Source organism: Streptomyces sp. NPDC025638 (assembly GCF_055558775.1).
In genome coordinates, this window is sequence record NZ_JBVHLX010000014.1 from 112804 (window position 1) to 169346 (window position 56543).

Here is a 56543-nt window from a genome sequence, read left to right on the forward strand (position 1 = left end):
AATGGTCCCCGGTTGCCCGGTTGACGATAGCATCCGTACCGGGGAGCACTCCCCGGTACGCGGGGTGAGACGAGGGAGACACGATGGGCGACCGCCCGCCGGCAGGACGCCGTGATGCGGTGCGCAACCGGAAGCTGCTGACGGACAAGGCCCGTGAGGTCTTCGCCGAACAGGGCCTGGACGCCCCGCTCGATGAAATCGCCCGGCGGGCGGGCGTGGGCAACGCGACCCTCTATCGCCATTTCCCGACCCGTGCCGCGCTCGTCGATGAGGTCTTCCGGGATGCGCTCACCGAGACCACAGCGGCGGGGGAGCGAGCACGAACCGCCGAAGACGCATGGACGGGACTGACGCAGTACCTACGAGCCGTGTTCGCGGGCTTGGCGGCAGACCGCGGCACCAACGACCTCATGACCACGAACCTGGAAGGCGTCACTTCCCTGGAGGCGATCCACGCCCACAACCGCACAACCATCGACGGGCTGATCCGGCGCGGTCAGGAACAGGGCACGATCCGCCGGGACCTCATCACCGAGGATCTGCTCTTCGCCCTTGCGGCACTGGGCCGGGCCGTTCCCGCGCTCACCACGGTCGCCCCGGACGCCTGGGTCCGCCCGCTCACCCTGCTCCTCGACGGCCTTCGCGCCCGCCCGGCCACGCCCCCTCTGCCCGGACCGGCCCTCACCTCCGCCCATCTCGGCACGGTGCTGCTCAATCTTGGCCCGCACAGGCGGCGTTGAGAGGTTTCTTGGCCAAACTGGGCACCCTCGGGTTGCCTTCCTCCCCTCGGCTACGTACCTTGTCCGGCCTTGCGTCGCGTCCACGGGGGAAGCGGCCGAGAACGGGAGGGGGCGCTGCCGGTGGCGGGGCGTCCGGAAAGTCCGCTCGATCCGAGCCACGGGCCGGTGGCCCGGTTTGCTGCCGAGTTACGCAAGTTGCGGGCGGAAGCCGGCAGTCCCACCTACCGGACGATGGCGAAGGGCGCGGGGCAAGGCGCGAGCACCTTGTCGCAGGCGGCCGCGGGGGAGCGGCTGCCGACACTGCCGGTGACGCTGGCCTACGTCCGTGCCTGCGGCGGAGATCCGGGGGAGTGGGAGGTGCGGTGGCGTGAGGCGGCCGAGGAAGCGGCGGCCGAGCCGCGCATCGAGGACGAGGACGCTGAGCCGCCCTACCGGGGCCTGGCCCGCTTCGAACCCGCCGACGCCGAGTTGTTCTTCGGCCGGGACGAGCCCACCGGCCGGCTGCTCGAACTCGCGTCGTCCCGCCGATTCACCGCGGTGTTCGGCCCTTCGGGCAGCGGTAAGTCCTCGCTCCTGCGCGCCGGCCTCATCCCCCGCCTCCGCACTCCGGGCCCGACCGGTCCGCAGCCCGCCGCGCTGCGCGTCCTCACCCCCGGTGAGCACCCGCTGCGCACCCATGCCGCGCGCCTGACACCCAAGGACGGCGACGGTGACACGTGGCTGATCGTCGATCAGTTTGAAGAGATCTATACCCTTTGCGCCGACCCCGCGGAGCGTGATCAGTTCATCGACCGCCTGCTGACGGCCACCGATCCCGCGGCTCGGCTGCGTGTCGTCATCGCCGTGCGTGCCGACTTCCTCGGCCGCTGCGCCGAACACCCCGGGCTGACCGCCGCCCTGCAGGACGGCAGCCTGCTGGTCGGGCCCATGAGCCGCGATGAGCTGCGTGCGGCAGTGGTCAGACCCGCCCAGGTCGGCGGGCTGATCGTGGAGCGTTCCCTGACCGCCCGCATCCTCGACGAGGTCGAGGGCGAACCCGGCGCCCTGCCGCTGATGTCGCACGCTCTGCTGGAGACCTGGCACCGCCGCAAGGGCCGCGCACTGACCGAGGAGGCGTACGACGCGGCCGGTGGCCTGCACGGTGCGGTCGCCCGCACCGCCGAGAGCGTCTTCACCCGACTGACGCCCGGCCAGGCCGAGTTGGCCCGCCGCATCCTCCTACGGCTCGTCACCCCGGGCGACGGCACACAGGACACGCGCCGCCCCGTCACCCGCGCCGAACTCGGCGCGAACGACCCCGGCGACGTGGCGACCGTCCTGGAGCGGCTGGCCCGCGCCCGGCTGATCACCCTGGACCACGACACCGTCGACCTGGCGCACGAGGCACTCATCACCGCCTGGCCCCGACTGCGCGGCTGGATCGACAGCGACCGCGAACGGCTGCGCGCGCACCGTCGGCTCACCGAGGCGGCGCAGGCCTGGGACGCGCTGGACCGGGATCCCGGCGCGCTCTACCGCGGCACCCGCCTGGCCGCCGCCGAGGAGACCTTCACCGTTCGGGACGACCTGACCGGGCTGGAGGGCGCGTTCCTGACCGCGAGCCTGGAGGCCCGGGCCGGCGAACAGCGGGCGGCTGTGCGCACCACGCGGCGCTTGCGTTCTCTGGTCGCCGGTCTGACGGCCCTGGTCCTCGTGGCCGCAACCGCGGCGACCGTCGCCTTCCAGCAGCGTGCCACAGCCCGCGCCCAGCGCACGGTTGCCATGTCCCGGCAGATCGCCGCCGAGGCGGACCAGCTCCGTGGCATCCATCTCCCGGCACAGGTGCAGAACGCCTCGCTGGCGGCCCAGCTCGACATCGCGTCGTACCGGATGCGCCGGTCTGCTCGCACATACACGAGTCTGCTCAGCGCCGCCAATTCGACGCTGTTCTCCGAGACTCCCGACCAGAGCCGCAGCTCGGGCGATGCGAACGACATCGGCAACGGCCGGGTGCCCGCCGACGCGTCACGCCGGCTGCTGGCTCTCGCCGGGCCCGACCGCGTCATCCGGCTGTGGGACATCCGTGATGTCACCCACCCCCGGCGCGTGGGCCGTGCCCTGCGCGGATCGGTGGTGGCGCTCAGCGGGGACGGAAGCCTGCTGGCCGCCGAAGACGACACCGACGGGAGGATTCGGCTGTGGGACACCTCCGACCCCAGCCACCCTGCCGACCTCACCACTTTCGGCCTGCCCGGCGACACCATCGGCAACACCGTTGCGCTGAGCCCCGACGGACGCCTGCTCGCGGCGGGCGGACAGAGGGTCTACCTGTGGGACATGCGTGACCGCAGGCACCCCGCACGGCTGGGCCACTCCCTGCCCGGTGACCTCCCCGCCTTCAGCCCGCACGGACACCTCCTGGCCGCGGCGAGCAGTCGGAGCGGCGACACACAGTTGTGGAACACAGCCGATCCGATGCACCTCCGGACACTGGGCGTCCTGCACCTTGGTTCCGGCGGAACACAAGACGTGGTGTTCGGCCCGGACGGGCGGACCCTGGCCGCGGACGACGGCGATACGCAGGTCTGGCTCTGGGGCATCGCGGACCCCCGACGCCCGGAACTTCTCTCCCCGCCGCTCGAGAATGCGGACGGATCCGAAGTCGCCGCGGTGGCCTTCAGCCCCGACGGCCGCACGCTCGCCGTGGCCGGGGACAATGGAGTCCAACTGTGGAGCACCGCGAACGATGACGAACCGACGCAACTGGGCGAACCGTTGGGCCAGACGTCCTATGGCGGCATTGCCCTCGTCTTCGGCCGCGACAGCCGCAGCCTGGTCACCGACGACCAGGTCATCCGGGTATGGAGCCTGCCGCCCGTGCTGACGGACTGCTCCGATGTTTCGGTGAGCGGGATGAGCCCCGACGGCCGGAGCCTGGTCACCACCTGCGGTCCGGAGCAAGTGAGGTTGTGGGACACGGCGGACACCGGAAACCCCAAGCGTCTGGGCGCTCTTCCCGGCACCTCCGCCGTATTCGCGCCCCGTGGTCGCCTTCTCGCGGTGGCGGAGCCGGACGGTGGTACGCGACTGTGGGACGTCAGCGATCCGGCGCGTCCCCGCCGGCTGGGCCGTACGTCGGCCAGGCGCGAGCACATGATCGCCGCCCTGTCCTTCAGCGCCGACGGCCGCACGATGGCCGAGTACGAGGAGCCCCAGGTCGTGGCGCAGCCCATCGTCGACGCCGGAAGCAAAGCGTCCAGCGGAAGTGCCGCACAGGGCTGGGGAGATGGGCAGGCCGACGACGGCGGCGGCCGGGTCCGGTTGTGGGACGTGGGCAGTCCCGGCCGTCCTCGCCTCCTCGGAACCGCTGAGTCTCCCGAGGAAGACGTCTTCGACACAGCCCCGTCCCTCGCGCTGAGCCCCGACGGACACACGCTTGCCCTCGCGGGCTCCACGCGGAGGGTCAGGTTCTGGGACACCCACGACTTCTCCCATCCGGTCCGCGCTGCCCGGACCCTCACCGGAGAGTCGGTCGACTTCGCCCCGCACGGACACACGCTTGCGGTGGCCTCCAGGGACGGAACCCTGCGCCTGTGGACCGTTTCGGACGCGGCGCGTCCAAGGCCGCTCAGCTCCTCGATCGACGCCTCCGGTTCCGTCTCCGCGCTCGCCTTCGGCCCCGACGCACGCACACTCGCCACCGGCACCACGGACGGCCTGATCAGGCTGTGGGACGTCACCGACCCCGTGCACCCCTCCGCCACGGGTGATGCGCTGGTCGGCCACTCCGACGCCGTGCGGTCAGCGGTCTTCGGCCCCGCAAGCCGCACTTTGGCAACGGGCGCCGACGACGGCACGGCACGCCTGTGGGACCTGGATGTCGACGAGGCCGTGCGCCACATCTGTGCCATGACCGGCAACGCCCTTGACCGGCAGCGGTGGAGGAACCACCTGGGGAACCTCCCGTACCAGCCGCCGTGCCCATGACCAATCGGCGCGTGGTGAAATGACGGGCACCGAGCGTAGGCGCTCGGTCCGTGCCCCGGCCGAGTGGAATGATCGAGGTACCAGGCCGGATACGCTGGAGGGATGATCGAGAATCTTCCCCCCTGTCCGAAGTGCTCGTGCGAGTACACCTACGAGATGAACGCCCTGGTGGTGTGCCCCGAGTGCGGCCACGAATGGGTTCCCGCCGAGGCCGGTGCCGAGGGCGGCGACCTCGCCGGAGAGCGCGTCGTCAAGGACGCCGTCGGCAATGTGCTCCAGGACGGCGACACCGTGGTCGTGGTGAAGGCGCTCAAGGTCAAGGGCAGCCCCTCCGGGATCAAGGCCGGGACCAAGGTGCGCAACATCCGACTGGTCGACGGGGTCGACGGCCACGACATCGACTGCAAGGTCGACGGTTTCGGAGCGATGCAGCTCAAGTCGAGCGTGGTCAAGAAGGCCTGACCCTCCCGAGCAGGGGTCCCTGGCGGGTTTCACCCGGGGCGCCACAGGATGCGGAATTGCAAAAGTTCGCAATTAGTTAGATGCTGTGTTTGCTGTGTTCGCAGGTAGCCGCGGGCGCAGCGTTTCGCGTCTGCCCCCTCAGTGGGGCCTCGTAGGGGAAGCCGAGGAGTCGTGTCCGTTCCGCTGTACCAGGCCAAGGCCGAGTTCTTCCGGATGCTGGGGCATCCCGTGCGGATACGAGTGCTGGAGCTGCTGCAGGACGGGCCGATGCCGGTACGGGACCTGCTGGCCGCCATCGAGGTCGAGGCTTCGGGCCTGTCGCAGCAGCTGGCCGTGCTGCGCCGCTCGGGCATCGTCACCTCGACGCGCGAGGGCTCGACGGTCGTCTACGAACTGGCCGGCGGCGATGTCGCCGATCTCATGAAGGCCGCGCGGCGGATCCTCACCGAGATGCTGGCGGGCCGGAGCGAGCTGCTGGCCGAGCTGCGGGAAGCCGAGGTCGTCGCGCAGTGACCTGGGCCTTCGGCCGGGCGTGGGCCCGGATCATGGTGCTGCTGCCGAACCGCTCCGACCTCGCGGAGATCCGGCGCGACCCGCGCCGGGACCTGCTCGCCGGTCTGACCGTGGCGATCGTCGCGCTGCCCCTCGCGCTCGGCTTCGGCGTCTCCTCCGGGCTGGGCGCCGAGGCGGGCCTGGCGACCGCCGTGGTCGCGGGGGCGCTCGCCGCGGTGTTCGGCGGATCCAACCTGCAGGTCTCCGGCCCGACCGGTGCCATGACGGTCGTGCTGGTGCCGATCGTCGGTGAGTACGGGCCGGGCGGAGTGCTGACCGTCGGGCTGATGGCGGGCGTGCTGCTCGTCGGCCTGGCGGTACTGCGGGCCGGGAAGTACATGCAGTATGTGCCCGCCCCGGTGGTCGAGGGCTTCACCCTCGGGATCGCCTGCGTGATAGGCCTGCAGCAGATCCCGAACGCACTGGGTGTGCCCAAGCCGGAGGGCGACCGGGTGCTGGTGGTGACCTGGCGCGCGGTGGAGGAGTTCGCGAAGGCTCCGAACTGGACGGCGGTCGGCTTCGCCGTCGCGGTGGCCGCGATCATGCTGCTCGGTGCCCGGTGGCGGCCGGCCGTGCCGTTCTCGATCGTCGCCGTGGTTGCGGCGACGATCGTGGCACAGCTGGCCCACCTGGACGCGGCCAGGCCGATCGGCGACCTTCCGGCGGGACTGCCCGTGCCGTCCTTGTCCTTCCTCGACCTCGGCTCGGTGGGGACCCTGATCGCTCCCGCCGTGGCGGTCGCGGCCCTCGCCGCCCTGGAGTCCCTGCTGTCCGCCTCGGTCGCGGACGGTATGACGGTGGGGCAGAAGCACGACCCGGACCGGGAACTGTTCGGGCAAGGACTGGCCAACATCGCCGCCCCGCTGTTCGGGGGCGTGCCCGCGACCGGCGCCATCGCGCGCACCGCGGTCAATGTCCGCACGGGCGCGGGCTCCCGCCTCGCCTCCCTCACCCACGCCGCCGTTCTCGCCGTGATCGTCTTCGCGGCGGCGCCTCTCGTCTCCCGGATCCCGCTGGCCGCGCTCGCCGGTGTCCTGCTGGCCACCGCGATCCGCATGGTCGAGGTCGGCTCACTGAAGGCCATGGCGAAGGCGACCCGCTCCGACGCTCTCATCCTCGTCCTGACCGCCGTGGCGACGCTGGCCCTGGACCTCGTGTATGCCGTGATCATCGGCCTCGTCGTGGCCGGCGCCCTCGCCCTGCGTGCGGTGGCCAAGCAGGCGCGCTTCGATCAGGTGCCGCTCGACCGGGGCGACCACAGTGCCGAGGAGCACGCGCTCCTGGCCGAGCACATCGTGGCGTACCGCATCGACGGCCCGCTGTTCTTCGCCGCCGCCCACCGCTTCCTGCTGGAGCTGACCGAGGTCGCCGACGTCCGCGTCGTCATCCTGCGCATGTCCCGGATCTCCACCATGGACGCCACCGGCGCCCTGGTCCTCAAGGACGCGGTGGAGAAGCTGCACCGCCGCGGCATCGTCGTCCTGGCGTCGGGCATACGACCCGGTCAGCGCCAGGTCCTCGACTCCGTCGGCGCGCTGGAGTCGCTGAGCGCCGAGGGCCGCGAGTACGCCTCCACCCCCGACGCGATCCGGGCCGCCCGTGACCACCTGGAGTGCTCCGGCGTCCTGCCCGTCCTTCCCGTACCGAACCCCCGAACCCCCAGCGAGGAAGCCCTGCGATGAGCACTCTTCCCGCCAACCTTCGTATGGTCGAGCTCTCCGGTGCGGAGGCCCTGTGGCTGCTGGAGGGCAGCAGTCTGGGGCGGCTGGTGTATGCGCAGCGGGACCTGACCGTGATCCGGCCGGCTCGGCACGTATGGGAGTACGGCCGCCTGGTCGTCCGTGCACCCGCCCCCGCCGCGGCGGTGTCGACGGCGGCGACGTACCAGGTGGACGACATCCGCGCCGTGTCCGGCACCGGCTGGACGGTCACCGTCTCCGGAGCGGCCGAGGTGGTCACGGACCCCGATGAGGCCGCCCACTACCGGCGCAGTCTGTCCGGCTGGGCACACGGCCCGCATGACACCCTGCTGCGCCTGCACCCCAAGACGGTCACGGGCTTCCGTCTCGCCCGCGGGGAGGCGTGAGTGATGTCGACACAGCTGGAAGCCCTGCCCTACCGGCACGTGCTCACCCTGCCCGCCGAACCCTCAGCTGTACGGATGGCCCGCGAGACCGCTGAGCAGGCGCTGGTCGAGTGGGGGATCGGGCTGCGTCACCCCACGGTGGACCCGGCCCTGCTGATCCTCGCCGAGCTGGTCACCAACAGCGTGCGGCACGCCGCCCTGGTCTCCCCGCAGTTGACGGTGATCTACGCGGCGGGCCAGGACTGCCTGGCCCTGGCCGTCCACGACCGCCACCCGTACCAGCCCCCGTTGTACGGGTCGGTCACCGGCACGGGCACCGGCACCGGCACCGGAACGGGCACCGGCGGTCTGGCGACCGTCATGGAGCTCACGCTCGCCCTGGGCGGCACCGCGGTGGTCCGCGCGGATGCCGACGGCGGCGGCAAGAGCATCTGGATCACCCTCCCCCTCTGACCCCGGACAGCGGACGTCCACTGCCCACCCGCGCAAGGAAGTTCACCACCATGACCATCGACTGGCGCTACACCGTCGAGGACAACTTCGGCATCCTGTCCGTCGCCGGATACCTGGGCCCCGACGCCGTCCGGCGCTTCACCGGCGCGGTCGGCTGGGCGCTGGCGCGCGGCACCGGCCCGGTCGTCGTCGACCTGACCGAGCTGCGCAGCTGGTCGGCCGAGGGGCAGCTGGCGATCACCGAGGCCGCCCGGCGCCTCAAGGACGCGGGCCGCAGCCTGGAGCTGGCCGCGATTCCAGCCGACGGTTCGCTCGTCCCCACCGGGGACGGCCCGCCGATCCCGGTCCACGCCGACCTGGCCGCCGCGCTGGCGGTTCACGGCCCGGAGCGCGCGGAACAAGCGGAGGGGCGCCACGAGTGGCGCACCACCGGATGGCCGGCCGGACAACAGGCAGGCGAGTGACCTCTCCGGCTCAGCCCCGGGCGAAGGCGCCGTCGCCGTCCCGTACGGGCACGACGGTGCAGACGTCTTCCTCGGTGGCGATGGCCACGTCCTCGACGAATCCCAGGGCGGCCAGCCGGCGACCGGACGCGCTGGTGCCGACCGCGTGGGCAAGGTCGGCGGTGCCCTCGTAGCCTGCCTTCGCGGCCGCGGCCTCCACGGAGAGCGGGCCCGCACCCTGGGAGCAGAGCTCGGAGATCAGGGCCCCGGCGCCCAGCAGGTCTTCCAGGGCGGGACGCAGGCTCCCGTCCGACCACCGCTCACCCGCGGCTATCACGGCGATCGGATGCTCGGGGGTGCCGTAGCCGCGGGCGACGATCCAGCTGCTGACCGCGGAGACATTGCGCAGACAGGCGGCTATCACCCGCACGCCGCGTGGTGCTGCGGCCGCGATGGACGCGCCGTTCGGCGACGGCAGCACCAGGCGGGCCACGAAGGGGGCGGCGCGCAGATGGGCGGGGGACAGGGACCACGGCGTCTCGGGGGTGATGGTGTGGCGGTGGGCGGCCAGCCTGGCGCCGGACTGGCGGGCGTACGCGGCGGCGGCCTGCGCGGCGCCGGTCCGTTCCACCTCGGTCGCCGGCCCGCCCGGCCACCAGAAGGGCAGGACACGAATTCCCTTCTCCACGGCGACGCTCACTGCGGTGGTGAACGAGAGTACGTCGACGGCGACCAGGCACGCGGCCTCGGAGGCGAGACGACGTGCGCCTGCGGGTCCCCATTCGAAGCGGACTCCGGTGCCGCGCTGGATGTCCCAGTCCCCCATCGTGCCCCTCCCTGGTCGGCCCGCCGTGCGTGGTTCAGTCGCCGTTGCGGTGGGAGGCCGACCGGCCGGGGTGGCCACCCAGGGACAGCTTCAGCAGCCGGGCGTTGCCGCAGCGGGGGCAGGCGCCGCCCGGGGCCAGGGCGGCGGGCCGGCACTCGAGACGGCAGGCGGGGCACTTGTGCCAGACGACGCCGGTGCCGCGCAGCGGGGTGATCCTCACGCAAACCTCCCTCATACGACCTCAGCAGTTGCTAATCTTAGCAATTGCTGAGGTCGTCACCGCTGGATTGTGGCTCTCCTGCTCAGTGTGGGTTCGGCCCGGCCGGGGGCGCACGCGAGGATGGGCCGCATGTTGTTGACGAATGGGTGGATGGGATGCGCCGAGGCCCGGCCGATGGGGCCGAGCTGCTGCACCGGGGAGGTGAAGGCGCGGTGAGTACGCCGCTGTATCAGCTCAAGGCCGAGTTCTTCAAAACCCTCGGCCACCCGGCCCGCATCCGTGTCCTGGAGCTGCTGAGCGAGCGCGAGCACGCGGTGTCGGAGATGCTTCCCGAAGTGGGCATCGAGCCCGCCCATCTCTCGCAGCAACTGGCCGTGCTGCGGCGGGCGAACCTGGTCAGGACCCGCAAGGAGGGCTTGAGCGTCTACTACTCGCTGGCCAGCCCGCACATTGCCGACCTGCTTCGAGTGGCCCGCACGATCCTGTCCGGAGTACTGGCCGACCAGGCCGAACTCCTCGCCCATCTGCAGGCCGCGCAGGGCGAAGGAAAACCGCCGCCGTAGCCACGGCCTCCTCCCGAACCCGTACGAGTTCGACCAAGGACGCAAAACCACGGCAAAGCACCGTAACTTCACACGCGGGATGGCGCGTTGGTCACTCGCAGACAAGTCCTCACCGTGTCAGGGAGGGGCTCATGGGCCTGTTGCGCAAGATCCGCACCACCGGTCGGGTGGCTGAGCCCGCACCGCCGCCCCCGGAGGGTGAAGTCCCGGACCAGGCACGGGCGTTCGGCGGATCGGTGCAGGTGCGGTGCGTGGACGCGGGCTCCTGCAACGGCTGCGAGATCGAGATCGCCGCGGCCTTCAACCCGGTGTACGACGCCGAGCGCTACGGGGCCCGGCTGGTGGCCTCGCCCCGGCACGCGGACGTGGCGCTGGTGACCGGGCCCGTGACCCGGAACATGGCAGAGCCGCTGCGGCGCACGGTGGCCGCGATGGGCGAGCCGCGGCTGACGATCGCGGTGGGGGACTGCGCGATCAACTGCGGGGAGTTCGCGGGCGGCTACGGCGTCGAGGGCGCCGTCGCCGATGTCGTACCGGTGGACCTTGCCGTGCCCGGGTGCCCGCCGGAGCCGGGCGAGATCGTGGCGGCGCTGCGCAGAGTGACGGGAAGGTGAGCGTGATCCCGGCCGCCCTGGCGACGGCCACGGCACTGGGCGGCACGGGCGCACTGGCCGGGTTCGGGCTGCCGTATCGGCTGCGCGTGCCGGTCGTGGGAGTGCTGACCGCGGGCGTGGGGGTCGGTGGTGGTACGGCGGGTGTGGCTGCTCTGGGCGGCAGCCGCTGGTCGGCCGCCTTTCCCGGGCTGCTGCCGCTGGCCGGGTCGTATGCGGCGGTGGATGCGCTGGCGGGCCTGTTCATGGCGGTGGCGGGGGCCGTCGTGGCCGCGGTCGCGGTGTACGGCATCGGCTACGCGGCCGGGCACGGTCCGCACGGGCTCGGCTCGCGGACGGCGCAGGCGGTGCTGCCGCTGTTCGCGCTCACCCTGGTGCTGGTGCCCGTGGCCGCGTCGGTGTCCACGTTCCTGCTGCTGTGGGAGCTGATGGCGGTCGCCTCGCTGGTGCTGGTCCTCGCCGAACACCGCGAGCGGGCCTCGGTGCGGCAGGCCGCCGTCTGGTACGCGGTGATGACACACCTCGGCCTGGTGCTGCTGCTCGCCGGGCTCGCGCTGTTCGCCGCCGAGGCGGGCGGCGAGACCTTCACCGCACTGCGAGCGGGCGCACATGCCGTGTCGCCGGCGATGCGAGGGCTGGTCTTCGTGCTGGTCGGCCTGGCGTTCACGTCGAAGGCGGGCGCGTTGCCGCTGCACGCCTGGCTGCCCCGGGCCCATCCCGAAGCGCCCAGCCCCGTCTCGGCGCTCATGAGCGCAGCCATGGTCAATCTCGGCGTCTACGGCCTCGTCCGCACTGGCCTCGACCTGCTCGGCGGCGGTCCGGCCTGGTGGTGGCTGGCAGTGCTGGCGGTCGGCGGGGCCAGCGCGGTGTACGGGATCCTGCAGGCGGCGATCGCCTCCGATCTGAAGGTGCTGCTGGCGTACTCGACGAGCGAGAACATGGGCCTGGTCCTGATCGGAGTCGGGGCTTGCGGGCTGTTCGCCGCCTATGGCAATCAGCCGCTGGCCGCGCTGGCGCTGGCGGCGGCGCTGCTGCACGTGGTCAACCATGCGGCGTTCAAGGCCCTGTTGTTCTGCGCGGCCGGATCCGTGCTGCGCGCCACCGGCCGGCGGGACCTCGACCAGCTGGGCGGTCTGCGCTCGCGGATGCCGGCCACGGCCGGACTGTTCGCGCTGGCCGCACTCGGAGCGATGGCGCTGCCGCCGGGCAACGGGTTCATCAGCGAGTGGCTGCTGCTGCAATCCCTGATCCACGGACTGAAGGTCCCGGGCGTTGCGGTGGCGGTCGTGCTGCCCCTGTCGGTGGCGCTGATCGCACTGTCGGCCGGCGTCGCTGCCGTCGCGTTCGTCAAGGCGCTCGGAGTGGGCTTCTTCGCCCGGCCGCGCAGCTCATCGGCGCAGGACGCGCGGGAGGCGCCGCCCCTGATGATCGCCGGGATGGGACTGCTCGCCGCCGCGTGCGTGATGCTCGCCCTGGTGCCGGGGCTGCTGGGCGACGGCCTCGACCGGGCCGTGAGCGCGGTCGGGCTGCCGGGCACCGGCGCGGTGTCGGGCGGCGGAGTGCGGGTGCGGCTCGCGGACATCTCCGCTTCCCTGTCACCGGTGTGGGTCGTGGCCGCCCTCGGCGCCGCGCTCATGCTGGCCGCGGGACTGCCCCGGCTCTACGGACGCCGTCGGCGCCGGGCGAACGCCCGGTTGTGGGACTGCGGTGGCGGGGCGCCGACGGCGCGCATGGCATACACCGCGACCTCGTTCGCCGAACCGCTGCAACGGGTCTTCGACGACGTCCTCGCCCCCGAGCAGGACCTGAACGTCACGCCGGTGCGCGAGTCGGCCTACCTGGTGGAACGGGTGCGTTTCCAGCGCCGGGTGCCCGACCGGATCGAACACCGGCTGTACGAACCGGTGTTGTCCGCCCTGGCGGGCACCGGACAAGCGGCCCGGCGGCTGGCGAGCGGCAGTGTCCACCTCTATCTCGGCTACGGCTTCGCCGGCCTGGTCGTCCTGCTGGTGGCGTTGGTGGTGGGCTGGTGAGAGCGAACAGATGAGTGCTGTCGGATACGCTGCTGTGGCCGGTCAGATCCTCGTGGTCGGCGCCGGGGCGCCCCTGGTGACCGGGTGGATGCGGCAGGTTCGGGCCCGCCTGGAGGGCCGGGCCGGTGCGGGGATGCTCCAGCCCTGGCGGGACGCCCGCAAGCTGCTGCGCAAGGAGCCCATCACCCCCGTGGGGACCGGGCCCGCCTTCCGTGCGGCCCCCGCGCTGCTGGTCGCCACCACCGTCGTGGCCACCGCCCTCGTACCGCTGCTGTCCACCGACACCCCGGTCAGCTCCCACGCGGACCTCATCCTGGTGGTGGCACTGATCGCGCTGGGCACCATGGCCCTCGCCCTGGCCGGGCTGGACACCGGCACCGCCTTCGGCGGTATGGGCGCCTCCCGGGAAATGACCGTCGCCGCGCTGGTCGAGCCGACCCTCCTGCTCTCGGTGTTCGCCCTGTCGATACCGGCCGGGACGACCAACATCCCCGCCATCGTCACCGGCGCGGTCCATGAACCGGCCCGCCTCGCCTCCCCGGCCGGGCTGCTGGCCACCGCCGCCCTCGCGGTCGCCGTGCTTGCCGAGACCGGGCGGATCCCGGTGGACAACCCCTCCACCCACCTCGAACTGACCATGATCCACGAGGCGATGGTGCTGGAGTACGCCGGTCCGGATCTGGCGCTGGTCGAACTCGGCGCCCAGATGCGGCTCACCCTGCTGCTCGGCCTGCTCTCCGCCCTGTTCGTGCCCTGGGGCATCGCCACCCACGCCTCCTGGGCGGCCCTCGCCGTGGCGCTGGTGCTGTTCGTGGTGAAGGTCTGTGTGCTGGGCGCGGTGCTCGCGGCGGCCGAGGTGTTCTGGGCCAAGGTCCGGCTGTTCCGCGTGCCCGAACTGCTCGCCGGCTCCTTCCTGCTGGCCCTGCTCGCGGTGACCGTCTCGTACTTCCTGAGCGGAGCGTCATGAGCAGCAGCCTCTACACCCAGCTCCTCGATCTGGCCTGCGGCGCCTTCCTGCTGGCCGCCGTGATCGTGCTGTGGCGACGCGAGCTGGCCTCGATCGTCCGCGTCTTCGCTCTGCAGGGCATCGCGCTCGCCGCGATCGCCGTCCTGCTCGGCGCGCACGAGGAACGCTGGGACCTGATCGCCGTGGGACTCGGCATCGGCGCCCTCAGGGCGGGCCTCCTGCCGTATCTCATGCGGCGCGCCCTGGCCGCGCTCACCCAGGACCGGCAGTGGCACGGCGACGGGGGAGCGGAGGCACGCGAGACACAGCCCCTCGTCAACGTCGCAGCCTCCCTGTTGACCGCCGCCCTGCTGACACTGCTGGCCTACGCGGTGGCCCGACCGCTGACCGAGCTGAACCCGACACCCGCCACCCGCGCCCTGCCGGTCGGCCTCGCCGTCGTTCTGATCGGCTTCTTCGTCCTGGTCACGCGGCGCCGGGCGCTCGCCCAGGTGGTCGGGTTCCTGCTGCTGGACAACGGCATCACCGCCACGGCGTTCCTGGCCACCTCCGGGGTGCCGCTGATCGTCGAACTCGGCGTCTCCTTCGACGTACTCCTGGCGGTGCTGGTGCTGCAGATCCTCACCACCAGGATGCGGGCGGCGTTCGGCACCACCGACATCGACGACCTGCGGGAGCTGCACGACTGATGAGCCCTACTGCTTCCGCGCTGCTCCTCACCGCGCCCGCCACCGTGCCACTGGTCGTGGCCGGCGCGTACGCACTTGCCGGACTGCGCATCCGCTCGACCTCCCCGGCACTCCCCGCAACCCTGCAACGAGCGTCCGCACGGGGCACCGTACTGGTCGCGGAGGCGCCGCGGCCCGGCAAGGCTTCGAAGCGCCACCCGCTGGACTGGGTCGGGCTCGTCTCGCCCGCCGTGATCCTCGCGTGCGGCAGCGTGCTCGCGGCGGACGTCGTCGCGGAAGGACCGAGGTCGGCGTACTCCGGTCTGCTGCGCGCGGACGCGCTGACCGCGTGGATGCTGTTGGTGGTCGGAGCCGTCGCACTGATCGCCTGCGGTTCTGCCCCCGCGTATCTGAGAGGCGAGCGGGCCGCCGGACGGACGAGTGACGAGGCCGCGTGGCGCTACCACGTTCTCGTGCAGGCGTTCCTGGCCGCGATGTGCCTGGCCCTCGTCACCGCGAACCTCGGCGTGCTGTGGGTCGCGGTCGAGGCCACCACCATCGTCACCGCCTTCCTCGTCGGCCACCGTCACACCCGCGCCTCCGTGGAGGCCGCCTGGAAGTACGTGGTGATCTGCTCGGCCGGCATCGCGCTCGCGTTCCTCGGCACCGTGCTGATCTACTACGCGGCCAGACAGGCGGGCATCGCCGAGGCATGGGCGCTCGACTGGCCCACCCTCGTCTCCCGTGCCGACCGCCTCGACCCGGCGGTGACCCGGCTCGGCATCACGCTCGTCGTCCTCGGCTTCGGCGCCAAAGCCGGCCTGGTCCCGCTGCACGCCTGGCTGCCCGACGCCCACAGCCAGGCCCCGGCGCCGGTCTCCGCGCTGATGTCCGGGGTCCTGCTGTCAGTGGCGTTCGCCGCGGTCCTGCGCTACCGGGTCATCGCGGACGTGGCCCTCGGCCCGGACTTCACCCGCGTCCTGCTCGCCGGGATCGCCCTGCTCACCCTCGCCCTGGCAGCCGGACTCCTGCTCGCTCAGCGCGACTACAAGCGGATGCTCGCCTACTCGTCCATGGAGCACATGAGCCTGATCTCCCTGGCCGCGGCGATCGGCAGCCCGCTCGCCCTGTCCGCCGCGCTCCTGCACATCGCCGGCCACGGGCTCGCCAAGTCCGTCGCCTTCTGCGCCTCCGGAAGCATTCTGCAGGTGACGGGCACGGCACGGATCGGCCGCGTGCGCGGGCTGATCGCCCAAGTGCCCCGGACGGCCGGAGCGTTCGGGCTTGCGGTGGTGGCGCTGATGGCCTTCCCGCCGTTCAGTCTCTTCGCCTCCGAACTGGGCATCGCCCGGGCCGGCTTCGCCGCGGGGGCGGGTCTGCGCTGGGCCATGGCGGCGGCCCTGCTGTTCGTGCTGGTCGCCTTCGCCGCGCTCGCCGCCCGCACGGCCCGGATGCTGCTCGGACCGGGAACTCCGGCCGAGGAGAATCCGTCCGCCGTGGGGCCACTGCTGCTGGGCCTGGCCGCCTGCGCCGCCCTGGGTGTGGCCACCGGCCCGCTCACCGACCTGCTGGATGCCGCCGCCCAAGTGATCGGAGGCCACTGAAGCGATGCGTACGACGTACCAAGTGAGCCCCTCCGCACTGCCCCGGCACGCCGAGGACCTGCTCAGCAAGAACCACCGACTCGCCCTGGTCTCCGCGCACATCGACGAGACCGGGCCACGCGTGGTGTATCTGTTCACCTCCGGCCCGCCCGACACCCGCACCGAACTCCACGTCCGCCTCCACCCCGACCACCCCGAAGTCCCGACGCTTGCCCCTCTCTCCTTCCCGGCAGGCCGGTTCGAGCGCGAGATGCGCGACCTGTTCGGCATCGTCCCCCGCGACCATCCACTGCCCCGCCGTCTCGTCCGCCACTTCCACTGGCCGCGCGGCTGGTACCCCATGCGTCCCGACGCCGGACCGGCGCCGACCTTCAGCGAACAGGAAGGGCCGTATCCCTTCCTGGAGGTCGAAGGCGACGGTGTGTACGAGATCCCCGTCGGTCCCGTGCACGCCGGCCTGATCGAGCCCGGTCACTTCCGCTTCTCCGTCGTCGGCGAGACCATCCTCAAGCTCAAGGCCCGCCTCTGGTTCGTCCACAAGGGCATCGAGAAACTCTTCCAGGGCCGGTCGATCGCCGCCGGCCTCCCGCTGGCCGAGCGCATCAGCGGCGACACGGCAGTCGGCCACTCGCTCGCCTACTGTCTGGCCGTCGAGGAGGCCACCGGCACCGAGGTGCCGGACGCGGCACAACGCGCTCGCGCGATGCTCCTGGAGCTGGAGCGCATCCACAACCACGTCGCCGACCTCGGCATGCTCTGCAACGACGTCGGCCACGGCATCCTCAACGCCCATGCCCAGCGAGTGCGCGAACAACTCCTGCGCCTCAACCGGGAGATCACCGGCCACCGGTTGCTGCGCGGCGGCGTCGTACCCGGCGGTGCGGCCCTGCTCGCCCTGCCCGATCCAGCCCAGCTGAAGGCGATCGGCAAGGACATCCGGGAGATCGCCGACCTCGCCCTCGGCCACTCCACCGTCCGTGACCGCTTCACCGGAACGGCCATCCTGCACACCGCCGCCGCCCGTGAGATCGGCTGCCTCGGCTATGTCGCCCGGGCCAGCGGCATCGCCGACGACGCCCGCGTGGCGCACCCCTTCACCGCATACGGCACGCAGTTCGGCGTACCCGTCCATGACGGTGGTGACGTCCTGGCCCGCTTCCTCGTCCGCGCCGAGGAGATCGAGACCTCTCTCGCCCTGATCGAGCAGTTCGCCGACGGACTGACCGCCCCCAGGGCGATGCTCGCCGCCCAGCCGCCACCCGGTGCGGGCCCCGGCACCGGAGTGGGCCTGGTCGAGGGCTGGCGCGGCACCATCGCCACCCGAGTCGAACTCGCCCCGGACGCCACCCTTGCCCGGGTCAAGCCGGTCGACCCGTCCTTCTTCAACTGGCCCGCGCTACCAGTTGCGTTGGCGGACACGATCGTCCCGGACTTCCCCCTGACCAACAAGAGCTTCAACCTGTCGTACGCGGGCAACGACCTGTAGCCCGCCTGCGGTTCAGTCTGCTGCGGAGGCGCGGGCGCGGTGCTTGCGGATCTCTCGTCCGGCCAGGGCGATGGCGGCGATGTTGCAGGGGAAGGCGAACAGGCGGGCGGGTTCGGGGACGTCGACGGCTCGCAGCAGGCTGGCTCCGGCCGCGGCCAGGAGAAGGGCCACGGGCGGAAACCTGCGCCAGGGCGGGATGTCCGGCAGGCGGGCTGCCTTGAGCGTGTATCGCAGGGCGAGTGCGAAGAGCACGATGAGCAGGGCGAGCGGTAGCAGCATGTGGGTCGCTTCTAGGGCTCGATGAGGCCGACGCGGATCGCGTAGCGGGTGAGTTCCAGGCGGTCGCGCATGCCGAGTTTCTGGAGGAGGTTGGCGCGGTGCCGTTCCACTGTCTTGACGCTGATCACGAGGAGTTGGGCGATCTCCTTGGACGTGTGTCCCTCGGCGACGAGTTTGAGGATCTCCTCTTCGCGTTCGGTGATGGGGCGCGCGGGGAGCCGGTCGCCGCTTCTGGCACGGTCGAGGTAGGTGCGGATGAGGGCGGACTCGGCGCCGGGGTGGATGAACGACTCGTCCCGCAGGGCCGCACGGCACGCTTCGACGAGGTCTCGGTCGGCGACGGACTTCGGCACGTACCCGGAGGCGCCCGCCTTGAGCGCTTCGAAGAAGTACTGCTCGTTGTCGTACATGGTCAGCATCAGGATGCGCAGGTCGGGGAGGATCCGGGAGAGCTCACGGGCGGCCTGCAGACCGGTCTGGCGAGGCATGGCGATGTCGAGGATGGCCAGGTCGATGCCGGTGCCCCGCGCCTGGGCGACGGCCTCGGCGCCGTCGGCGGCTTCGGCCACGACGGCCAGATCGGGCTCGGCATCGAGGATGAGGCGGACGCCACCGCGGACCAGGGCGTGGTCGTCGGCGAGCAGGATGCGGGCCGGTGCAGTCATCGCACGTGCTCCTGGATGCGGTCGTCAGCTGTGTTGCCGGTTACTCGGAGGCGTATCTCGGTCCCGCCCTGGGGGCCTTGGCCGATGTCGAGCTCGGCGCCGACGAGGAGGGCGCGTTCCCGCATCCCGCGATGCCGGCGCCTTCGGGCGCCTTCCCGATGCCCGTACCGTTGTCGCGGACCAGGAGTGCCACTCCGGCGTCCGGCAGAGGGCTCAGTCGGACCTCCACGCGAGTGGCACGGGCATGGCGAGCGGTGTTGGTGAGCCCCTCCTGGGCGATGCGGTAGAGGACGAGTTCGGTGGAACGGTGAACGTCTACCGGGTCGACGACCCGGACGCGTGCGCGCAGTCGCTGCATCTGACCGAGTCGGAGGCGGCCTCGCTGATCAACGCGCTGGCACCGGCCCATCACAGCCCCAACCTGCTCTCCACGACCGACCTGGGGCTGGTGGCGGAGCGGATCGAGCTGTCGGCGGCCTCGTACTGGAACGGGCGTGTCCTCGGCGAGACCCGGATGCGTACCGACACCGGCGCCTCCATCGTGGCCGTGCTGAGGCGGGCACAGGCGATCCCCTCGCCGCCGCCGGACTTCCGGCTGGCCGGCGGGGACACCCTGATCGTGATCGGCACCCGCGAGGGTGTGCAGGCAGCCGCCGCGATACTCGGACGGGACTGAGGCGCGTGCACTCCTCCGCCATCTTCCTGATCGAGTTCGGCACGATCATCCTGGCGTTGGGGCTGCTCAGCCGGCTCGCCGGACGCCTGCAGTTCTCTCCCATCCCCCTCTACCTCCTGGCCGGGCTCGCCTTCGGCGAGGGCGGTCTGCTCCCGCTGGGCACCAGCGAGGAGGTCGTCGCGATCGGCGCCGAGATCGGCGTGATCCTGCTGCTGCTCATGCTCGGCCTGGAGTACACCGCCAGCGACCTGGTCTCCAACCTCAAGACGCAGTACCCGGCCGGCCTCGTCGACGCCGCGCTCAACGCCCTGCCCGGCGCCGCCATGGCCCTGCTGCTCGGCTGGGGCCCGGTCGCCGCCGTCGTACTGGCCGGCGTCACCTGGATCTCCTCCTCCGGCGTCATCGCCAAGGTCCTGGGCGACCTCGGACGCCTCGGCAACCGCGAAACCCCGGTCATCCTCAGCATCCTGGTCCTCGAAGACCTCTCCATGGCCGTCTACCTGCCCATCATCACCGCCCTGCTCGCCGGGGCCGGACTCGCGGCGGGCAGCCTCACGCTGGCCGTTGCCCTCGGTGTCGCCGGACTCGTCCTGCTCACCGCGGTGCGCTACGGACGCCACATCTCCCGCTTCGTCTCCAGCGACGACCCCGAAAAGCTCCTGCTGGTCGTCCTCGGCCTCACCCTCCTCGTCGCCGGGCTCGCCCAGCAGCTCCAGGTCTCCGCCGCCGTCGGTGCCTTCCTCGTCGGTATCGCCCTGTCCGGCGAGGTCGCCGAGGGCGCCCACCACCTGCTGGCACCGTTGCGGGACCTGTTTGCCGCCGTGTTCTTCGTCTTCTTCGGGCTGCACACCGACCCCGCCGAGATCCCGCCGGTCCTGCTGCCCGCCCTCCTGCTGGCGGTCGTCACCGGTCTGACGAAGATCGCCACCGGCTACTGGGCGGCCAAGCGAGCCGGAATCTCGGCCAAGGGCCGTTGGCGCGCAGGCGGCACCCTGGTCGCCCGTGGCGAGTTCTCCATCGTCATCGTCGGACTCGCCGTCACCGCCGGCAGCGAACCCAGGCTCGGCCCGCTCGCCACCGCCTACGTGCTGATTCTCGTGGTTCTGGGCCCGCTCACCGCCCGCTACACCGAACCGGTCGCCGCCTGGATCGGCCGGCGACGCACCCTGTCAGGGCCGAGCCCGGCCGCGATGTCCCCTGTGGAACCGGCCTCGGAGAGGGTGCAGGACCAGGGTCCTGTCGGTCCCGTGTGAGCAGGGGCAGCCGGGAGGGGGGAAGCGCCATCTCTTCCCGTTACGCCCTGAAGTCGCCGACGTGGTCCCGTGCCCAGGTCTCGAAGGTTCGGGCCTCATGTCCGGTCAACTGTTCCACGGCCGCCGTGAGTTCGACCGGGCGGCCGTCGGTGGACTGCCACCAGTCCAGCAGCGAGTCGGCGAACGCGGCCGGGATGTGCCCGGCGGTCTCCTGCTTCCACTCCTCGCGGGTCACTGCCCGCACGGGGACGGAGCGGCCCGTCACCCGGCTCAGGATGCCGATCTGCTGGGTGAAGGTGAGTGACTCCGGGCCGGTCAGGGTGTACGGGCGTCCGCCCAGGGCGGGTTCGGTGAGTACGGCGAGGGCGGACTCGGCGATATCGGCCTCGTGAATCGGGTCGCTGTGGGAACCGGGACAGGGCAGGCTGATCGGCCGCCCCGACCGCAGGTCCCGGCTCCAGGTGAGCGCGTTGCCCGCGAACGTTCCGGGACGCAGCGCGGTCGTGTGCAGGCAGGAGGCGTCGAGCGCCTTCTCCACGTCGAGGTGGGACTTGGCGACCGGGCTGCTCTCGGCGTCCGGGGAGAGCACGGCCGAGGAGGACAGCAGTACGACGTGCTCGACGCCCGCGGCCGTGGCCTCCTCGGTGAACTCGCCGATCCGCGACGGCTCGGCATAGAGAAAGACGGAGGTCGTGCCTTTGAGGGCGGTGGCGAAGGTGGACGGGTCGCTCAGGTCGCAGTGAACGACGTCCGGGCCGTCCGGTGTGCGGGAGGCGGCCCGGACGGGAAGTCCGCGCTCACGCAGCAGGCGGATGAGGGCCTGGGCGACAGCGCCGCGGCTTCCGGTGACGAGAACGGTCATTTCGGCCAGTCCTTTCAGGATGTTCGGTAGGCGGCGAGAGATGGGCCTTTCGATGCTGCCGCCGGCATCTTCGCGACACATTATCTGCGTCACGCAGATACATTGCTGTCGGGAGGCGTCGGATGTCAAACGAGATGTCTCCCGGGCGCGCCGGACCATCAACCCTTTGGGGGTCCGTCTCAGACGTGGTTCCGGATGGCGGACAGCAGCCGTTCGCAGCGCGCGCCCATGTCCTGTGCCGACAGCTCGGGGTGGGAGACCCACCAACCGACCAGCGCGCTGACCGTACCCGTCCACACATGTTTGAGGGCGTCCGCGTCCAAGGGGTCGACGTTGCCTTGGTCGTGCAGCAGTCCGGCAGTGCCGGAGATCGCCAGTTCGTCGATGGCCTCACGGTGACGTCGGGCCGCGCGCCATGGTTCGGAATCGTGCGGCAGCGTCCGGTCGTAGAGGACGAACCATGCGTGCCGCCGGCCTTCCAGAGCCTCGAAGACCGCTGTGAGTACGGCGACGGCGAGCCGGTCCTTCGACGGGCTCGCCGCCACGGCTCCGCGCATCGCTGCGAGGAGAAGGGGGCCGATGTGGTCGAGGCAGGCCACATGCAGGCCGTCCTTGGAGCCGAAGTAGGTGTAGAGCATCGGCTTGGTGACGCCCACGCGGCGGGCGATCTCGGCCATCGATGCCCCGCCGTGTCCGTGCCGTCCGAACTCCTCGAGGGCCGCGCCGAGGATCTGCTCCTCCCGCCGGGCGCGCGGGACGCCCTTGGTCCCGGCGCCGCGGCTTCTGCTTCGGCCCCCTTCCGAACTGCCGACCGGATCCGGCGCGGCCGAGGCCCTTGCAGTCGTCATGCGCGGACTATACGTTACGGAAATTACCGAGCGGTAAATTACTGAGGGGTCAATTCGTATGGCCGACCGAAGCACACCACCCGCGTCCACCCATGACTCGTCCCCGCTCCGCTCCTGGTGGGGCTGGGGCGCTGCGGACCAGGCACTGCCCGATGCGGACTGCGTCGCCCTCGGAGCGCTGGTTCCCGGTGCGGCACAGAGCCCGCTGCCCGTGCTCGATGTCTCCGCCCTCGCACTCCCGAAGGTGCGCATCGACCCGCCCCGCGCACTCGCCCTCGTGATGTCGTCCGCGCCCCGGGACCGGGCCTCGCACACATACGGCAAGGCGTACCGCGATGTGATCCGCGCCCTGAGCGGCGACCTCGCCGCAGCGCCCGACCTGGTCGCCCGTCCCCGAAGTGAGCAGGAGGTCATCGACGTCCTCGACTGGGCGGCGAACGCGCACGTGGCCGTCGTCCCCTACGGTGCGGGCAGTTCGGTCGTCGGTGGCGTCGAGTACCGCGCGGACCGGCATCGCGGCGTGGTGTCCCTGGATCTCTCCTCCCTCGACCAGGTGCTGGAGATCGACCGGGTCAGCCGGGCCGCCCGGATCCAGACCGGTGCTCTCGGCCCCGGTCTGGAGGCCCAACTGCGGCCGCACGGACTCACTTTGCGCCACTTCCCGCAGAGCTTTGAGTTCTCCACCCTGGGTGGCTGGCTCGCGACACGGGCCGGCGGCCACTACGCCACGCTGTACACCCACATCGACGACCTCGTGGAGTCGCTGCGCGTGGTGACGCCCGTCGGGGTCAATCAGTCGCTGCGCCTGCCCGGTTCGGGAGCCGGTCCGTCCCCCGACCGGCTGTTCCTGGGCTCCGAGGGCACGCTCGGTGTCATCACCGAGGCCTGGATGCGGCTGCAGGAGCGTCCGCGCCACAAGGCGTCGGTCACAGTGCTGTTCGATGACGTCCACAAGGCCATGGACGCCGTACGAGCCGTTGCGCAGTCGGGTCTGCATCCGGCCAACTGCCGGTTGCTCGACCCCGGGGAGGCCGCCCTGGCCGGTGTCGCACGGGACGGCCACAGTGCGCTTGTCCTCGGCGTGGAATCGGCCCATGTCCCTGTCGAGGGACGTCTGGCGGAACTCGTCACCCTGGCCCGCGACCATGGTGGTTCGCCCGCGCCGACGGTGCCGGGCTCCGCGGACGCCGCAGCGCACACGTGGCGTTCGGCGTTCCTGAGAATGCCGTATCTCCGTGATGCGCTCGCCCGTATGAGTGTGGTCACCGAGACGTTCGAAACAGCCTGCACCTGGGACCGTGTGCCGCAGTTGTACGAGTCGGTGCGTGGGCAACTGGCCGACGTCGTCAAAGAGGTGACGGGCCACGAGGGCACGATCAACTGCCGCTTCACCCATGTCTATCCGGACGGGCCCGCGCCGTACTTCACCGTCATCGCACCGGGGCGGCGCGGTGAGGAAGTCGCGATGTGGGACCGGATCAAGACAGCCGCGATGGAGATCCTTGGCAACCTCGGTGCGACCGTCACCCACCATCACGCGGTCGGCCGTGACCACCGGCCGGGCTATGACCGCCAGCGTCCGGAGCCGTTCGCTCTCGCACTTCGTGCCGCGAAAGGTGCACTCGACCCGGCGGGGATCCTGAACCCCGGTGTGCTTCTCGACCCGTTGCCGCGGGTGGGAACCGACCGGCGGTGACAGCCGCCAGTTGGCCGTTTCGCCCTTGGCGGCGGGGCAAAGCGCTCTTCTAACCGGTTTCCTGGGCTGCGATTTTCTCCGCGACCCGCAATCCGCTGAGAATGGCGGCATCCATGTTGATGTAAGAGTAGGTGGCCAACCGGCCGGCTGGATGGATCGGGTTCCTGGACAGGCCGCGCAGCCGATGTTCCAACTCCTGCTGCGTCCGCCGGTTCTCGCCCGCCGAGTCGAGCACCGGATAGTGTTTGGCAGGCGCACCTGGATATTCCCGCAGCACGACGGTGCCCGGTCGGTCGTGCAGTTCCCTGAGCGCCCACTTCGTCTCTATGGACCGTGTCCATGGGATGGCTGCGGCGGGTTCGTTGATGACCATCGCGCCCTGCGCCAGGGTGGTCTCGGGCATGTACACCGGTTGCAGCCGCACCCCTCGCCACTGAAGAGCGCCGGGTTCGCCGAGGAAGTCGTCCAACGCCGAGGTGACGATGACCGGTTGGCCCGCGCGTGTCATCCCCGGAAGGTCGGCCACGGTGATTTTGCACCCGAGGTGTACGACCGCCCGGCCGAGGAGTGCCTCGACGAGTTCCCCGTATCCCCTGCGCGGCCAACCCTGGTAGGAGTCCCGAAAGAAGTCGACGCAACCGTCGTCCCGAAGCTCCACGCGCCCCTTGGCAACGGTTACCGAGAGGGTACGAGGATGTCGCCCCCACTGCTTTTCGGTGTAGTCGCGAACACTCTCTGCATACAGCGTCGGTCCAAGCACGGAGATGCAGTACGACTCGAAGTCGGACGCATCCACGGTGCCGGGCCGATTCGCCAACTCCCGTGCGATGTCGGCGAAATCCGCCAGCGCGCACAGCTCGGCCTTCTGCGGTGGCCAGGAGACCAGGCGACCGCGAAGCCGGGTGCGAACACGATGCCGATACGGAGCGAATTCGACGGCGCGCGACACGATGTTCCACACGCGGCGGTGGTCGGTGTGGAAGATGTGGGCCCCATGGGGCTCGTAGGGGATACCCCGGAACCACTCCGTGCGCACATGACCACCCACCACGTGCGCCTCTTCATAGACCTCGACAGTGAACCCCCGCCGCGTCAAGAGCCATGCCGCCGCCGCACCCGACAAGCCGGCACCCACGACGGCCACCGTGCCGCCCATCGCAGGCCGTCAGCCGTTGAAGTTGTTCACCTGCACGTTTCCGCCCTGGTGGTTCACCTGAAGGCCCGACGAGTTGTGGATGTTGACGGTGTACTGACCCTTTGCGGTGCCTGCCGGATCAAGCAGTGCCATGAGCTGCTGCGCGGCTTCCAGAACCGCTGGATCGCTCAGCGCTCCGGTCTCCCGCAGGAAGACTTCGAGCGGTGTGCGCCACGTTTCGGGGTCCGAGACATAGTCGTCGAGCACGGCCTCCGCCCGGCGGTGCCCCCGGAACCGCCCCGCCACCAGGTCACGCAGGCGGGTGTAGGCGTCCCGCACCGCCGCACTCGCCGCATCCTGCAGCCCTTGAGCGCCTCCGGCCGCGAGCGCTCCGACCACCACTGACGCCGCTTCAAGTTCCATGCCGGCCTCCCGGTTGACGCAACGCCAAGTCCCGGACGCCATGTTATTGGGATCGAGCCCGGGCGGTGAGGCATGCGGATCGGGAACGTCACTGCCATCGAATCGCCGTGCGCCTGCGCGTGCCCTTGTGGCCCGCACTCACCGGCGAGTAGCGTTGCCGCCCCGATGTACGCCGGGAAACGGGAAACCGGCAGCGGTACCACGGACATCCGAGTGTCGAAGGCTCGACGAGCATGGCGTCTGGAACGAGCAGGGCCCGCCCGGGTTCCTCCGACGGTGACCGCGCGGCATCGGCCCCCGGTCCGCCGGCTTTTGCGGCGCATGCCTTCACCGCGGACACCGCCCATGGTTCCCAGGTCAACAGCTCGGGCGGGAACACCCAGATCAACATTCACGGCGTTCGCTCGCCCGCGGATCCCTGGCCCGTCGTCATCGGCGCTCTTCCGGCCCTGGCTTCGGCGTTCCAGCCCCGTGCGCGGTTACGTGACCAGCTGGTCTCCGGGCCATCGACGGCCACCGGCGTGGTACCGACCCAGGTGCTGGTCGGGGGAGGCGGCACCGGCAAGTCCCAGCTCGCCGCCTCATTCGCCTATCGGGCGCTCGATCCGCAGGGTGACAGGAGGGACGTCGTCATCTGGGTGACCGCCGTAGCGCGCGAGACCATCCAGCTGACCTACGCGGAGGCGGCACGTCGCCTGGCGATCCCTGGCACCACGGGGGACGATGTGGTGCACGACGCCGAAGTCCTGCTGTCCTGGCTGACCGCCGGGACGAAATCGTGGCTCGTCGTTCTCGACGACATCGCCGACATGCACGACGTGGACGACCTCTGGCCGCGCGGGCCCGGCGGCAGGGGGCACGTGGTTGCCACGACCCGGCGCAAGCATCCCGCGCTGAGCGGCGGAGGCAGGAGCGTGATCGACGTGAGGACGTTCCGGCCGGAGGAGTCGGCGGCCTATCTGCGTCAGCGGCTGTCCTCCGCAGGCTTCGGCCATCTACTGGACGGCTCGGTCGACGATCTCGCCGAGGCGCTCGGGCAGTTGCCGCTGGCGCTTTCCCACGCCGCCGCCTACCTGATCCGCAAACAGCGCTTCACCTGCTCCGACTACCTCGAGCGCTATGTGGAGCAGTCGGTGTCCCTGGCGGAATTGCTGCCCGGGTGGGCGGACACCGAGGCCTACGGGCGTCCCGTGGCGATCACCCTCACGCTCGGTCTGGAAGCTGCCGCCGCGCTGCCTCCCGAAGGCGCCGCCCGTAAAGTCATGCAGATGGCCGCCCACCTCGATCCGGCGGGTCATCCGGTGCGGGTGTGGGACACCGGCGCGGCAGCGGCACATGCGGCACGAGCCAACCCTGCCGGCGAAGCCGTCTCGATGCCGTCTCCGGACGACGTCTGGGAGGCATGTCTGGCGTTGCATTCCTACGGCCTGCTGCACATCGACTCGGCGGGCGGCCCACGCGCCGTGGGCGTCCACGCCGTGACCGCCCGCGCGGTACGGGAATCCGCGGAGCCGCGCGATCTCGCGCAGGCCGCGGACGCGGCGGCAGACGCGCTTGCCGAAATCTGGCCGGCCCACACCTATCTCGACGCCGATCTGGTGGCCGTGCTGCGTGCCAATGTCGACGCGCTGTCGCGGTCGGCGGGGGACCATCTGTGGACATCGGACCGGTATCGCCTGCTGTACCGCGCCGGTGACAGCCTGTTCGACGCCGGCTTGCAGGCCGCGGCGATCGGCTACTGGACGGAGATGGCCGCATCCGCCTCACGCCTCCTCGGCCCCGACCATCCCGAGATGCTGGCAGCCCGGGCCAGGATCGGGCGGGCCCAGGGCCACGCCGGAGACCCCGCAGCCGCCGTGCACACATTGCGACAGGTGGCGGCGGAACAATCCCGACTGCTCGGCACGGAACATCCCAGTACCTTGGCCAGTCTGCAGGATCTGGCCCGATGGCGGGGCCACGCCGGCGACGCGGGTGGCGCGCTCACCGCGACACAGGAGGTTCTTGCCATACGACAACGCGTACTGGGCCGGTTGCACCCCGACACCCTGGCGAGCCGTGCGACACTCGCCCGCTGGCGCGGCGAAACGGGTGACGCCACCGCGGCGGCACAAGGCCTCGAAGAGGTTTTCGAGGACATGCTGGGGGCGCTGGGTGCCGATCATCCCGCCACGCTCAAGGCCCGCAACAACCTCGGTTACTGGCGTGGAGAGGCCGGAGACGCGGCGGGGGCGGCACAGGCGCTGGAGGCACTTCTGGAGGATCGTCTCAGGGTCCTCGGCCCGGACCATCCCGATACGCTCAACACCCGCAACAACGTGGCCTACTGGCGGGGGGAAGCGGGCGACAGCGCGGGCGCGGCACGAGCCCTCGATCAGCTCCTGGTCGACCGGACCCGGATCCTGGGTGCCGACCATCCGCACACCCTCGCCACCCGAAGCAACCTCGCGTACTGGCGGGGCAAGGCCGGGGACGCCAGCGGTGCCGCCGCAGCGTTCAGCGACCTGTTGCGCGACCGGATCAAGGTGCTCGGGCCCGATCACCCGGACGTGCTCGACACCCGGGCGAACCTGGCGCGTTGGAGCGGCGAGGCCGACGGAACGCTCGACACGGCTGCCGGCTTCAAGGCGCTTCTCATCGACCGGCTGAGGGTCCTGGGTCCGGAGCATCCGGATACGCTCACCACGAGGCATGAGGTCGCGAGGTGGAGCGGACACGGAGGAGATCCCGAGGCGGCGGTGCGGGGCCTCGAAGACGTGCTGCCGGACCGTATCCGTATCCTCGGCGCCGATCATCCCGACACCCTCGCGACCCGCCATGAGCTCGCCCGTTGGCAGGCGGAGGCCGGCGACCTGGAGGCAGCCCTGACAGGATTGGCGGCCGTGCTGGCGGACCGGCTGCGTGTGCTGGGCACGGAGCATCCGCACACCCTCGTCAGCCATGCGGAACTGGGCCGGTGGCGAGCGGAGGCGGGTGATGTCGCCGGAGCGGTGTCAGCGCTGGAGAGTGCCGCGGCCGGCCGGTCCCGGGTGCTGGGAGACAACCACCCCGACACCCGGGCGGTCCGCACCGCACTGGGCCGGCTGCGGCAGCGCGAAGAACAGGCCTGAGGAGCTCCAGTCCGACGTTGTACTAAACAAGTTGCGCGAGCAACTTGTCGAACAGCGAGACGCCACACAGGTACAGGGCCGTGGTCTCCTCCTCCGCCGAGGCGTGGTGGGGCAGCATGGCCACAAAGTGCAATGCAGCCTGATACAGGGACTGCAGATACAGGCGCTCGTCGCAGCGCGCCGCCAGAAGCACACCGAGATCCGCGTAACCCGGCACGTCCTCCGTGGCGAACTCGTACTCCGTTTCGCCTGTCCGGCGCAGCACATACCGCCCCGCCATGACAGCGCCGTACCCTCCTTCGAGGGACTGCACGAGCTTGCCGTAGTCATAGGTGATCGGCAGCAGGGGGCCGCCTCGGGGATCGACCACCTCGCTGGATCCGCCATCGACGAGGATGTTGCCACAGTGCAGATCTCCGAACGTCACCCCGACCCGGTCGGGCGTCAAGTGGGCCACCAGGCGAGGATCTTCGAAGACGCGGCTCAGACACCGTGCCACACCCGGCATCGCCTCCCCGTTGATCGTGACGACAGCCGCGTCCAACAGCGTCCTTAGAAACGGAAACGCCTGTGCCTGCCGACGACGCCGCGCAAGACGCCGCTCAGCCAGTCGGTGCACCTGCGCCGGGCCGGCGTGACGCTGGGTGAGGTGGAACAGCTCGATGTCGCTGTCCAGGGCGCGCGCGACGTGACGCCCGAGCTCACCGGCCGACGCGCCGGCCAGCGCGAGATCGTCCACCGTGGAGCCGTCACCGAAGCACTTCAGCAGCAGGAACGACAGGCCCGGGCCACTGTGCCCGGTGATGAACAGAGGTCTCGGCAGACCTCTTCGCGCCGCGTCGCGGTACCACCGGATCTCGTCCCGCATCGTCTGCGCGCGCCCGAACTCCACCTTCACCACGTACGTCTCGCCGTCGGCGTGAACGTAGTAGAGGGTCGATGGTGTGTTGTGCGAACGCAGTGCCAACAACAGCCGGTCACCCAGCATTTCGGCCAGCGAGGATTCCCCTCCAGGGACGGGCTGGTGCGCCTGCTCCCGCAGCCGCCCTGCCAGAACAGACAGTTCCCCACAAGAGCGAAGCACGCGAGACACCCCCGTTTCCCCACGGCCCGACGACCGAGTGGCCTGTGACAACTCGTCCTAACGGCCGGCGCTCCGCACGAGGTCGACGAGATCGAAGCGGCGCCGGGCGGCCGACAGTTGCTCCCCCAGATCGGCCGCGGCGCGCCGGTACCCCGGCTCCTCCAGGATCTGCCGCACGCCGTTCAGCAGCCCCGCCGCGGTGATCTGCAAGGACCAGTGCCCGGCAAGCGCTGTCGACGGATGGACGGCGTCGTCTATCCGCCATTCGAGCGGACGGCGGTAGGCGGGGTGGAGCATCCCCGCACCGTGCTGTTCGGCCCGTACCGCCCAGGCGGCCTCGGACGACGTCCAGGGCAGGCACAACACGGGAACGGACCGCTCCAACGCGTGCACCAATGTGGTGCCCCCATGCGTGATCACCAGATCCGCCTCGTCCAGCAGAGCCAGATACCGCTGGGCCGGAACCATGCCGAGGAACGCGTCACCGCTACGGAAGTAGCGGGAGTACCGCGTGCCCCCCAGAACGGCGAACTCGACGTTGCGCTCGGCCCTCACCACCGCCGCGAGTGCCCGTGGGTAGGTCGACTCCGGCCGGTTGTTCCCCTCCGCCAGGTAGGAAACGACGAGCGGCTTACGACGCGGTCGACGGCTCGGTGGTGTCGGCGGCGTCGGCGGCGTCATGACGGGGCCTGTATAGACGTCGTTCGTGCGCTGCCGAAGCGGGTCCAGCACAGGGCAGCTCGGTATGATGTTGAGGTCTCCCTCGAAGGTCTCCCGCTCGTCCTGGTAGGGAGGCAGACCCCACTGCGCACGGCTGTGGTTGAAGCTCCGCAGACAGTCCGGAAGCGGACGGTCACCCAACTCGTCCAGCTTCCACGCACCGAGCGTCGGCCCTGAACGCAGACCGTGCGCCATCGCCAGCGAGACGACCGGAACGCAGGCCGCGTCCGCTGCGGTCCGGAGGGTGTCGTGGTAGTCGTTGATCACCACATCGGGACGGAACGCTCGCAGAACCTCCAGCACTTGGCCGGTGTTGGCGGTGACGAAGTCCTGGTCGTCGAAGCCCAGAGCGAGGCGCCGCTGCGCGTGCCGGAAGGCGTGCGAATACACCGGCAGGGGCTTGGAAGGCCGGCGCCCACCCGGCCGGTTGTCCACCTCGGCGATGTCGACCTCAGGAGCGAGCGCGCGAACCCGGACGGCCTTCGCCCTGCTGGAGATGATCAGACAGCGGTCGCCGCGTTCTTGCAGGAGCGTGGCCAGATGGGCCACCCGAGCCAGATGACCTTCCCCGCCGTCCCAGAAGGACAGGACTACCCGCAAGACCGACTCCCCCCGACGGTGATCGCCGACTGGCCGCTCCCATGATTTTGCACGGATGTCATGTGATACGTAAGTGAGTTGGCTGTGTGGTGTCCGGGATGCGTGCCCGCTGTGTTTCGCGCAGGACCGCCCAGGCATCCGCCACGGGGCCCACGTGCCCGAGCTTGTCGGGGTTGCTGACCGTGCGGAACGTCTGGATCCGCCCGTCGAGGATGTCCAGCGTCCAGGTGTTGAGGACCTTGCCGTCCCGGTCGCGGAAGATCGCGCCGGGCTGGCCGTTCACCTGGTGTGGTTCCACCACGCCGCCGATCCGCACGAACGGTGGCAGGAGCGTGGCGAGTACCCGGGACACATGGTCGACGCCGTAGAAGCCCCTGGCCCACTGCGGGGCCTTGCCACCGCTGTCCGCGACCATCCGCACGTCGGCGGCGAGCCATTCCCGCAGCGCCTCGACATCCCCTTTCGCGAAGGCGTCGAAGAACCGCAGCGCGAGTTCGTCACGCTCGCGCCGGTCGGCCTCGAACCGGGGCCGCCCTGCGTTCATGTGACGGCGCGCCCGCACCACCAGCTGACGGCAGGCCGCCTCCGAGCGGCCCACCGCCGAGGCGATGTCCGGGAAGCCGAACTCGAACACCTCCCGCAGCACGAACACCGCGCGTTCGAGCGGGGTGAGCCGTTCGAGCAGGAGCAGGGCCGCCATCGACACCGAGTCGGCGAGCTGGGCCGACCGCTCGGGGTCCTCGTAGGGGTCGGTCAGCAGCGGCTCGGGGAACCACGGCCCGACGTATTCTTCGCGTCGGACGCGTGCCGAGCGCAGCGTGTTGATCGAGATTCGGGTGACCACGGCGGACAGGTACGCTTTGGCAGAGATGGGGGGCGTCGGGGAAGCCTCGTAGCGCAACCAGGCTTCCTGCACGGCGTCTTCCGCCTCGCTCACGCTGCCCAGAATTCGGTAGGCGATCGAGAACAACAGGGGCCGCAGCTCCTGGAACTCCTCGGCCCGGTTCACGCCAGCTCTGCCTGGAAACCCTGGCGCCAGGAGGGGTAGTGCAGTTGCCAGCCCAGTTCGTGCTTGGCCTTGGAGTTGGAGAACCCGCGCCCTTCGGTCATCATCACCACCGCCTGATCCCCAGCCAGCAGCCGGGCCAGCCAGACCGGGACCCGCATCGGCCGCTTCGCCCCCGCGCACGCCGCCAGGTGGGGCAGCCACTCGCTCGCCGGAGCCGGTTCGTCGTCGACGATGTTGAACACCCCCCTCGCCTTCTGCTCCACGGCCAGAACAGTGGCGCTCGCCGCGTCATCGAGATGCACCCACGAGCTGTAGCCGGTGCCGCGCCCCACGAGCGGGTACTGCCGCTTGCGCACCAGCTCGACCTGGTCGTCGATGGCCCCCGGGCCGTAAAAGGCGCCGTACCGCAGGACCGCACCGCCGGCCTTGAGGACCACGTCCTCGACATGAAGCAACGCCTTCAACCCCACATGCGCCGCAGTTCCCTCAAGCAGGTCCAGCGGGTCCTGCTCGGTCTTCACCCAGCCGCCCTCGCGGATCCCGTTCCACGAGGCGTAGCCCTGCGCGACGACATGGGACACACCCGTCGCCTCGGCCGCCGCCATCAGGTGATCCGTACCCTCGGTGCGCAACCGGTTGGTCGCGGCGAACCACCGGTCCGGATGCTTGATATCGGGCTTGCCGGCGTGCGCCATGGAGATCGCGGTCATCTGGTGCACGATCACCTCCGGCCGGGCCTTGGCCACCGCCTCACCGACCGACGCCGCATCCAAGCCGTCCATCACCACACCGTCCGCGCCCAGCTGCGCCAGCTCTCCCAGCTTCGCCGCGCTCGTGGTCGTAGCCGTCACCTGGTGGCCGCGGGCCAGGAGTTGCGGCACCAACCGCCGCCCCAGAACTCCGCTCCCGCCCGCCACGAACACCCGCATGACCATCAGCCGTAAGCGTCTGCCTTCGCTACCTGAGACAAGACAGCCCGGCGATCTGTGACATGGGAGGGGAGAGACTTGGCAGGGCGTCGGAGCAACTGCGTAATTCGGGAAGCTGTCGCAGCGCCTCGTGGTGTCCCGGCGTCAGGCCTCTGCCCGTTGGGTGATGGCTGCCTCGGTGCGGTCTCCCAGGAATTCGTACCACCGGCGTTCCAGGCAGACATAGCGCACGTCCGCTTCGACGAGGCTGAGGAATCCCGACACGGTCTCGCTGAGACGCTGCTGCAGCCCCGGGTCGGCCAGCGTTCCGTCCTCGGCGAAGGCCTGGTAGCTGTCGGCCAGGCTGAACATGTCCGGGTAGACGCGGGTGCCCAGGTGTTCCAGGGGAATCCTCAGGGCCCACAGCCCGCGGTTCCCGCCGACCAGGGACGGCGAGGCGGAGACGAGCATCGCCTGCTTGGTCTTGAACGGCTGCGGCCGGACACGCGAGACCCAGTCGATCGCGTTCTTCAGCACTCCCGGCAGGGAGGCGTTGTACTCCGGCGAGGAGATGACGACGGCGTCGCTCTGTTCGAGCCGGTCGCGCAGGGCGAGGGCGCCGGGCGGCAGCCCTTCGGTGGCTTCCACGTCACCGTCGTACAAGGGCATGTCGAAGTCGCGCATGGTGGCGAGGTCGTCGGTGGCACCGGTGTCGGCGATGAGCCGGGCCACGAGGGAGGCGAGGCGGGCGTTGGCCGAATCGGCCCGCAACGCCGCGCCGAAGACCAGGACCCGCAGGGGGCCGGGGGACGTGTCCATGGTCATGGGTCTGTCCTTCCCTCGTAGTCACACGCGTCCAACGGGGCGCCCCACTGACTAGTGTGGTTCCGAGACGGCCGCTGTGCGACCGACAGCCCCGGCGCCGGCTCGAGAGCGCCGGAGCACCGGCATCTGTCGCGCATCCGTGCTGGTCGGTCCCGGTTCTGAATTTCCCAATCGCAGGCTTCCCACGGGGACCGTGGATCGCGGACGCCAGGCGGTTCTACGCGCCCTTCAAAGCCGCGTATGCTCGCTCGACCTCGCCCAGGTACCGCTCCAGCCGGAAGCGGGCCTCCGCGCCACCACGTCGAGGCCATCGACGAAGAGGTACGTGTGCACGGCGGCACCCGTCGGCGGCCCAGGACACGCGCTGATGAGCAGCGTGCTCGTAATCGGGTCCGGTTCGAGCCGGCGGGACGATGGGTCAGCGATCGGGGGTGAGAACCGGCTTGATGTCCAGGACCGGGGTCCCGTCGAGAGCCTCGAGGTTGCGGACGTGGATGCGTGGGCCGGCAATGGACAGGATGTGGACGGTGTGCAGGCCGATCGGGTTGGGACGGTCGGGTGAGCGGGTGGCGAAGACGCCGGTGATCGGGCGGTTGGTGTCGCCGCGCGGGCGGACGGCGAGCGTGTCGCGGTCGGCACGGTCGAGCCAGGTGAGCAGCAGTACGTCGGTGCCCGGGGCGAGGCCGTCCACGGCGGCGGCGTACTCGTCGCCCAGGACGAGCCAGGCGTCGGGTGCTCCCTCATCGGCTTGGCGCGGTGCGGCCGCCCGGTCCTTGAGCGGCGACTCGACGTGACCGATCGGGCGCAACAGGTATGCGGTCAAGGGGTCCCTCTTCCATCTCTGCGTTCTCTGTGCGGGACGGCGAGTTGTGCCGGTGGTGCGCCTGCCCGCCCGCGTGTTGTCGGGACCTCATCCTGGCGGACAGACGGCGAACGGCCCTCGCTACGCTTCGGTTGTTCGGCTCGTCGAAACATCCACGGATTCAGGGCCAAGGCGGGGGACGGCACATGGCATATCGGCGCGCGCTGATACCGGCACTGGTCGGCGGCCTGCTCATCACGCTGTTGCTGTGGTGGGCGGGGGCGAGTGATCTGGCACTGCAACTGCGCGGCAGCACGCGCGTGTTCGATGTGCAGTCCGCGAGCGAACTCCGGCGATGGCTTGCGCCCTGGTCGTACGACCCCCCGATGACGCTGCTGTCCGACGGGCCTGTGGACGCGGGCACGGGCGGGGGCACGGCCTTGAGCGGCGGCACCCGGTACGCCGGTCTGTACAGCACCGCGATGCAGATCAGATTCGTGGCCGTCTTCGTGTTCTTCCTGGCCGGCGCGCTGCTCCTGGTCCACAGGATTCCGCCGACGCAGGGCCGTACGCCGGCCACGCTGCTCGCGCTGTGGGCCTGGGGCCCGGTGGCCGGAACGCTGGCCGTGACGGTCTCCGCGCCGTGGCTGATCGCGTCCCGGGGGCACGGCAGCTATCGGTTCCTGCCGCAGCTTGCGGGTGTGATCGCGTCGAGCGGGCCGGTCGTGGTGTTCGTATCGCTGTTGACCGCCCCGCTCACGGTGCTTGTGGCGAGTATGGCCGCCAGGGGTGCGGAGCCGATGCCCCGTCGCAGTGTGCCGCCGCGCGCCGCCCGACTGGCCGCGAGTGTGGGGACCGGTGTGATCGCGGTGTCGCTGGTGGTCCTTTCGTACCAATCGGTGGCGGCCTGGATCCAGACCTCGTTCGGCGGCGCAGGGTTGTGGTCCGAGCCCGGCGACCTGCTGCGTGAGTGGCTGCTGCTCGGCGGCTGGACGGGCCCGGCGACGACGCCGCTCGGCGACTGGCTGCTGTACCGGGTCGCCGACGTGGTCATGCTGGCCGTGGTATGGTGGGCGCTGCGGCTGCTGCCCGGCCTGCTCACCCGAATTACGGTGCCGGCGATGGCGGTGGGCGCGGTGTGCGCAACCGTGCTGGGTCTGCTGGCAAGCCAAGTGCTGCACATGGCGATGGACGACACCGCCGCCGTGTGGGGGCCCGTGTATGTGTTCTCAAAGCTCGGCGTCGGCGTCCCGGCCGCTCTCACCTTCGGCATCACGGCCGGGATCGCGGCCCTTGTGACACTACGGCTGGCCGGTGACCGTGACACCGGCACAGCCCCCGGAGCTGCAGTGCCTGACGCTTTGTCACAAGATCGGCAAGCGTGATCCTCTCCCGATAGGCTGCCGAGGGCAGGAATCAGCCGTTGCCCGCATGCGAGCGGAAGGCACAGGGGTATGGGCGTCGCACTGTTCACGCTCGGCGGCACGATATCGATGACTGGCCACACCCCGGGCGTCGAAGGCGGACCGGTGGTCAGCCGGTTGAACGGAGCCGACCTCGCCGCGGCCGTGCCCGGGCTCGACCAGCTCGGAACGCCCCTGGACATCCACGACATCGAGTCAGTCCCCAGTGCGAATCTGACGTTCGCTCATGTCCTGACCCTGGTGGAATCCGCGTCGCAGGCGGTCCGGGCCGGGGCCTGCGGGGTGGTGGTCACCCAGGGGACCGACACTTTGGAAGAGACCGCGTTCCTCATCGACCTGGTCTGGCCGCACGCCAAGCCATTCGTGCTGACCGGGGCCATGCGCAACCCGACACTTGCGGGACATGACGGTCCAGCGAACCTGCTCGCCGCCGCCCGAACCGCCGTCTCTCCCGCGAGCCAGGGCCTGGGAGCACTGGTCGTCTTCAACGACGAGATCCACGCGGCCCGCTGGGTGCGCAAAACCCACAGCACCAGCACCGCCACCTTCGCCTCGCCCAACACCGGCCCGATCGGTCATGTCATCGAAGGCCATGCCCGAGTACTCATGGCCCCCGCACGCCGCTGCGCGCCGTACGCGCGGCCTGAAGCGCTGGACAAGACTCGGGTCGCGCTGCACACCGTCACCCTCGATGAGGACGCGGACATCCTCACCGCCATCGCCGGGGCATGCCATGGACTGGTCATCGCCGGCTTCGGTGTCGGGCATGTTCCGAGCAAACTCGCCGATCTCCTGGGAACTCTGGCCGAACGCATGCCCGTCGTGCTCACCTCCCGCACCGGCAGCGGATCCGTTCTGCGGCACACCTATGGCGCCATCGGCTCGGAGACCGACCTGCAACGCCGCGGCCTCATCAACGGCGGCCTTCTCGACCCGTACAAGGCCCGGATCCTCCTCCGGCTCATGCTGGCCGGCGGGGCCGATCGCGAGGCAATCACCGCAGCCTTCGCCGAGCACGGCTGAACAACGGCTTCCCCGCGAAGGTCGGCACGCTGACGGCGAACTTCACCAACGGACACGCGCTGACGGTGGGCGCCGACGCAGCGTGACGTCGTCGCTGCTCTCGGGCCGGCCCGGTCAGGGGCCTGGAGAGTGCCGGAGGAGCGCCTGGAGCGTGATGCCACCCATAGGACCCAGATCACGTCCTACCCGGCATCGTAGAGTCGCCCCGCCATGAGCAGGATCTAAAGCCGCCAGAATGGCCAATTTCGGGACATTTCTCCTTAGTCGGGTAGTACGTCACATTCTTGCGCCCGCTTCCGCCCGCCGCTAACCATGTCTGTCGTCGCCGCAAGCAGCGGGACGGACCGGATGTACACCGCCGGGCCGGCCAACGCTTGCACGGCAGCACGGGGCCCTCGCCCCGACGCCCTACAGGCCGCGACCGATACCGGCCGGCGCCTCTAAGACGTCCTACAGGAGAGTCCCTTCTCATGACCGCGATCACCGCCCCCCGCCGCTTTGCCCGCCTGCGCACCCTCGCCCTGACCGGCCTCGCCACCACCGGCGCCGCGGCCGCCGCTCTCACGCTGATGCCGGCCTCCGCGCAGGCCGCCGAAGCACCGCAGGCCGCCCACAGCGTCACGGCTCCCTCTCGCGACAGCAACACCGATCCCAAGGGCACCACCGGCACCGCGGGGAACCTCGACAACTGGATCAAGCAGTCGCTGGCCATCATGAAGGAGAAGGGCATCCCCGGCAGCTACGACGGCCTGCACCGCAACATCATGCGTGAGTCCGGCGGCAACCCCAACGCCCAGAACGACTGGGACGTCAACGCGCAGAACGGCACCCCGTCCAAGGGCCTCCTGCAGGTGATCCAGCCCACCTTCAACGCCTACCACGTCGCCGGCACCGCTCAGAGCGTCACCGACCCGGTGGCGAACATCACCGCCGCCGCCAACTACGCCGCTCAGCGCTACGGTTCCATCGACAACGTCAACTCTGCGTACTGACCCGGCCCACGCTCGGACGACGACGAAGTCCGCGTGGGTGTGACAACCACCGTCACGCAACTTTCCTCGGCAGCCCGCGCGGTGACCCGGACCGTCGCGGCCTTGCCCGCCGGCACGACGGCGGGCCGGGCAGTCGCCGGGCCGATGACCACGACCCGCCGGCCCATCGGAGCTGAGGGCAGGGACAGTTCGGTCGTGCTGCCGCGCTGTGGTTCGTAGCTGAGCCGGTAGGTGTGTGTGGCCGGGCTGTAGCTGTCGACGTGGACCTCGCCCGCAACAGCACGGGCGTACGGACGTACGGTTCGCTCCTTGTTGGGGCGCAGCCGGCCGTTCACGTCCATCGCGCAGTACCCCCCGCCGTAACACCACTCCCAACCTGCCCAGCCGCCGCTGTAGCGGTCCATGGACGCCAGGGCCTCGTCATAGAAGCGGCCCATGTGGGGCAGGTCGCCGTTCAACGGCCCCCACTCACCGACGACGACCGGGATACCGTGCTCGTGCGGATAGTCGACCACGGCGGTCTCGTACGCCTCCAGCCAGCCACTGTCCGGGTCGTAGTCCCCGCCCGCCTCCATGGCCGCGTTGTACAGGTGAGGGGCGTACACCACCTTCGGGTCGTCGATCCGGCCCAGACCTGTCGGCACGCCCTCGCCCACGATCGGCGTCGGCTCCACGAACAGCCAGCCGTCCGTGTCGACCTGCCGGACGGCGTCGGCGATGCGGTTGTACATCGGGGTGAGTTGTCGTGACTCGATGCGCCTCGCGGCGGTCGGCAGGTCCTCGCCCGCGTTGCTGCGACCCATCGGCTCGTTGATCAGGTCGTAGCCGAGAACCGCAGGGTGCCCGCCGAACCGTTCGGCAAGCAACCGCCACATACGGGCCTGCGCCCTCCTCAGGTTGGCGTCTTGGTAGAGGTGCTGGAACGCGGCCTGCACCGCCGGCTCGAAGTACTCGGAGAACCAGTCGTCCGGGTGCGGTGTGAACGGCAGGCCGTCCGTGCGCGTCGCCCACTCGGGGATTCCGCGATGTCCGAAACGGGGCCCGAACACGTCTTGGTGGGCATCGATCACCACATGGATCCGGTACTGGTGGGCCCAGTCCAGAATCTGCTCGATCTTGCCCAGGTACTGTCGGCTGTAGCGGCCGGGTTCCGGTTCGAGGTCGTCCCAGAACACCAGCAGCCGGGCGAAGTCGAAGCCCTGCGCCGCCATGTCGCGGAAGTGCCGCTCGGTGATCGCGGACAGCGCGTCGGCACCGCGGTGTGCCTTGTCCCCGACGTTCCAGCCCCGCAGGGTGAGCACTCTTCCCCGGTCATCGGTCAGCCTGGTCGCGGGCGTCGGCTCGACGGAACCCGCGTGCGCGGGGCCGGGAAGCAGCACGGCCGCAAGCAGTGCCAGGGCAGCCATGGCGGCGACCGCGTACCTGCGCATCAACACCTCCGGCTCATGGCGCGACGTCGCGCCGAATGCGGACGTACTCAACTCCGCAGCGAGCGAACCGGATTGGCCGGCGGTCGACAAAGGCAGAAACCGGACGATGTGAGGCTCGGGCGGCCTCGGTCGGTTTCCGGGGGAAGGGGGAGGAGGGGCATGCGACACCGCGCCCCGGATTCGTCCTCCGGGGCGCGTGCGGGTGTTCGCCCCGCCTCTACTTGGTGAGGGGAGCCAACTTGGGGTCGCCGGCGTAGGCCTCGGCCGCGTTCTCCTTGGTCACGATGACCGGCGGGAGGAGGTAGGCCGGGACGACCTTGGTGCCGTTGTTGTACGACTTGGTGTCGTTGATCTTCGGCTTGTCGCCCTTCTGCAGGGACTCGACCATGCCGACGGTCTCGGCGACGAGCTTGCGGGTGTCCTTGTTGATGGTCGAGTACTGCTCACCGGCCATGATCGACTTGACCGACTCGACCTCGGAGTCCTGACCCGTGACGACCGGGACCGGCTTGCCCGCGCCCTTCACCGAGGTGATGATCGCGCGGGCGAGGGTGTCGTTCGGCGACAGAACGCCGTCGAGCTTCTTGCCGCCGTTGTAGGTCGAGGTCAGCAGCGAGTCCATGCGCTGCTGCGCGTTCTCGGCCTTCCAGCCCTGGATGGCGGTCTGCTTGATGCCCTTCTGCCCCGAGCCGACAACGATGTCGCCCTTGTCGATGTAGGGCTTGAGCACGCTCATCGCACCATCGAAGAAGACCTTGGAGTTGTTGTCGTCCGGCGACCCGGAGAACATCTCGATCGTCCACGGCCCCTTCGGCTTCTTCGCCTTCATGCCGTCGACGAGGGCCTGTCCCTGCAACTGACCGACCTTGAAGTTGTCGAACGCGACGTAGTAGTCGACGTCGGGGGTGTTGGTGATGAGCCGGTCATAGGCGATGACGGTCGCTCCGGCCTGCTTGGCCTGCGCGACCTGAGTGGCGAGCTGCGAGGCGTCGGTCGCTCCGATGACGATCACCTTCGCGCCCTTGGTGACCATGGAGGAGATCTGCGACTGCTGATCGGCGACGGTGGTCGAGGCGCCCGCGTACTGTACGTCGGTCTTGAAGCCCGCCTTCTTGAGGCCGTCGGTGAACAGGTCACCGGCGAGCACCCAGTTCTCCGACGTCTTGGCCGGAAGCGCGACACCGATGAGGGAGTCCTGCGCGAAGCCCTTGGCGTGATTGCCGCCGGAGCTGCCGGAGCCCTCACGCTCGTTGGAGCATGCCGTGCCCAGGGCGAGCAACGCGACGGCGCCGGCCGCGGCGATGCCTCTGGTGATGATTCTGCGCATGGTGAGATGAGCCCTTCTTACAGTGGTGCGGAGGTCGAGCTTGCAGTGGTGCGGAGGTCGGGCGCCGTGGTGTCCGGCGCCTTCGGTGGTGGCCTGACGGTCAGCCGGCGACCGGAGCCTTGTCCGGATCGGAGCTCGGAGCCGGTGGTTCGACCGGGGTGGCCGGCTCCTCCTTCCGGAACGGACCCATGAGCGATCCAATGATCGAGAAACGTCCCTGACGCTTGCTGTACACGTCGAACGCGACGGCGAGGAGGAGGACCAGGCCCTTGATGATCTGGACCATGTCGGAGCCGACGCCCTCCAGTTGCAGACCGTTGTTGAGCAGGGCCATGACGAGACCACCGACGATCGAGCCGCTGATCGTACCGAGGCCGCCGGAGACCGCCGCGCCGCCGATGAAGACGGCCGCGATGGCGTCGAGTTCCCAGCTCAGACCGTCCTGCGGGCCGGAAGCCGCGGACCGTGCCACGAAGATCATGCCGGCCAGGGCGGCCAGGACGGACATGTTCATCATGACGAGGAAGTTGACCCGCTTGAGCTTCACGCCCGACAGCTCGGCCGCACGGGCGTTGCCGCCCACGGCGTAGATGTGCCGTCCGCCGATGGTGTTGCGGGTGTAGTACGAGTAGGCGAGCACCAGGACGATCAGGATGATGCCGGAGATCGGCAGGCTGGTGCCGATGCGGCCGCCGGCGAAGCGCAGCGTGGCGAAGACGATGACACCCAGCATCACGACCAGGCGGACCACCGTGATCCACAGCGGCGCGACGTCCGCCTTCATCTCACGCCGGGTCTGACGCGCCCTCCACTCGCGCCACACCATGCCGGCGCAGGCGGCCAGACCGAGCAGCAGCGTCAGGTTGTTGTATCCGGTGTCCGGTCCGACCTCGGGCAGGAAGCCGGCACCGATCTTGCGGAACCCGGCGGGCACCGGCACCGTGTCGGCGTTGCCGATGTACTGGTTGCCGCCGCGGAACAGCATCATCCCGGCCAGGGTCACGATGAACGCCGGCACTCCCACGTACGCGACCCAGAACCCCTGCCACGCGCCGATCAGCGCGCCGACGAGCAGGCCGAGCAGGATGCCCACCGGCCACGGCAGCGAGTGCTCCTGCATCGCCTTGGCGACGACGATGCCGGTGAATGCCGCAACGGAGCCGACCGAGAGGTCGATGTGCCCGGCGACGATCACCATCAGCATGCCGATGGCCAGGATCAGGATGTAGGAGTACTGGCTGACCACCGCGATGAGGTTGCCGGAGGTCAGGGTCAGGCCTCCGGTCCAGATCTGGAACAGCAGGACGATCGCCACGAGAGTGAAGATCATCCCGAACTGGCGGGCGTTGGAGGTCGTGCCTCCGAAGAGGTTCTTCTGCAGCTCTTTGATTCGGCTCATGAGGTTGGGCTCTTCTTCGTAGCGGTCATCTGCTTCATCAGGAGTTCCGGGTCGGCATCACGGCGGTCCACCTCGCCGGTGATGGTGCCTTCGAACACCGTGTAGATGCGGTCGCACAGACCGATGAGCTCCGGCAGCTCCGAGGAGATGACGACGACGCCCTTTCCCTGGCCGACGAGCCGCTGGATGATCCCGTAGATCTCGTACTTGGCCCCGACGTCGATGCCGCGTGTCGGCTCGTCGAGAATGAGCAGGTCCGGATCGGTGAACATCCACTTCGCCAGGACGACCTTCTGCTGGTTGCCGCCGGAGAGCTTCACGACACCTTCGTCGATGCTCGGGGTCTTGATCCTCAGACTCCCGCGGTACTCCTCGGCGATGCGATGTTCGCGCACCGGATCGATGACCCCGCGCCTGGCGATCTTCGACAGCTTGGCGGACACCATCGAGGTCTTGATGTCGTCCAGCAGATTGAGCCCGATCGACTTGCGGTCCTCACTGACATAGGCGAGGCCGTGCCGGATGGCGGACGCCACCGACTTCAGCTGGATCTCCTTGCCGTTCTTGAAGACCCGGCCGGACAGGTAAGTGCCGTACGAACGGCCGAACAGGCTCATCGCGAGCTCGGTACGACCCGCACCCATCAGGCCGGCGAAGCCGACGATCTCGCCGCGCCGGACGTTGAAGGACGAAGCCTTGCACACGAGCCGGTCGTCCGAACTCGGGTGCCGCACGGTCCAGTCGCGGACCTCGAAGAACACCTCACCGATACCGGGCACGTGGTCGGGGAACCGGCTGCTGAGCTCACGGCCGACCATCCCGCGCACGATACGGTCCTCGTCGACGCCGTCGGCCTTGACGTCGAGGCTCTCGATGGTGCGGCCGTCGCGCAGGATCGTGATGGTGTCGGCGACCGCCTCGATCTCGTTCAGCTTGTGCGAGATGATGATCGAGGTGATGCCCCGCTCCCGGAAGCCGCGCAGCAGATCGAGCAGGTGCTGGGAGTCGGTCTCGTTGAGAGCGGCGGTCGGCTCGTCGAGGATGAGCAGTCGCACGTCCTTCGCGAACGCCTTGGCGATTTCCACGAGTTGCTGCTTGCCGACGCCGATGTCCTTGATCAGCGTGTCGGGGTCCTCCTGGAGCCCGACACGCTCCATCAGCTCCAGCGCCCGGCGCTGAGCGGCCTTCCAGTCGATCGCACCGCGTCTGCGCGGCTCGTTGCCGAGGAAGATGTTCTCGGTGATCGACATGCCGGGCACCAGCGCCAGCTCCTGGTGGATGATCGCAATGCCGGCCTGCTCACTGGCCCGGATGTCCTGGAAGCGGACCTCGCTACCCCGGTAGCGGATCTCGCCGGTGTAGCTGCCGTACGGGTGCACGCCGCTCAGCACCTTCATCAGCGTGGACTTGCCGGCGCCGTTCTCCCCGCAGAGCGCATGGATCTCGCCCTCCCGCACGACCAGGTTGACGTCGGCGAGCGCCTTCACACCGGGGAACGTCTTGGTGATCCCCCGCATCTCCAGCAAGGGCGGTGCCTGGGTCATGAGCAGGACTCCGCGGTGCGGAGCCCGCCACGGCCTTGACTCATCAGAACTCCTTCGTTCGGCCCGCCGGCAGCTTCGGGGTGCTCCGGGGCAGAGCAGCGCGGTCTTGACAACGTTGTCACCAGTCTGGGGACAACGTTGTCAGATTTCCCGCATGGAGGCTTTCAGGCCGAGGAGCCGGTGTCAATACATGGCCTGCGCCCTGGCCTGAGTCGAGACGTGACGGCAACGTCCTCCTGCCTGTGCGGCTACGACCCCTATACCGAGGCCGACGACGAGCTGATGGCGCGCGAGCCACAGGCCGAGGCGTTCGAGGACGACGCCGCGTACCGGGCCGCTTGGCGTGCCTGGGCCGACGAGGCCGACAAGTTCGAGGGCCTGAAGACGGCGGGTGCCGTCATCGTGTGGGAGAACGGCTGCGGCTTCTCCAACGCACAGGCGGCGGTCGACAAGCGCGGCTACGTTTTCCTCGGCACCGCTACCGCGGCGTCTGCCGCGATCTGGCTCCGAACGTGAGCGCCTACGCGACCCAGCCGTAGACATTCTGGCCCTGGCGTCGGGCACTGATGACGAGAGCGGCCAGATCGCTCAGGATCACTTCGGCGATCTCCGTGTCGATGACCTCGCCGTCCTCCGCGCGCTGCGCGGCCCACGAGACGGCGACATCCCGCAACTTGGACCGCTCGGCATCGGCGAGTGCGGCAGCCGGGCGAGGCGAGATCGCGAAGACGACGCACCCGTCATTGTCCTGGTCGGCGACGATACGAGGCTCGCCGGCTTCGACGAGTTCCTCGAAGCTGCCGCCTGCAAGAAGGCACTCCCACTCGACCACAGACCCTTCGGGATCGAAGTTGCCGAAGGAGAGCGACTCGGCACGTCCTGGCCCTGTCTGAAGAGCCAAAGCCGCAGACGCGTCATCCGGCGCCACGAAGAACTCGACGATGATGCTCACTGAGGCATCATGCCTGACCGCCTGCGTCCATGATCGGCCCGACAGGCCATAGGTGTCCGTTCGGACTGGCTGACCAGATGAGGAGGGCGGCCACCATCACGCCTCGTGCGATGTATGGCCGCCCAGCGCCTCGCCGGCTACGCCGACCGCAGGTCGATGACCGTGCGCAGTTTCCCGCTGGTGGGCGTGCGCTCGAACGTCTCCGTGGGTACGGTCTGGACGGTGAAGGCCAGGAGGTCCTCCGCCAGTGCCGAGGCCAGTTCGGGCACCTCGGCCACCAGAGCCTCCCTCGCCGCCTCGGGGTCGTCCGCGTACTGCTCGTCGAGCCGGACGGTCAGCCGTTCCCGGTCGGCGCCGGATTCGGCGAGGAGCTGGACCTCGCCGGGGTAGGCGAGGCGTTCCTGGGCCGCTCGCAGAATGCGCCGGTAATTGACGAAGTACGTGCCGATGCGTACGACGTCGCCGTAACGTCCGAGGAGTTCGAGCCGGGGCACGTGGCTGCCGCAGCCGCAGGGACCGTCCACGGCGCGTCCCAGGTCGCCGATCTCATAGCGCTCCAGTCGCTGTCCCGCGCGTGCGCGGGAGGTGAACACCAGGCGTCCCGGCTCGCCCGGCGGAACCGGCCGGTCGGTGTCCGGATCGAGGATCTCCAGCGTGTGCAGGTCGGTCAGCACATGGTGGACCGAGCCGTCGCAGGTGGCGCACTGGTAGCCCAGCGGGCCCAGATCGGTACTGCCGTAGGCGGCGGACCGGATCACCTCGACGCCGAACTCCCGTGTCAGCACGCGGCGTTGCTCGGTGGTGAAGTGCTCACCGCCGTAGAACACCGTCCGGATGCCGCCGTAGGCACGCAGCCGGTCGCCCTCGGCGTGGAACAGCTGCCACAGGTAGGACGGCATGCCGAAGAGGGTGTCGGCCCGGTGGGCGACCAGCGCCTCCGCGACCGCGGCGTGGTCCGGCCCCGCCGCGATGGGGAGCTGGGTGGCGTTCAGCCGCTCCAGGATGGAGAAGAAGCTGATGAAACTGCCGTACATCCCGCCGCAGTAGAACAGGTTGGCCGCCCGGTCGCTGGCCGGGTCGAAGCCCGCAGCGATCAGTCCGTCGGCCGCGGCGCGCATCTGGTTGTCGTAGTCGTCGCAGGTGAACACGGACAGCGCCGGCGCCCCCGTGGAGCCGCCGCTGCGGAAGTACAGGTGCGCGTGACGCGACTCCAGCGAGGCGAGCGTGCGCTGCACTTCCTCCTTGCCGAGCAACGGCCCGCTGGGCGCCGCGGGCAGAACCGGGGGTTCGACCAGGTCGTCCAGGCATGCCACGGTGCCGAAGTCCGTGCCCGGCGCGCGCAGGCTCACCCGGCGGCTGTAGCGCTGCAGGGCGTAGACACCGTCGTGGGGCTCACCGTCGTAGCCCTCCAGCATGGCACCGACCGGAGTGACCCGGGTGACGCCGGCGGCGAACATCGCACGCGACAGTGCGGCCACGTCCGCCCGGTCGCCACCGATCGCGGCGGTCTGCAGATAGCGGCGCATCGGCCGCAGCACCGTGGTGATCCGGTGCCGGGGCAGGGGTTTCACCCGGACGCTGCGGTGCAGGGGAGAGGCGTCGAGCGCGGGGCGGGCGTCCGCCAGCACGCGCCAGGTACCGTCCTCGGCGGCGAACACACGGGTGAGACCGAGGTGTTGTTCGAGCTCGGCGAGCCGCTGCACGGTGGTGATCTCCGCCTGCTCGGCCGGGCCGGGCGGCGGTGCGGGCAGGGCCGCGGAGACCTTCGCGAGCCGCTCGGCGAAGCGGCCCGCGAAGGCGAAGGCCTCGTCGGTGTCCTCGGTGTCGAGATACACCACTTGCGGGCTGGAGCAGGCCTGCTGTTCGAGGCGGCAGACGTCCGCTGCCAGTGCGTCGAGCAGAGCGTCGTCGTGCGCCGCGTCCCGGGTCAGATAGGCGAAGGAGATCCGGTGGCCCCATGCGACGACCCGGCAGCCCGGGGGCGCGAGTTCGCGCACCGCGCTCACGGCGTCGTCGCCGCCCCAGACCGCGATCGCGTCGGCCTGGTCGCACAGGGTCGTGAGCCACTCCCGGCGTGACGACGGGAAGCGCAGGGCGATGACCCGCTCGGAGATCAGCCCGGTCGGGTCGGCGGCGCCGAGGGCAGCGAGCAGGTCGAGGGCGAGCGCCGTGTCGGAGGTGCTCGTCTTGAGGATGTTGAGGTTTCCGGCCAGCAGGCCCTCGACGACGCTCAGCGGGGCCACGGAGGCCGCATTGCCGGGGGCGATGTGTACCAGCAGGCCGACGGGTGCCCAGGCTTCGTAGACCGTCTCGCGGGCGTCCGGCCGGGTCAGCCGTTCCGGGCGCGGGCCGCCCAGTTCCCGGCGCAGTTTGCGTTCCAGCGCCTGCCGGATGAGGGCGGTCGCCAGCTCGGCGAGGGTGGCCGTGACCTCGTCGGCGGGCAGTTGCCCGGCGAGGCGGCGGTACAGGGCGGAGCCCGGGTCGCCCAGTTCTTCGCCGACTGCGGCGCAGGCATCGAGCACGACCTCCGTGGGCAGCGGGCGCGCCAGGATGCGCCCGGCCGACTCGGACAGCCCGTCCATCCGCCGGGCGGCCTCGGCGTCGTCGACGAACTCGCCCTGCCAGAGGTGGAGTGTGGAGATAGTGGTCATGACTTTCCCTTCATCAGCTCGGCGGCGGCGACCGCGCAGCTGCGGTTGCGGCTCACCCCGGCACGGCCGTGCACGGTGAACCAGTCGGTGGACAGCGGGCAGGGGCATTCCTCGCCCGGATGCAGCGAGGCGACGTCGCCCATCACGACGCTGTGCGCCGGAACCGAGGTGATGTACGGGCTGACCAGGTGCAGGAAGCCGCGTTCCCCGTACGGCAGGGGGCGCAGCGTGGCCGGGTCGCGGACCGCCGCGCGGGACCACACGGGTACGTGCAGGCGGTGGTGTGCGCACTCGACGTACGGCACGCAGTGCTCCACGGAACCGAAGGTGTCGCGGATCCGCCCGCCCGGGATGCCGAGGCGTTCGGTGACTTCGGCACGGAAGTCGTCCTTGCCGATTTGGCGGTCCGCGTGGCCCTTCCAGCCGCCGCCGAGGACCACCAGCGATCCCTCGGGCAGCCGCAGCGGCGGCAGCCCCATCGCCCTCATCCGCTCCAGGGTGAAGTGGAGGAAGGCCGGAAAGCCGAGGATGCGGACCGGGATGTCGTCCTCGGCGTAGCGCTGGAGCGCCGCGATGCAGCCGTGCACGTCGAACTCGTGCCCGGATCCGGTGTGCCGCAGTGCGTGTGTGGTGTGCCGTGCGGGGGCGAAGTCGCACAGGTAGTTGTCGGTGAACGACGTGCCCAGCTTCAGCGACGGTGCGGGCTCGTAGCTGTAGAGCAGGTAGTTGACCGGTCGATCGGGGGTGATCCAGCCGTAGTGATCGAAGATCCGGGCCACCATGCGCTGAGCCGACCGGATCGTCCACCGGTCGAAGAACATCTGGGACTTCTGGCCCGTCGTTCCCGAAGAGGTCAGATGCAGGAACACCTCGTCACGGGGGACAGAGAGCACCTCGTGGCGCTTGAAGAAGGCGGCGGGCACCAGCGGCGTGCGCACGCCGAGTCCGACGGTGGGCGCGGGCGTCTCCGGGGGGTCCTGGAGGAGGGCGGCGAAGAACGGGGAGCGCTCGGCGTGCCAGGCGTTGGACTCGGCCATGGCGGCGGCGAACAGTTCGTCGGCGTGGGCGCCGGTGGCGTACGGCTCGGGCAGGTCGCACAGCCGCTGCACCTGGCCGAGCGCCACCGGGTCGGGGACCTCGACGGGAGCGAGATGGGGGTTCATCGGGACACCTCGTGAAGGGGCAGATAGGTGGAGGCCCAGGCGCTGAGATAGGCGCTGAGGTAGGGCTGGAGCAGCGGGCTGACGGCCGCCCTCCGGAAGTCGATCTGACGGCTGGTGCGGGAGAGCACCACATAGTCGTGGAGGCGGTCCTGGACGCGGCGCATCGCCGGGTAGACCGCACTCGGTACGAATCCGGAGGCGAGGAAGATCTCCAGGGCCTCGGTGTCGGCCAAGGGCAGGAGGGTTTCTACGTAGTCCGCGCCCGCCTGGGTGACCGCGGTCATCAGCGCCTCCAGCGCGCCGGTCAGCGCGGACGCACGCGGATGGACGGCGACCAGGGCGCAGCTGCCCGCCACCGGGTCGAGATCGGCGTACGCCTCGAATCCGCCGTCGGCGGCGACCAGGACCGTGTTGGGGGTGTGCAGAGGGAAGAAGCGGTCGCCGGGGTGGGGGAAGCGTTCCAGGAAACGTCGGCGTACGAACGCCGGGGCGGCGATCACCTCGATCGGCCCGGAACCGGCCGCCGTACGCGACCCGCCCCGCACAGGAACGCGACCCGTGCCGGCGCAGTCGATGCCGATACCGGTGGACGCGGCTGCCAGCAGCCCCGCCAGAGGTTCGGGTACGTGCTCCACGAGGGCCCGTCGCTGCAACACGCCGTCGGCGTACCGGGCGAAGAGCGCGAGACTCTCGCAGCCATCGACCTCGACCGCATTGGGCAGCAGGCCCAGCGGCCGGAATCCGTTGCGCACGACGACGTGCTGCGGGCCCTCGGTGACGACGCGCACGGTGGCGAACACCGAGTCGAGCAGGCCGGCGGCGAACGCCGCGTCGCAGACCGCGCCGGTGAGCCGTGAGGCCAGTCCGCCGCCCCGGTGGCCAGGGTGTACGGCGAGTCCGACCAGTTTGCCGATACGGCTGCCCGGGTCGGTCTGCACGACGGCCGACCCGACGATGTCCCCGCCGGGCGTGCGGGCGGTGAGCCAGTGGGCGGTGCCGTCGGTGAGCAGTCGGCGCATCACGACCGGGTCGCTGCCCAGCGGCACCGGGTAGCCGTGCCCGTACACGTCGAAGTACAGCTGCCGCAGTTCCGCGATGTCCCGGACCCCGGCTGCGGCGATGGTCGCGCTCACGGCGCCTCTCCCATCGGGGCCGGGTGCGCTGCCGCGATGCCGGGGGACGTGCGCCGTCCGTCGGGTCCCGTCCGGCTGCCGAGCCACCACAGGGCTGCCGCGACGGGGAGCAGACCGGCGCCCTGAGCGAGGCAGAGCGTACGAGCCGTCAGATGGTCGCCGAGCGCGCCGAAGACGAAAGAGGACACGGGGAACGTGGCGCCGAGCAGCGCCTGCATGACGGCGAAGAAGCCCGGCTTGTCGGCGGCGGGAACGAGCCGCTGGAACAGCCCGACGAACCGGACACCGATCACACCGACGCACCAGCCCGCGACGGTCATCGAGCCGAGGGCCACCGTGTGCGTGGCGACCAGGCCCGGCAGGCACAGCGCCATGGCCATCACGGCCAGGCAGACGCTGCCGACGGTCGTCGGCCGTCCGGGGACACGGGCCCCGGTGAAGGACCCGACGAGCGTGCCCGCGCCGAGCGCCGCCTCCAGCGCGGCGACGGTCGAGCCGGAGGAGTGCAGCACCCCGCGCGTGTAGAGGGGCATGACGACGTAGACGGCGGTGGTGAACAGGTTGGCGGCGGCGAAGCAGACCAGCACCCGGCGAATGAAGGGGAGACCGGCCAGGACCTGGCGCAGCGTTCGGCGCGCGGGCGCCGTGCCGTGCGCCGCGCCGGGGCCGACGCGTGTGCTCCCGGGGCCGTCGTTGGTCGTCCCGGCATTCGCGAAGCGGGCCGAGACGACCAGCACCGCGGCGAGCAGATGGGCAAGGCCGCAGGTGGCCACGACTCCCGCGAGGCCACCCGCGTCGACCGCGAGCGGTCCCAGCAGACCACCGCCGAGCCCGGCCATCGACTGGGTGGACAGCTCGAATCCGGTGGCCGCCTCGATGTCGGCGTCCTCGACCAGTTCGGGCACCGATGTGGTCAGACACGGGTCGAACAGCGCCTGACAGGAAGCCAGCGCCAGACCCACCGCGTACACCGCGGCCATGGGCAGTTCCCCGGTGTACGCCGCGAGTGCGGCCGCCGCGGCGACAGTGCCCGCGACGGCCGCAGCGCCGGCCAGCACCGTGCGGTGCGGGTGGCGGGCGACGACGCGGGCGACGACGGGGGCGAGCGCGACGGCGGGAAGGGTGCTCACCGTGAGGAACAGACCTGATTCCAGACCGCGTTGATCGCCGTCGGCGGCGAAGCCGACGAGCCACCAGACCGCGCCGACCTGGAACATCCGGCCGGCGGCCTGGGTGAGGAGCTGAGCGGTCCAGACCCTGCCGAAGGACGAGTTGCGCAGCACGAGCGGCAGACGCCTGCCGCGTGGCTCGGCCGCGTTCATGCGCACGGCCGCTCGTCGACGACGCGCACCAGCTTGCCGGAACGGGAGTTGACGGCGAGATCGCGGTGCCGCACCCATTCGACGGTGAGCGGATTGACGTGCCCCGCCGCGGTCGCATCCCCGTAGGCCGGGCGTTGCGCGAGCACGGCCGCGGCGACGGCAGCCCCCAACGCGCCGTGTGTGTCCTTGGGTTCGCCGGTCGCCAGCCGCAGTACGAGACCGTCCCGGCCGTCGCGGCGGCGTACCACGAGCTGCAGACCGGTCACCTCGCCGTCCGTGTCGGCGGCGCGCACGATGGCGTGGACATCCTCGGTGTGGAGGGAGACGGGACCGACCCGAACTCCCTCCTCGGCACGGCCGAGGATGCGGAAGACTCCGGCGTCGGGGTCCACCCACTCCGCCCGGTCGCCGGCCGGATAGCGCAGTACGGGCATCAACCGCCGGCGCAGATCGGTGACGACGAGCCGCCCCGGCACCCCGGCCCTCTCGACGGGCAGCTCGGTGTCGTCGTCGACGAGCTCGACGATGGTGTACGGGGCGAACGCGCGGTGGACCCGGGGGTCGCCGCCGGGCACGGCCTCGCCGAGCAGGCCCGCGTCCACGCTGGCATAGCCGAGCGAGCGGGGCTCGGCGTTCGGGAACGCGGCCCTCAGGAGCGGAAGCTGGTCGCCGAAGAGACACTCTCCGCCGAAGAAGAGCAGTTCCACGTCGGGCAGCGTCAGGCCGGCGGCGGTGAGGCGCTCGGCGAGCGAGCACAGTGTGGTCGGCGTCGAGGCGACCACCTGAACGCGGAACTCCTCCAGCGTGGTCACGATGGATTCCCAGGGCGCCGCGCCGCCCAGAGGCAGACGCACGTTGGCCACGGGGGAGCGGTGCAGTGAGTCGAGGACGAAGCTGAAACTCGCGTAGAGGTCACCCGCGTAGAACAGGTCGGCCACTCGGTGGCCCTGTCGAAGGCCCGCGTTGACGAGTCCGGCCCCGAATGCGGCGGTGAATTCCCGCCATTCCGTGCGAGTGTAGTAGGAGAACTTGGGGGACCCCGTGGTGCCGCCGCTGCGGAATACGACCGCCTCGTGCAGGGGAGCCGTCAGCAGCCTGTTGTCACGGGGCGAGTTGGCCCGCCAGAAATCCGCCTGGGGCACTATCGGAAGATCCGTGAGGTGCGCCACATCGTCGGGGAGGCGCGAGTAAAGGTGCTGGTAGAACGGCGAGTTGTGGCGTGCGAAGCGTATGAGCTCCGCCAATGGTTGAACGGGCATCAATTCCTGCTTGAAGATGTGAATCGCCGGCATGCGAAAAGGCACGACGGGGTGCGGCGGATGGGTCCGCTCCGGCAGTTCGGAGAACCATTTCATCAGCCGATGTGGCGCCAGCGTATCTCACTATTCGGACGCCGCTTGCCAACTCGCCATTCAGGTGAAGAGCTTCGGAGCTGCGGACGGGACATTGCCGATTTCGGTTCCCGGCGAAACGGAGATCGTGGTCACATGCCGGCCCGTTTTCGGTTCGGCTGCTACTGAGCGCAGACGTCACCTGAGAGCGCCGAGGACCGGCGCGACATGGGTCTCTGTCACCGCTCCACTCCCTCAGGGGGTTTGACGGGCAATAGGGCTTCCGTGTGGAACCGCAGAGCTTTGCCCTCGTTGAGGAACGTGGACGTGTCTGTAGCCCTCCTTCTGGGTGAAGGAAACAGCACAGGCAAGAACACCAGGGATCGAGTGGCATGGGTTTGACCAGCGAAGCGACCGTGTACGTCACGGCGGCCGTGGCCGTCGTCTGTGTGGCTCTGCTGGTCTGGCTGTGGCCACAGCTTGCCGGCCGCGGGCTGCGGCACGTGCTTGGACGGCTGGCGGCCATCGGAGTGACTCAGACGGTGATCATCGCGGCCTTCGCCTGCTGGCTGAACTCGTCGTACCAGTTCTTCGGATCGTGGGGCGAGCTCTTCGGCGACACCGAGACGGCACCCGTCGGCGTGACGCAGGCGTCCATCGGCCACGGCACGGGGAACGGCCCCACGGCGAAGGGGGCGCTGGTGCAGCCCGCCACCAGCGAGCAGTTGAACCGGGTCAGCGGACTGCCCACCGGTCCTGCCGCGGTGAACGGCCGGGTGGATTCCGTGAAGGTCATCGGCCGCCGCACGGGCGTGGTCGACCCCGCGTTCGTCTACCTGCCACCGCAGTACTTTCAGAAGGCGTACGCCAGGCAGCGCTTCCCGGTGATCGTGACGCTCAGCGGTTACCCCGGCAGCATCTTCAATCTCGCCGAGCACCTGCGGGTGTCACAGACCGCCGGGGAGCTGCAGAAGAGCGGCCGGATGCAGCCGACGATCATGGTGATGATCCGGCCGACGATCGCTCCGCCGCGTGATACGGAGTGCGTCGATGTGCCGGGTGGACCGCAGACCGAGACCTTCCTGGCCAGGGACCTCCCGGAGGCACTGAAGTCCGCCTACCGGGTGGGCCACGACGCCAGTGCCTGGGGTGTCATGGGCTATTCGTCCGGCGGCAGTTGCGCCCTGCAGCTGACGATGCGCAATCCTGGTGTGTACACAACGGCCGGCGCCCTGTCGCCCGACTACAAGGTCAAGGACGACCCCACGACCGGCAACCTCTTCGGCAGTGGGCCGGGTCGCGTCAACCGGGTCAACGAGCACGATCTGATGTGGCGGCTGAAGCACCTGCCCGCACCGCAGGTCTCCGTCCTGGTCGCCGAGAGCAAACACGGCGAGCGGGGTTACCCGCAGACGCTGGCCTTCATCAAGGCCGTCAAGGCACCCATGCGCGTCGCGTCGATCCAACCCGACCAGGGCAGTCACAACTTCCCGACCTGGGTACGGGAGATGCCCGGCACCCTGCAGTGGATGAGCCGGCAGCTGACCTTCCCCCAGGACGTGGTGCCCCGGCACCACCCCAAGAAGAGCGCAGCGCCGGGAACCGCGTCCATCGGCCGACGTCCTTGAGGTCCGTGGCGAGAGTGTCGGCGGCCTGCATACTCGATCACGACGCGTCCGCAGGTGTCCTTCGGACAGAGTGACTGTCCTGAGGGCGTCGTCGACTGTCGGGGTGGGCACGCGCACGTCGGAAGCGGCGGCGGGTCTATTGCCGTTGGTGGCGTCGGGTTACTCGGCGCCGGCGAGGATCTCGGCCAATGCCGTAACGGCCTGTTCGGCGTCGAGGCCTTCGGCGCGGACGGTCACGGTGCTGCCGACCGTGGCGCCCAGACCCATGACGGCGAGGACACCGGTCGGATTGACCGTCCGGTCGGCATACTCCAGCTGTATGGCACTGGTGAATGCGGCCGCGGCCCGGGCGAGTTGGCCTGCGGGTCGGGCATGGAGGTTGGCGGGCAGGATGACAGCCGTCTCGTGCTGGGACGCGGTCGTGGCGCCAGTGGTTGTGGAGTCAGAGCTTGTGGACATGGCGGGCCTCCTTGGCGGCCTCGGTGACGGTCTTCAGGTCGGCACCGGATGCGGCGGTGACGACGGCTGCGACGGCTCCTTCGACGAAGGGGGCGTCGACGATCAGCACGTCGGGGCGGGGGTGGTCTTCCAGGACGGTGCGGGCGGTCAGCACGGAGCTGCCGAGGTCGGGCAGGACGACGACGCCCTGGCCGTGGTCGACGCTGCGGATGGCGGCGAGGACGAGGTCGTAGCTGGTGCCGATGCGGCCGTCGTCGGTGCCTCCGGCCGTGGCGAGGGGGACGGTGTCGGAGCCGATCTGCTGCACCAGCAGGCGAAGGCCCGAGGCGAGCTCGGCGCTGTGGGACACGAGTACGATGCCGACAGATGCGCTCATGAACAGTTACCTTAAATCTCGGAACGCTGTTCATCAATGCTGAATCAAGGAGAATTTTTCGATGGTGCAGGCGGTACAGCGGGCGGTGCAGATCCTGCGTGAGCTCGCGTCCACCGGGCCCCGGCTGGGCGTGACCGAGCTGGCGGACCGCCTGGGCGTGGCCAAGCCGACCGTGCATGCGCTGCTGCGCACGCTGGAGGCCGAGGGGCTGGTGGTGCAGGACCGGCACAGCTCGAAGTACCAGCTCGGCCCGGACCTGGTGCAGCTCGGCAACGCCTACCTGGACACGCAGGAGTTGCGCACCCGCTCGCTGACCTGGGCGGACCAGCTTGCGAACCGGGCGAACGAGGCGGTCTGGGTGGCCGTGCTCAACGGTGACCACGTCCTGGTGGTGCACCATGCCTTCCGGCCCGAGGGCGCGGTGCAGATCCTTGAGGTGGGCGCCAGTATTCCGTGGAGCACGTGTGCCCTGGGCAAGGCCATCGTGGCCTTCGTTCCGGCTGACGAGCGGCAGCGGCTGCTCGCGGCCGAGCCGGCCGTGCTCACCGGCGCCAGCATCACCGACCCGGAGGTGCTGGCGGGTCAGTTGAAGGAGGTCCTCAGGACCGGGTATGCGGTCGAGGACCAGGAGTCGGCCATCGGGGACGCGGGCATCGCCTCTCCTGTCTTCGACCGTTCCGGCGAGGTGGTCGGAGCTCTCGGCATCATCGGCCCCGTCGAGCGGCTGCTGGCCGAATCGGCACGTCAGGAGCTTGCGGTCGCCGTCCGGGAGACTGCCCGCAACCTCTCCCGTGACCTGGGTGCCCCTCGTGGCGCGGCCGCACGCACCACGATGACCTGACCAGCTGGATGCGCCGGGTGGCGGTCGTGCTCCGTCCCGTACGCCGCCCCTGATCGAGGCCCCTCGGCTCGCCGCCGTGGGGCCTTCTTCCTGTTGTTGACGGGCGCGGGGGCTGCCGAACCTCTTGACAGGCCGGAAACGCCCCCTTAATTTCCGGAACAACGTTCATCCATAGTGAACAACCCGCCAGTGAACAACCCGCCGCCGGATGCTCAAAGCTGTCCGGCTTCCCCCTGAGCGGCCGCCAGGCTGCCCGACCCCGACCACCTGGCGGCCACCTCCCTTCACAGCCCGCCCCACGCGGAGGAGGTGAGACGCCCGAGCCGCCGCTTCGGCGCTGGGCGCCTTTCATGGAAGAAAACACCTACCCACAAAAGCTTGTGGCCGAGATGCTGGGCACCGCGATGCTGGTGTTCATCGGCGTCGGTTCGGTCCCCGCAACACTCATCGTCAACGGCAAGGCCCCGTTCACCTTCGCCGACCTGGGCATGATCTCGCTGGCGTTCGCCACCGTGGTCATCGCGATGGTCTATGCGATCGGCCATGTATCCGGCTGCCAGATCAACCCGGCCATCACCCTGGCACTGGCCGCGACAAGGAAGATGCCCTGGCGGGACGTACCCGGCTACGTCGCGGCCCAGGTGGCCGGCGCGGTGCTGGGCGCACTGGCCATCGTCGGGGTGCTGGGGAAGAAGGCGGTCGACGTCGGCCTCGGCATCGCCGCCTACGGCAGTGGAGTCGGCGCCGGCCAAGCGTTCTTCGCCGAAGCCGTAGGCACCTTCATGCTCGCCTTCATCGTCTTCGGGGCCATCGACCGCCGCGCGTCGGGCGGCTTCGCCGGTCTGGCCATCGGCCTCGGCGTGTTCGCGATCATCATCCCGGTGGCGCCGGCCACGGCGGCGTCCATCAACCCTGCCAGGACGCTCGGTCCGATGATCACCGGCCGGCTGTTCGGGGGCACGGTCCACTGGGA

51 protein-coding genes and 2 pseudogenes (1 of these 53 running past the window's edge) are annotated in these 56543 nt (G+C 70.1%); 26 read left to right on the forward strand and 27 right to left on the reverse strand.

Annotation, left to right across the window (positions count from 1 at the left end; all coding sequences use genetic code 11):
- Positions 1-83 precede the first annotated feature (83 nt).
- The 8 genes from ACZ4EG_RS32500 to ACZ4EG_RS32535 all read left to right on the forward strand — a co-directional run bounded on the left by ACZ4EG_RS32500 (position 84) and on the right by ACZ4EG_RS32535 (position 8723).
- Positions 84-740, forward strand: a complete 657-nt coding sequence (locus ACZ4EG_RS32500) for a TetR/AcrR family transcriptional regulator (protein ID WP_467793158.1) — start codon at positions 84-86, stop codon at positions 738-740.
- Positions 741-860: 120 nt separating this feature from the next.
- The gene (locus tag ACZ4EG_RS32505) at positions 861-4706 is read left to right on the forward strand and encodes an nSTAND1 domain-containing NTPase (RefSeq protein ID WP_467793159.1); all 3846 of its coding nucleotides are present in this window, start codon (positions 861-863) and stop codon (positions 4704-4706) included.
- A gap of 102 nt (positions 4707-4808) precedes the next feature.
- Entirely contained in the window at positions 4809-5168 is a 360-nt protein-coding gene (locus ACZ4EG_RS32510; protein ID WP_363295999.1) for a zinc ribbon domain-containing protein YjdM, read from the forward strand.
- A 171-nt stretch (positions 5169-5339) separates the two neighbouring features.
- Positions 5340-5681 carry an ArsR/SmtB family transcription factor gene (locus tag ACZ4EG_RS32515; RefSeq protein WP_363296000.1) on the forward strand — a complete coding sequence of 114 codons (342 nt, stop codon included), beginning with the start codon at positions 5340-5342 and terminating at the stop codon, positions 5679-5681.
- On the forward strand, positions 5678-7402 hold the full coding sequence (locus ACZ4EG_RS32520; RefSeq protein ID WP_467793160.1) for a SulP family inorganic anion transporter: 1725 nt from the start codon (positions 5678-5680) through the stop codon (positions 7400-7402). Before ACZ4EG_RS32515 ends, ACZ4EG_RS32520 begins: the two co-directional genes overlap by 4 nt.
- Positions 7399-7806 (forward strand): pyridoxamine 5'-phosphate oxidase family protein, encoded by a 408-nt coding sequence (locus tag ACZ4EG_RS32525; RefSeq protein ID WP_467793161.1) that lies wholly within the window; start codon positions 7399-7401, stop codon positions 7804-7806. Before ACZ4EG_RS32520 ends, ACZ4EG_RS32525 begins: the two co-directional genes overlap by 4 nt.
- A 3-nt stretch (positions 7807-7809) precedes the next feature.
- A complete protein-coding gene (locus tag ACZ4EG_RS32530; protein ID WP_363296003.1) occupies positions 7810-8259 on the forward strand; it encodes an ATP-binding protein in 450 nt (149 codons plus the stop codon).
- Between the two features lie 50 nt (positions 8260-8309).
- Positions 8310-8723: an STAS domain-containing protein gene (locus tag ACZ4EG_RS32535; RefSeq protein WP_467793162.1), complete on the forward strand. Its 414-nt coding sequence runs from the start codon at positions 8310-8312 to the stop codon at positions 8721-8723.
- Between the two features lie 10 nt (positions 8724-8733).
- Here ACZ4EG_RS32535 and ACZ4EG_RS32540 read toward each other — a convergent pair whose 3' ends face one another.
- Together ACZ4EG_RS32540 and ACZ4EG_RS32545 are read right to left on the reverse strand one after the other, a co-directional pair.
- A complete protein-coding gene (locus ACZ4EG_RS32540) occupies positions 8734-9528 on the reverse strand; it encodes a 2-phosphosulfolactate phosphatase (protein ID WP_453553093.1) in 795 nt (264 codons plus the stop codon).
- A gap of 34 nt (positions 9529-9562) precedes the next feature.
- A complete protein-coding gene (locus ACZ4EG_RS32545; RefSeq protein WP_453553091.1) occupies positions 9563-9748 on the reverse strand; it encodes a hypothetical protein in 186 nt (61 codons plus the stop codon).
- A gap of 212 nt (positions 9749-9960) precedes the next feature.
- On the opposite strand from ACZ4EG_RS32545, the gene ACZ4EG_RS32550 reads away from it, so the two are divergent.
- The 7 genes from ACZ4EG_RS32550 to ACZ4EG_RS32580 all read left to right on the forward strand — a co-directional run bounded on the left by ACZ4EG_RS32550 (position 9961) and on the right by ACZ4EG_RS32580 (position 17680).
- Positions 9961-10311 carry an ArsR/SmtB family transcription factor gene (locus tag ACZ4EG_RS32550; RefSeq protein WP_453553089.1) on the forward strand — a complete coding sequence of 117 codons (351 nt, stop codon included), beginning with the start codon at positions 9961-9963 and terminating at the stop codon, positions 10309-10311.
- 131 nt (positions 10312-10442) lie between these two features.
- Positions 10443-10925: an NADH-quinone oxidoreductase subunit B family protein gene (locus ACZ4EG_RS32555; protein ID WP_453553087.1), complete on the forward strand. Its 483-nt coding sequence runs from the start codon at positions 10443-10445 to the stop codon at positions 10923-10925.
- Positions 10922-12955 carry a proton-conducting transporter transmembrane domain-containing protein gene (locus ACZ4EG_RS32560; RefSeq protein WP_467793163.1) on the forward strand — a complete coding sequence of 678 codons (2034 nt, stop codon included), beginning with the start codon at positions 10922-10924 and terminating at the stop codon, positions 12953-12955. The genes ACZ4EG_RS32555 and ACZ4EG_RS32560 overlap by 4 nt, the downstream gene beginning before the upstream one ends.
- 10 nt (positions 12956-12965) lie before the next feature.
- The gene (locus ACZ4EG_RS32565) at positions 12966-13922 is read left to right on the forward strand and encodes a respiratory chain complex I subunit 1 family protein (RefSeq protein WP_467793164.1); all 957 of its coding nucleotides are present in this window, start codon (positions 12966-12968) and stop codon (positions 13920-13922) included.
- On the forward strand, positions 13919-14611 hold the full coding sequence (locus ACZ4EG_RS32570; protein WP_453553081.1) for a hypothetical protein: 693 nt from the start codon (positions 13919-13921) through the stop codon (positions 14609-14611). Before ACZ4EG_RS32565 ends, ACZ4EG_RS32570 begins: the two co-directional genes overlap by 4 nt.
- The gene (locus ACZ4EG_RS32575) at positions 14611-16194 is read left to right on the forward strand and encodes a proton-conducting transporter transmembrane domain-containing protein (protein WP_467793165.1); all 1584 of its coding nucleotides are present in this window, start codon (positions 14611-14613) and stop codon (positions 16192-16194) included. Before ACZ4EG_RS32570 ends, ACZ4EG_RS32575 begins: the two co-directional genes overlap by 1 nt.
- Before the next feature lie 22 nt (positions 16195-16216).
- Entirely contained in the window at positions 16217-17680 is a 1464-nt protein-coding gene (locus tag ACZ4EG_RS32580) for a hydrogenase large subunit (RefSeq protein WP_467793166.1), read from the forward strand.
- 12 nt (positions 17681-17692) lie between these two features.
- Here ACZ4EG_RS32580 and ACZ4EG_RS32585 read toward each other — a convergent pair whose 3' ends face one another.
- The 3 genes and pseudogenes from ACZ4EG_RS32585 to ACZ4EG_RS32595 form a co-directional block, all read right to left on the reverse strand.
- Complete coding sequence (locus ACZ4EG_RS32585; protein WP_467793167.1) at positions 17693-17959, reverse strand: hypothetical protein; 267 nt, start codon at positions 17957-17959, stop codon at positions 17693-17695.
- An 11-nt stretch (positions 17960-17970) separates the two neighbouring features.
- Positions 17971-18624 (reverse strand): response regulator, encoded by a 654-nt coding sequence (locus ACZ4EG_RS32590; protein ID WP_467793168.1) that lies wholly within the window; start codon positions 18622-18624, stop codon positions 17971-17973.
- Positions 18621-18925, reverse strand: a pseudogene (locus tag ACZ4EG_RS32595) (ATP-binding protein); the annotation flags it as partial. The pseudogene ACZ4EG_RS32595 and the gene ACZ4EG_RS32590, both read right to left, overlap by 4 nt.
- A 3-nt stretch (positions 18926-18928) precedes the next feature.
- Between ACZ4EG_RS32595 and ACZ4EG_RS32600 the strand changes: the two are divergent.
- A pseudogene (locus ACZ4EG_RS32600) lies at positions 18929-19300 on the forward strand (cation:proton antiporter regulatory subunit); the annotation flags it as partial.
- A 5-nt stretch (positions 19301-19305) separates the two neighbouring features.
- Entirely contained in the window at positions 19306-20553 is a 1248-nt protein-coding gene (locus tag ACZ4EG_RS32605; protein ID WP_467793169.1) for a cation:proton antiporter, read from the forward strand.
- A gap of 40 nt (positions 20554-20593) precedes the next feature.
- On the opposite strand, the gene ACZ4EG_RS32610 is transcribed toward ACZ4EG_RS32605, so the two are convergent.
- The gene (locus ACZ4EG_RS32610) at positions 20594-21415 is read right to left on the reverse strand and encodes an SDR family oxidoreductase (protein WP_467793170.1); all 822 of its coding nucleotides are present in this window, start codon (positions 21413-21415) and stop codon (positions 20594-20596) included.
- A gap of 179 nt (positions 21416-21594) precedes the next feature.
- Complete coding sequence (locus ACZ4EG_RS32615) at positions 21595-22263, reverse strand: TetR/AcrR family transcriptional regulator (protein ID WP_467793171.1); 669 nt, start codon at positions 22261-22263, stop codon at positions 21595-21597.
- Positions 22264-22321: 58 nt separating this feature from the next.
- Here ACZ4EG_RS32615 and ACZ4EG_RS32620 point away from each other — a divergent pair, with 58 nt between their 5' ends.
- The gene (locus tag ACZ4EG_RS32620) at positions 22322-23959 is read left to right on the forward strand and encodes an FAD-binding oxidoreductase (RefSeq protein WP_467793172.1); all 1638 of its coding nucleotides are present in this window, start codon (positions 22322-22324) and stop codon (positions 23957-23959) included.
- A 49-nt stretch (positions 23960-24008) separates the two neighbouring features.
- Here ACZ4EG_RS32620 and ACZ4EG_RS32625 read toward each other — a convergent pair whose 3' ends face one another.
- On the reverse strand, positions 24009-25115 hold the full coding sequence (locus ACZ4EG_RS32625) for an FAD-dependent oxidoreductase (protein WP_467793173.1): 1107 nt from the start codon (positions 25113-25115) through the stop codon (positions 24009-24011).
- Between the two features lie 9 nt (positions 25116-25124).
- Positions 25125-25517, reverse strand: a complete 393-nt coding sequence (locus ACZ4EG_RS32630) for a hypothetical protein (RefSeq protein WP_467793174.1) — start codon at positions 25515-25517, stop codon at positions 25125-25127.
- A gap of 233 nt (positions 25518-25750) precedes the next feature.
- On the opposite strand from ACZ4EG_RS32630, the gene ACZ4EG_RS32635 reads away from it, so the two are divergent.
- Positions 25751-28627 carry a tetratricopeptide repeat protein gene (locus ACZ4EG_RS32635; RefSeq protein WP_467793175.1) on the forward strand — a complete coding sequence of 959 codons (2877 nt, stop codon included), beginning with the start codon at positions 25751-25753 and terminating at the stop codon, positions 28625-28627.
- Between the two features lie 22 nt (positions 28628-28649).
- Here ACZ4EG_RS32635 and ACZ4EG_RS32640 read toward each other — a convergent pair whose 3' ends face one another.
- From ACZ4EG_RS32640 to tsaA, 6 genes are all read right to left on the reverse strand, one after another.
- Positions 28650-29615, reverse strand: coding sequence for a phosphotransferase (locus ACZ4EG_RS32640; protein WP_467793176.1), 966 nt, complete (start codon positions 29613-29615; stop codon positions 28650-28652).
- A 153-nt stretch (positions 29616-29768) separates the two neighbouring features.
- The gene (locus ACZ4EG_RS32645) at positions 29769-31031 is read right to left on the reverse strand and encodes a glycosyltransferase (RefSeq protein ID WP_453553059.1); all 1263 of its coding nucleotides are present in this window, start codon (positions 31029-31031) and stop codon (positions 29769-29771) included.
- Positions 31032-31089: 58 nt separating this feature from the next.
- Entirely contained in the window at positions 31090-32040 is a 951-nt protein-coding gene (locus ACZ4EG_RS32650; protein WP_467793177.1) for an RNA polymerase sigma-70 factor, read from the reverse strand.
- Positions 32037-32975 (reverse strand): NAD-dependent epimerase/dehydratase family protein, encoded by a 939-nt coding sequence (locus tag ACZ4EG_RS32655; protein WP_467793178.1) that lies wholly within the window; start codon positions 32973-32975, stop codon positions 32037-32039. Before ACZ4EG_RS32655 ends, ACZ4EG_RS32650 begins: the two co-directional genes overlap by 4 nt.
- 138 nt (positions 32976-33113) lie before the next feature.
- Positions 33114-33773: an NADPH-dependent FMN reductase gene (locus ACZ4EG_RS32660; protein WP_467793179.1), complete on the reverse strand. Its 660-nt coding sequence runs from the start codon at positions 33771-33773 to the stop codon at positions 33114-33116.
- A 418-nt stretch (positions 33774-34191) separates the two neighbouring features.
- Entirely contained in the window at positions 34192-34596 is a 405-nt protein-coding gene (gene tsaA / locus ACZ4EG_RS32665) for a tRNA (N6-threonylcarbamoyladenosine(37)-N6)-methyltransferase TrmO (protein WP_467793180.1), read from the reverse strand.
- A 185-nt stretch (positions 34597-34781) separates the two neighbouring features.
- Here tsaA and ACZ4EG_RS32670 point away from each other — a divergent pair, with 185 nt between their 5' ends.
- The 3 genes from ACZ4EG_RS32670 to ACZ4EG_RS32680 all read left to right on the forward strand — a co-directional run bounded on the left by ACZ4EG_RS32670 (position 34782) and on the right by ACZ4EG_RS32680 (position 38014).
- Positions 34782-35960 carry a hypothetical protein gene (locus ACZ4EG_RS32670; RefSeq protein ID WP_467793181.1) on the forward strand — a complete coding sequence of 393 codons (1179 nt, stop codon included), beginning with the start codon at positions 34782-34784 and terminating at the stop codon, positions 35958-35960.
- Positions 35961-36029: 69 nt separating this feature from the next.
- Entirely contained in the window at positions 36030-37022 is a 993-nt protein-coding gene (locus tag ACZ4EG_RS32675; RefSeq protein WP_467793182.1) for an asparaginase, read from the forward strand.
- A gap of 470 nt (positions 37023-37492) precedes the next feature.
- Positions 37493-38014 (forward strand): transglycosylase SLT domain-containing protein, encoded by a 522-nt coding sequence (locus ACZ4EG_RS32680; protein WP_453553048.1) that lies wholly within the window; start codon positions 37493-37495, stop codon positions 38012-38014.
- Here the strand turns inward: ACZ4EG_RS32680 and ACZ4EG_RS32685 are convergent.
- From ACZ4EG_RS32685 to mmsA, 4 genes are all read right to left on the reverse strand, one after another.
- Complete coding sequence (locus ACZ4EG_RS32685; protein ID WP_467793183.1) at positions 37978-39444, reverse strand: cellulase family glycosylhydrolase; 1467 nt, start codon at positions 39442-39444, stop codon at positions 37978-37980. The genes ACZ4EG_RS32680 and ACZ4EG_RS32685 overlap by 37 nt on opposite strands.
- Positions 39445-39661: 217 nt before the next feature.
- Entirely contained in the window at positions 39662-40771 is a 1110-nt protein-coding gene (locus ACZ4EG_RS32690; RefSeq protein ID WP_453553044.1) for a substrate-binding domain-containing protein, read from the reverse strand.
- A gap of 100 nt (positions 40772-40871) precedes the next feature.
- On the reverse strand, positions 40872-42170 hold the full coding sequence (gene mmsB / locus ACZ4EG_RS32695; protein ID WP_467793184.1) for a multiple monosaccharide ABC transporter permease: 1299 nt from the start codon (positions 42168-42170) through the stop codon (positions 40872-40874).
- Complete coding sequence (mmsA, locus tag ACZ4EG_RS32700) at positions 42167-43714, reverse strand: multiple monosaccharide ABC transporter ATP-binding protein (protein ID WP_467793185.1); 1548 nt, start codon at positions 43712-43714, stop codon at positions 42167-42169. Before mmsA ends, mmsB begins: the two co-directional genes overlap by 4 nt.
- 219 nt (positions 43715-43933) lie before the next feature.
- On the opposite strand from mmsA, the gene ACZ4EG_RS32705 reads away from it, so the two are divergent.
- Positions 43934-44230: a hypothetical protein gene (locus tag ACZ4EG_RS32705; protein ID WP_467793186.1), complete on the forward strand. Its 297-nt coding sequence runs from the start codon at positions 43934-43936 to the stop codon at positions 44228-44230.
- A 4-nt stretch (positions 44231-44234) separates the two neighbouring features.
- On the opposite strand, the gene ACZ4EG_RS32710 is transcribed toward ACZ4EG_RS32705, so the two are convergent.
- The 6 genes from ACZ4EG_RS32710 to ACZ4EG_RS32735 form a co-directional block, all read right to left on the reverse strand.
- Complete coding sequence (locus tag ACZ4EG_RS32710) at positions 44235-44666, reverse strand: hypothetical protein (RefSeq protein WP_467793187.1); 432 nt, start codon at positions 44664-44666, stop codon at positions 44235-44237.
- Positions 44667-44803: 137 nt separating this feature from the next.
- Positions 44804-47317 carry an acyl-CoA reductase gene (locus ACZ4EG_RS32715; protein ID WP_467793188.1) on the reverse strand — a complete coding sequence of 838 codons (2514 nt, stop codon included), beginning with the start codon at positions 47315-47317 and terminating at the stop codon, positions 44804-44806.
- The gene (locus ACZ4EG_RS32720; RefSeq protein WP_467793189.1) at positions 47314-48480 is read right to left on the reverse strand and encodes a LuxE/PaaK family acyltransferase; all 1167 of its coding nucleotides are present in this window, start codon (positions 48478-48480) and stop codon (positions 47314-47316) included. The genes ACZ4EG_RS32715 and ACZ4EG_RS32720 overlap by 4 nt, the downstream gene beginning before the upstream one ends.
- Positions 48477-49613, reverse strand: coding sequence for a GNAT family N-acetyltransferase (locus ACZ4EG_RS32725; protein ID WP_467793190.1), 1137 nt, complete (start codon positions 49611-49613; stop codon positions 48477-48479). Before ACZ4EG_RS32725 ends, ACZ4EG_RS32720 begins: the two co-directional genes overlap by 4 nt.
- Positions 49610-50935, reverse strand: a complete 1326-nt coding sequence (locus ACZ4EG_RS32730; RefSeq protein WP_467793299.1) for an MFS transporter — start codon at positions 50933-50935, stop codon at positions 49610-49612. Before ACZ4EG_RS32730 ends, ACZ4EG_RS32725 begins: the two co-directional genes overlap by 4 nt.
- Complete coding sequence (locus ACZ4EG_RS32735) at positions 50932-52194, reverse strand: phenylacetate--CoA ligase family protein (protein WP_467793191.1); 1263 nt, start codon at positions 52192-52194, stop codon at positions 50932-50934. The genes ACZ4EG_RS32730 and ACZ4EG_RS32735 overlap by 4 nt, the downstream gene beginning before the upstream one ends.
- A gap of 464 nt (positions 52195-52658) precedes the next feature.
- On the opposite strand from ACZ4EG_RS32735, the gene ACZ4EG_RS32740 reads away from it, so the two are divergent.
- Entirely contained in the window at positions 52659-53894 is a 1236-nt protein-coding gene (locus ACZ4EG_RS32740; protein WP_453553026.1) for an alpha/beta hydrolase, read from the forward strand.
- Between the two features lie 159 nt (positions 53895-54053).
- On the opposite strand, the gene ACZ4EG_RS32745 is transcribed toward ACZ4EG_RS32740, so the two are convergent.
- Positions 54054-54353, reverse strand: a complete 300-nt coding sequence (locus tag ACZ4EG_RS32745; protein ID WP_467793192.1) for an HPr family phosphocarrier protein — start codon at positions 54351-54353, stop codon at positions 54054-54056.
- On the reverse strand, positions 54337-54729 hold the full coding sequence (dhaM, locus tag ACZ4EG_RS32750) for a dihydroxyacetone kinase phosphoryl donor subunit DhaM (RefSeq protein ID WP_467793193.1): 393 nt from the start codon (positions 54727-54729) through the stop codon (positions 54337-54339). Before dhaM ends, ACZ4EG_RS32745 begins: the two co-directional genes overlap by 17 nt.
- A 61-nt stretch (positions 54730-54790) precedes the next feature.
- Here dhaM and ACZ4EG_RS32755 point away from each other — a divergent pair, with 61 nt between their 5' ends.
- Positions 54791-55570: an IclR family transcriptional regulator gene (locus ACZ4EG_RS32755; RefSeq protein WP_467793194.1), complete on the forward strand. Its 780-nt coding sequence runs from the start codon at positions 54791-54793 to the stop codon at positions 55568-55570.
- Positions 55571-55959: 389 nt separating this feature from the next.
- A protein-coding gene (locus ACZ4EG_RS32760; protein WP_467793300.1) for an MIP/aquaporin family protein crosses the window boundary here: on the forward strand, positions 55960-56543 show its 5' portion. Its footprint extends 154 nt past the window's final position; only the first 584 of its 738 coding nucleotides appear in the window; it begins with the start codon at positions 55960-55962; its stop codon lies off the right edge, out of view.

Bases quoted from the DNA above. Each gene is read 5' to 3' on its own strand.
- ACZ4EG_RS32500 (WP_467793158.1), top strand. From the start codon at position 84: ATGGGCGACCGCCCGCCGGCAGGACGCCGTGATGCGGTGCGCAACCGG.
- ACZ4EG_RS32510 (WP_363295999.1), top strand. From the start codon at position 4,809: ATGATCGAGAATCTTCCCCCCTGTCCGAAGTGCTCGTGCGAGTACACC.
- ACZ4EG_RS32525 (WP_467793161.1), top strand. From the start codon at position 7,399: ATGAGCACTCTTCCCGCCAACCTTCGTATGGTCGAGCTCTCCGGTGCG.
- ACZ4EG_RS32530 (WP_363296003.1), top strand. From the start codon at position 7,810: ATGTCGACACAGCTGGAAGCCCTGCCCTACCGGCACGTGCTCACCCTG.
- ACZ4EG_RS32535 (WP_467793162.1), top strand. From the start codon at position 8,310: ATGACCATCGACTGGCGCTACACCGTCGAGGACAACTTCGGCATCCTG.
- ACZ4EG_RS32540 (WP_453553093.1), bottom strand. From the start codon at position 9,528: ATGGGGGACTGGGACATCCAGCGCGGCACCGGAGTCCGCTTCGAATGG.
- ACZ4EG_RS32555 (WP_453553087.1), top strand. From the start codon at position 10,443: ATGGGCCTGTTGCGCAAGATCCGCACCACCGGTCGGGTGGCTGAGCCC.
- ACZ4EG_RS32565 (WP_467793164.1), top strand. From the start codon at position 12,966: ATGAGTGCTGTCGGATACGCTGCTGTGGCCGGTCAGATCCTCGTGGTC.
- ACZ4EG_RS32570 (WP_453553081.1), top strand. From the start codon at position 13,919: ATGAGCAGCAGCCTCTACACCCAGCTCCTCGATCTGGCCTGCGGCGCC.
- ACZ4EG_RS32575 (WP_467793165.1), top strand. From the start codon at position 14,611: ATGAGCCCTACTGCTTCCGCGCTGCTCCTCACCGCGCCCGCCACCGTG.
- ACZ4EG_RS32585 (WP_467793167.1), bottom strand. From the start codon at position 17,959: ATGCTGCTACCGCTCGCCCTGCTCATCGTGCTCTTCGCACTCGCCCTG.
- ACZ4EG_RS32590 (WP_467793168.1), bottom strand. From the start codon at position 18,624: ATGACTGCACCGGCCCGCATCCTGCTCGCCGACGACCACGCCCTGGTC.
- ACZ4EG_RS32610 (WP_467793170.1), bottom strand. From the start codon at position 21,415: ATGACCGTTCTCGTCACCGGAAGCCGCGGCGCTGTCGCCCAGGCCCTC.
- ACZ4EG_RS32615 (WP_467793171.1), bottom strand. From the start codon at position 22,263: ATGACGACTGCAAGGGCCTCGGCCGCGCCGGATCCGGTCGGCAGTTCG.
- ACZ4EG_RS32620 (WP_467793172.1), top strand. From the start codon at position 22,322: ATGGCCGACCGAAGCACACCACCCGCGTCCACCCATGACTCGTCCCCG.
- ACZ4EG_RS32625 (WP_467793173.1), bottom strand. From the start codon at position 25,115: ATGGGCGGCACGGTGGCCGTCGTGGGTGCCGGCTTGTCGGGTGCGGCG.
- ACZ4EG_RS32630 (WP_467793174.1), bottom strand. From the start codon at position 25,517: ATGGAACTTGAAGCGGCGTCAGTGGTGGTCGGAGCGCTCGCGGCCGGA.
- ACZ4EG_RS32635 (WP_467793175.1), top strand. From the start codon at position 25,751: ATGGCGTCTGGAACGAGCAGGGCCCGCCCGGGTTCCTCCGACGGTGAC.
- ACZ4EG_RS32640 (WP_467793176.1), bottom strand. From the start codon at position 29,615: ATGCTGGGTGACCGGCTGTTGTTGGCACTGCGTTCGCACAACACACCA.
- ACZ4EG_RS32655 (WP_467793178.1), bottom strand. From the start codon at position 32,975: ATGGTCATGCGGGTGTTCGTGGCGGGCGGGAGCGGAGTTCTGGGGCGG.
- ACZ4EG_RS32660 (WP_467793179.1), bottom strand. From the start codon at position 33,773: ATGACCATGGACACGTCCCCCGGCCCCCTGCGGGTCCTGGTCTTCGGC.
- ACZ4EG_RS32670 (WP_467793181.1), top strand. From the start codon at position 34,782: ATGGCATATCGGCGCGCGCTGATACCGGCACTGGTCGGCGGCCTGCTC.
- ACZ4EG_RS32675 (WP_467793182.1), top strand. From the start codon at position 36,030: ATGGGCGTCGCACTGTTCACGCTCGGCGGCACGATATCGATGACTGGC.
- ACZ4EG_RS32680 (WP_453553048.1), top strand. From the start codon at position 37,493: ATGACCGCGATCACCGCCCCCCGCCGCTTTGCCCGCCTGCGCACCCTC.
- ACZ4EG_RS32685 (WP_467793183.1), bottom strand. From the start codon at position 39,444: ATGCGCAGGTACGCGGTCGCCGCCATGGCTGCCCTGGCACTGCTTGCG.
- ACZ4EG_RS32690 (WP_453553044.1), bottom strand. From the start codon at position 40,771: ATGCGCAGAATCATCACCAGAGGCATCGCCGCGGCCGGCGCCGTCGCG.
- mmsB (WP_467793184.1), bottom strand. From the start codon at position 42,170: ATGAGCCGAATCAAAGAGCTGCAGAAGAACCTCTTCGGAGGCACGACC.
- mmsA (WP_467793185.1), bottom strand. From the start codon at position 43,714: ATGACCCAGGCACCGCCCTTGCTGGAGATGCGGGGGATCACCAAGACG.
- ACZ4EG_RS32715 (WP_467793188.1), bottom strand. From the start codon at position 47,317: ATGACCACTATCTCCACACTCCACCTCTGGCAGGGCGAGTTCGTCGAC.
- ACZ4EG_RS32720 (WP_467793189.1), bottom strand. From the start codon at position 48,480: ATGAACCCCCATCTCGCTCCCGTCGAGGTCCCCGACCCGGTGGCGCTC.
- ACZ4EG_RS32730 (WP_467793299.1), bottom strand. From the start codon at position 50,935: ATGAACGCGGCCGAGCCACGCGGCAGGCGTCTGCCGCTCGTGCTGCGC.
- ACZ4EG_RS32735 (WP_467793191.1), bottom strand. From the start codon at position 52,194: ATGCCCGTTCAACCATTGGCGGAGCTCATACGCTTCGCACGCCACAAC.
- ACZ4EG_RS32740 (WP_453553026.1), top strand. From the start codon at position 52,659: ATGGGTTTGACCAGCGAAGCGACCGTGTACGTCACGGCGGCCGTGGCC.
- ACZ4EG_RS32745 (WP_467793192.1), bottom strand. From the start codon at position 54,353: ATGTCCACAAGCTCTGACTCCACAACCACTGGCGCCACGACCGCGTCC.
- dhaM (WP_467793193.1), bottom strand. From the start codon at position 54,729: ATGAGCGCATCTGTCGGCATCGTACTCGTGTCCCACAGCGCCGAGCTC.
- ACZ4EG_RS32755 (WP_467793194.1), top strand. From the start codon at position 54,791: ATGGTGCAGGCGGTACAGCGGGCGGTGCAGATCCTGCGTGAGCTCGCG.